General features: G+C 67.4%; 39 protein-coding genes and 1 tRNA gene. 20 read left to right on the top strand and 20 right to left on the bottom strand.

All coding sequences use genetic code 11. From position 1 onward, the window contains the following. The first annotated feature begins 78 nt into the window (after positions 1-78). Positions 79-1,506: a type I restriction enzyme subunit R domain-containing protein gene (locus tag QN347_RS11525; RefSeq protein ID WP_322163092.1), complete on the top strand. Its 1,428-nt coding sequence runs from the start codon at positions 79-81 to the stop codon at positions 1,504-1,506. Positions 1,507-1,512: 6 nt separating this feature from the next. Here QN347_RS11525 and QN347_RS11520 read toward each other — a convergent pair whose 3' ends face one another. After that, positions 1,513-1,992: a hypothetical protein gene (locus tag QN347_RS11520; RefSeq protein WP_323494030.1), complete on the bottom strand. Its 480-nt coding sequence runs from the start codon at positions 1,990-1,992 to the stop codon at positions 1,513-1,515. Between the two features lie 96 nt (positions 1,993-2,088). Continuing rightward, positions 2,089-2,179 (bottom strand) — tRNA-Ser (locus QN347_RS11515). Between the two features lie 110 nt (positions 2,180-2,289). Between QN347_RS11515 and QN347_RS11510 the strand changes: the two genes are divergently transcribed. Next, a complete protein-coding gene (locus tag QN347_RS11510) occupies positions 2,290-3,195 on the top strand; it encodes a peptidylprolyl isomerase (RefSeq protein ID WP_322163095.1) in 906 nt (301 codons plus the stop codon). A 161-nt stretch (positions 3,196-3,356) separates the two neighbouring features. On the opposite strand, the gene QN347_RS11505 is transcribed toward QN347_RS11510, so the two are convergent. Both QN347_RS11505 and QN347_RS11500 read right to left on the bottom strand, forming a co-directional pair. Continuing rightward, positions 3,357-5,669, bottom strand: a complete 2,313-nt coding sequence (locus QN347_RS11505; RefSeq protein WP_322163097.1) for an ATP-dependent helicase — start codon at positions 5,667-5,669, stop codon at positions 3,357-3,359. Between the two features lie 46 nt (positions 5,670-5,715). Next, positions 5,716-6,978, bottom strand: coding sequence for a glycosyltransferase (locus tag QN347_RS11500; protein WP_322163099.1), 1,263 nt, complete (start codon positions 6,976-6,978; stop codon positions 5,716-5,718). A 271-nt stretch (positions 6,979-7,249) separates the two neighbouring features. On the opposite strand from QN347_RS11500, the gene QN347_RS11495 reads away from it, so the two are divergent. Then, on the top strand, positions 7,250-8,905 hold the full coding sequence (locus QN347_RS11495) for an inorganic phosphate transporter (protein ID WP_322163100.1): 1,656 nt from the start codon (positions 7,250-7,252) through the stop codon (positions 8,903-8,905). 43 nt (positions 8,906-8,948) lie between these two features. Here QN347_RS11495 and rsmD read toward each other — a convergent pair whose 3' ends face one another. Both rsmD and QN347_RS11485 read right to left on the bottom strand, forming a co-directional pair. Beyond that, a complete protein-coding gene (rsmD, locus tag QN347_RS11490; protein WP_133188992.1) occupies positions 8,949-9,497 on the bottom strand; it encodes a 16S rRNA (guanine(966)-N(2))-methyltransferase RsmD in 549 nt (182 codons plus the stop codon). A 1-nt stretch (position 9,498) separates the two neighbouring features. Further along, on the bottom strand, positions 9,499-10,632 hold the full coding sequence (locus tag QN347_RS11485; protein ID WP_322163102.1) for a pseudouridine synthase: 1,134 nt from the start codon (positions 10,630-10,632) through the stop codon (positions 9,499-9,501). A gap of 283 nt (positions 10,633-10,915) precedes the next feature. Between QN347_RS11485 and QN347_RS11480 the strand changes: the two genes are divergently transcribed. Together QN347_RS11480 and QN347_RS11475 are read left to right on the top strand one after the other, a co-directional pair. Continuing rightward, positions 10,916-11,347 carry a response regulator gene (locus QN347_RS11480; protein WP_322163103.1) on the top strand — a complete coding sequence of 144 codons (432 nt, stop codon included), beginning with the start codon at positions 10,916-10,918 and terminating at the stop codon, positions 11,345-11,347. Between the two features lie 98 nt (positions 11,348-11,445). Next, positions 11,446-12,762, top strand: coding sequence for an AmpG family muropeptide MFS transporter (locus tag QN347_RS11475; protein WP_322163105.1), 1,317 nt, complete (start codon positions 11,446-11,448; stop codon positions 12,760-12,762). Between the two features lie 5 nt (positions 12,763-12,767). On the opposite strand, the gene QN347_RS11470 is transcribed toward QN347_RS11475, so the two are convergent. The 10 genes from QN347_RS11470 to QN347_RS11425 all read right to left on the bottom strand — a co-directional run bounded on the left by QN347_RS11470 (position 12,768) and on the right by QN347_RS11425 (position 22,701). Further along, on the bottom strand, positions 12,768-13,229 hold the full coding sequence (locus QN347_RS11470) for a DUF6628 family protein (protein ID WP_322163106.1): 462 nt from the start codon (positions 13,227-13,229) through the stop codon (positions 12,768-12,770). A gap of 70 nt (positions 13,230-13,299) precedes the next feature. Beyond that, the gene (locus QN347_RS11465) at positions 13,300-14,637 is read right to left on the bottom strand and encodes a folylpolyglutamate synthase/dihydrofolate synthase family protein (protein ID WP_322163107.1); all 1,338 of its coding nucleotides are present in this window, start codon (positions 14,635-14,637) and stop codon (positions 13,300-13,302) included. 166 nt (positions 14,638-14,803) lie between these two features. Beyond that, complete coding sequence (gene accD, locus QN347_RS11460) at positions 14,804-15,664, bottom strand: acetyl-CoA carboxylase, carboxyltransferase subunit beta (RefSeq protein ID WP_322163108.1); 861 nt, start codon at positions 15,662-15,664, stop codon at positions 14,804-14,806. Beyond that, positions 15,661-16,458 carry a tryptophan synthase subunit alpha gene (gene trpA, locus QN347_RS11455; RefSeq protein WP_133188981.1) on the bottom strand — a complete coding sequence of 266 codons (798 nt, stop codon included), beginning with the start codon at positions 16,456-16,458 and terminating at the stop codon, positions 15,661-15,663. Before trpA ends, accD begins: the two co-directional genes overlap by 4 nt. Positions 16,459-16,588: 130 nt before the next feature. Beyond that, entirely contained in the window at positions 16,589-17,818 is a 1,230-nt protein-coding gene (gene trpB, locus QN347_RS11450; protein WP_322163110.1) for a tryptophan synthase subunit beta, read from the bottom strand. Between the two features lie 183 nt (positions 17,819-18,001). Further along, positions 18,002-18,640, bottom strand: coding sequence for a phosphoribosylanthranilate isomerase (locus QN347_RS11445; RefSeq protein WP_322163112.1), 639 nt, complete (start codon positions 18,638-18,640; stop codon positions 18,002-18,004). A 20-nt stretch (positions 18,641-18,660) separates the two neighbouring features. Further along, entirely contained in the window at positions 18,661-19,335 is a 675-nt protein-coding gene (pyrF, locus tag QN347_RS11440) for an orotidine-5'-phosphate decarboxylase (protein WP_133188975.1), read from the bottom strand. Then, positions 19,332-19,655 (bottom strand): hypothetical protein, encoded by a 324-nt coding sequence (locus QN347_RS11435; protein WP_189675078.1) that lies wholly within the window; start codon positions 19,653-19,655, stop codon positions 19,332-19,334. The genes pyrF and QN347_RS11435 overlap by 4 nt, the downstream gene beginning before the upstream one ends. Before the next feature lie 56 nt (positions 19,656-19,711). Then, complete coding sequence (locus tag QN347_RS11430; protein WP_322163115.1) at positions 19,712-22,009, bottom strand: patatin-like protein; 2,298 nt, start codon at positions 22,007-22,009, stop codon at positions 19,712-19,714. Next, entirely contained in the window at positions 22,009-22,701 is a 693-nt protein-coding gene (locus tag QN347_RS11425; RefSeq protein ID WP_322163117.1) for an endonuclease/exonuclease/phosphatase family protein, read from the bottom strand. Before QN347_RS11425 ends, QN347_RS11430 begins: the two co-directional genes overlap by 1 nt. A 292-nt stretch (positions 22,702-22,993) precedes the next feature. Between QN347_RS11425 and QN347_RS11420 the strand changes: the two genes are divergently transcribed. The 7 genes from QN347_RS11420 to QN347_RS11390 all read left to right on the top strand — a co-directional run bounded on the left by QN347_RS11420 (position 22,994) and on the right by QN347_RS11390 (position 27,507). Beyond that, positions 22,994-23,371: a MucR family transcriptional regulator gene (locus tag QN347_RS11420; protein ID WP_133188967.1), complete on the top strand. Its 378-nt coding sequence runs from the start codon at positions 22,994-22,996 to the stop codon at positions 23,369-23,371. Between the two features lie 70 nt (positions 23,372-23,441). Continuing rightward, entirely contained in the window at positions 23,442-23,639 is a 198-nt protein-coding gene (locus QN347_RS11415; protein WP_322163120.1) for a hypothetical protein, read from the top strand. Between the two features lie 33 nt (positions 23,640-23,672). Beyond that, positions 23,673-24,191, top strand: coding sequence for a cyclic pyranopterin monophosphate synthase MoaC (gene moaC, locus QN347_RS11410; RefSeq protein ID WP_322163122.1), 519 nt, complete (start codon positions 23,673-23,675; stop codon positions 24,189-24,191). Beyond that, entirely contained in the window at positions 24,188-25,372 is a 1,185-nt protein-coding gene (locus QN347_RS11405; RefSeq protein ID WP_322163124.1) for a molybdopterin molybdotransferase MoeA, read from the top strand. The genes moaC and QN347_RS11405 overlap by 4 nt, the downstream gene beginning before the upstream one ends. A 41-nt stretch (positions 25,373-25,413) precedes the next feature. Then, a complete protein-coding gene (modA, locus tag QN347_RS11400; RefSeq protein ID WP_322163126.1) occupies positions 25,414-26,202 on the top strand; it encodes a molybdate ABC transporter substrate-binding protein in 789 nt (262 codons plus the stop codon). A gap of 14 nt (positions 26,203-26,216) precedes the next feature. Further along, positions 26,217-26,897, top strand: coding sequence for a molybdate ABC transporter permease subunit (gene modB / locus QN347_RS11395; protein ID WP_322163128.1), 681 nt, complete (start codon positions 26,217-26,219; stop codon positions 26,895-26,897). Then, entirely contained in the window at positions 26,887-27,507 is a 621-nt protein-coding gene (locus QN347_RS11390) for an ATP-binding cassette domain-containing protein (RefSeq protein ID WP_322163130.1), read from the top strand. Before modB ends, QN347_RS11390 begins: the two co-directional genes overlap by 11 nt. 126 nt (positions 27,508-27,633) lie before the next feature. Here QN347_RS11390 and QN347_RS11385 read toward each other — a convergent pair whose 3' ends face one another. Then, complete coding sequence (locus QN347_RS11385; RefSeq protein WP_322163132.1) at positions 27,634-29,925, bottom strand: FdhF/YdeP family oxidoreductase; 2,292 nt, start codon at positions 29,923-29,925, stop codon at positions 27,634-27,636. 153 nt (positions 29,926-30,078) lie between these two features. Here QN347_RS11385 and fdhD point away from each other — a divergent pair, with 153 nt between their 5' ends. Genes fdhD through QN347_RS11370 form a run of 3 tightly spaced genes read left to right on the top strand, consistent with a single transcriptional unit; the run spans position 30,079 to position 32,599 of the window. Continuing rightward, complete coding sequence (fdhD, locus tag QN347_RS11380) at positions 30,079-30,867, top strand: formate dehydrogenase accessory sulfurtransferase FdhD (protein WP_322163134.1); 789 nt, start codon at positions 30,079-30,081, stop codon at positions 30,865-30,867. Then, positions 30,864-31,406 (top strand): molybdenum cofactor guanylyltransferase, encoded by a 543-nt coding sequence (locus QN347_RS11375; protein WP_322163136.1) that lies wholly within the window; start codon positions 30,864-30,866, stop codon positions 31,404-31,406. The genes fdhD and QN347_RS11375 overlap by 4 nt, the downstream gene beginning before the upstream one ends. Next, the gene (locus QN347_RS11370) at positions 31,403-32,599 is read left to right on the top strand and encodes a molybdopterin molybdotransferase MoeA (protein WP_322163138.1); all 1,197 of its coding nucleotides are present in this window, start codon (positions 31,403-31,405) and stop codon (positions 32,597-32,599) included. Before QN347_RS11375 ends, QN347_RS11370 begins: the two co-directional genes overlap by 4 nt. A 5-nt stretch (positions 32,600-32,604) precedes the next feature. On the opposite strand, the gene QN347_RS11365 is transcribed toward QN347_RS11370, so the two are convergent. Then, positions 32,605-35,001, bottom strand: a complete 2,397-nt coding sequence (locus tag QN347_RS11365) for a TonB-dependent receptor (RefSeq protein WP_323494029.1) — start codon at positions 34,999-35,001, stop codon at positions 32,605-32,607. Between the two features lie 194 nt (positions 35,002-35,195). Between QN347_RS11365 and moaD the strand changes: the two genes are divergently transcribed. From moaD to QN347_RS11340, 5 genes are all read left to right on the top strand, one after another. Continuing rightward, the gene (moaD, locus tag QN347_RS11360) at positions 35,196-35,450 is read left to right on the top strand and encodes a molybdopterin converting factor subunit 1 (RefSeq protein ID WP_322163142.1); all 255 of its coding nucleotides are present in this window, start codon (positions 35,196-35,198) and stop codon (positions 35,448-35,450) included. Continuing rightward, positions 35,447-35,908: a molybdenum cofactor biosynthesis protein MoaE gene (locus QN347_RS11355; RefSeq protein ID WP_322163143.1), complete on the top strand. Its 462-nt coding sequence runs from the start codon at positions 35,447-35,449 to the stop codon at positions 35,906-35,908. Before moaD ends, QN347_RS11355 begins: the two co-directional genes overlap by 4 nt. Positions 35,909-36,063: 155 nt before the next feature. After that, the gene (locus QN347_RS11350) at positions 36,064-36,588 is read left to right on the top strand and encodes a 2Fe-2S iron-sulfur cluster-binding protein (RefSeq protein ID WP_189675065.1); all 525 of its coding nucleotides are present in this window, start codon (positions 36,064-36,066) and stop codon (positions 36,586-36,588) included. Next, on the top strand, positions 36,585-37,571 hold the full coding sequence (locus QN347_RS11345) for a xanthine dehydrogenase family protein subunit M (RefSeq protein ID WP_322163145.1): 987 nt from the start codon (positions 36,585-36,587) through the stop codon (positions 37,569-37,571). The genes QN347_RS11350 and QN347_RS11345 overlap by 4 nt, the downstream gene beginning before the upstream one ends. Continuing rightward, positions 37,568-39,898 (top strand): xanthine dehydrogenase family protein molybdopterin-binding subunit, encoded by a 2,331-nt coding sequence (locus QN347_RS11340; RefSeq protein WP_322163147.1) that lies wholly within the window; start codon positions 37,568-37,570, stop codon positions 39,896-39,898. The genes QN347_RS11345 and QN347_RS11340 overlap by 4 nt, the downstream gene beginning before the upstream one ends. A 185-nt stretch (positions 39,899-40,083) precedes the next feature. Here QN347_RS11340 and QN347_RS11335 read toward each other — a convergent pair whose 3' ends face one another. Continuing rightward, complete coding sequence (locus QN347_RS11335; RefSeq protein WP_322163149.1) at positions 40,084-41,007, bottom strand: XdhC family protein; 924 nt, start codon at positions 41,005-41,007, stop codon at positions 40,084-40,086. A gap of 4 nt (positions 41,008-41,011) precedes the next feature. Then, on the bottom strand, positions 41,012-42,013 hold a 1,002-nt coding region (gene moaA, locus QN347_RS11330; protein ID WP_323494028.1), incomplete at its 5' end, for a GTP 3',8-cyclase MoaA.

Genomic DNA, 42,013 nt, shown 5'->3' with positions numbered 1-42,013 from the left:
GTCATCGATCCTGCAGATTACAGAATCATGGCTTGAGCGAGCGACGATTTCGCGGGTCGTCAAGCAGACGGAGTATACATGACCTACAAGGCGTATTATCAGCTTGAAAAGACTATCGAGGACGATCCCGAACTGAATAGCCTGCAGGCACGCCGCCGCGTCGCCCGCTTCGCCTCCATGCATCCAGCCGCTATCGGCCAGAAGGTCGAAGTGATGGTCGAGCATTTCCGGCGCCACGTTCAGGATGGCCTCGACAGCCAGGCGAAGGCCATGGTGGTGACGCAGAGCCGGGAACATGCTCTCCGCTATTATCAGGGCATCAAAACTTACATCGCGGACGCCGGCTACGACGATATGCGCGCATTGGTGGCCTTCTCAGGCGAGTTAAAGGTCGATGGAAACGTCTACACCGAGGCCGAGGTCAATGGGTTCGCGGAAACCGAACTTCCGGCGAAATTCGATGGTCCCGACTACCAGGTGCTGATCGTCGCCGAGAAATATCAGACGGGCTTCGACCAGCCCAAGCTCAGCGCGATGTATGTCGACCGCAAGCTGGCCGGCTTGCAGGCCGTCCAGACGCTTTCGCGGCTGAACCGCACCTTCCCGGGCAAGGACCACACTTACATCCTCGATTTCCAGAATACCGTCGAAGACATCCAGAACGCCTTCCGGCCCTTCTTCGAGGTGACGGCGTTGGAAGCGAACTCGGATCCGAACCAGATTTATACACTGGAGCGCCGGCTGAAGCAGTTCGGCATCATCGACGAGGGTGAGGTCCAGCGGTTCGCGGAAACCTTCTACAAGGGCGACTTGAGCGGTCACGACCGCGCACGCTTGGAGGGCCTCGTTCGGCAGGCGGTGGTGCGCTTTGAAGGCGACGACGAGGACCGGCAGGAAGAATTCCGGCAGCTCCTGCGCAGCTATATGCGGTTCTACAGCTTCCTCAGCCAGATCATGATGCTGGGCGATACGGACCTTGAGAAACTGTATGGCTATGCGTCCTGGCTGATCCGCCTGCTGCCGGATCGCGAGATGCCGGGCGATATTGAGGTGACCGACGAGATGGTTCGGCTTCAGGCCGTTCGCGTCGAGCAGAAGGAAAAGGGGTCGGCGTCTTTGTCGGCGGGGGACAACGATTTGCTGTCACCGATTAGCGAGTTCGCAGCGAAACCCTATACCGAGGAAGAGCACAGGGCGCTGTCGGAAATCATCTCGAACTTCAACGAAAAGCACGGCGCGCAGTTCTCGACCGATGACTTCATTCGCTTCGAGGGCGTCAATCGTGAGATCCTCGACGAGAACATGATCGAGATGCTCAAGAATAATTCGGACGACGTGGTCTACCGCGCGTTCCGGGATGTGTTCTTCCGCGGTGCCATCCGCGCGTTCCAACGGGACAATGAGATGAAGAGCGCCATGATGACCGACGCCGATGCGCGTGAGGAGATCACCAAGCACTTCTTCCAGCGGGCGCAGCGCCAGGTTCGGGAAAAGAAAGCGGCCTGACAAGGGTCAGACCGCGATCTTCCATTTTCTACCGTAGTTCCCGTCGTTCTGCACCAGCCCGCTCTTCAATTTTGCTCGGAGCGTAGCCTCTACCGCCTTGTAGACGCGCTCCACCGTCTCCTTGTCGGCGTCTTCCTGTCCTAACCGCTTTATAGCCCTAACAGCGATCTCTCGAGCGGTGAGCGGCTGCGCTTCTCGTAGAATGTCGAGGGTAAGACGGGCAATCTCTCCGGATCGACCGGGAGCTTTGCGCACGTGCTTCTGGACCGGCTTTAGGTCATCCATGGTCCAACTAGGATTGATCTCCTTCATGACCACGTCGGCGCACTCGAGAACGTGGCGAAGATGCTCTTCGCGCCCACGTAAGGCCGCCAGGCTCTCAAAAAGCGATTCGATGCGTGCGATCTCCGCGGCTTGTTCGTTCGCCTCGTAGAGCCAGTAGCCCATGGCGGTTTTCAAGGGCGCTCGAAAATTCGTTATGCTCATGACGACCCGCTACTGAACCAGCGTGTGACCATAGCAGACGGATCATACCGAACGGTAAAGGTAGCTTGGTTAGTCTGCTACACTATACCGGAATAATGGCGGAGCGGGAGGGATTCGAACCCTCGATACGCTTTTGACGTATACTCACTTTCCAGGCGAGCGCCTTCGACCACTCGGCCACCGCTCCGCATGTCCTGGACAGGAGGGTGGCCCTAGAGCGTCGCTGCCCGCTGTGCAAGCATTCTGCTGCGCGCGACAGGGATTGCCGCCGCCGTGACGAGCGGGCAGGTTGGCGGGATGCCGATGCTGCTACCGCTTTTCGCCCTGCTCGCCGCCGCCCAGGCCGCCCCCGCGCCCACGCCCGCGCCCGCCCCGAAGCCGACCGCGGCGCAGCTCGCCGCCGCCGCTCCGGCGAGTGCCTGGGGCGCGATCGACCCGCAGGATCTGCTGCTGATCGACTTTGCCGACGGGCATCGCAGCGTGATCTGGCTCGCCCCGGCGTTCGCGCCAGTGCATGTCGCTAATATCCGCACGATCGCGCGGAGCGGTTGGTGGAAGGACGCGACCGTCTACCGCGTGCAGGACAATTACGTCACGCAATGGGGCGATGCGACCGAGAAGAAGCCGCCCGCCGCTGGGGTCACCGCCAAGCCGCCCGCCGAATATGAATGGGCGTGGGGCGCGCATGGCGCAGCCGTCGACAATCCGTATCGCGATGCCTATGCTACCCGGACCGGCTTTACCCCAAGCGGCTGGGCGGTCGCGGGCGATGGTGCGCGGCAGTGGTTGCCGCATTGCTACGGGATGGTCGGCGTCGCGCGCGACCTTGCGCCCGATACCGGGACGGGGGGCGATCTCTATACCGTGATCGGGCACGCCCCGCGCCATCTCGACCGCAATATCGCGCTGGTCGGGCGCGTGATCGACGGGATGGCGGCGCTCTCGGCCTTGCCGCGCGGGACGGGCGGGGGGCTCGGGCTGTACGAGGATCCAAAGCAACGCGTGCCGATCAAGCGGATTGCGATCGCGGCCGATCTGCCCGCGGCGGACCGGCCGGCGTTTGAATATCTGCGCCCCGACGCGCCCGTCTTCGCAGCGACGCTCGAGGCGCGGGCCAATCGCGGCGGGCCGTTCTTCACGGTGCCCGCGGGTGCGACGGATCTGTGCAACGTAATGGTGCCGGTGCGGGCGGTCGCGCGCTAGGCGCTGGTAAGACGCGTTGCGCGGACGCGGGCTCGGCGAGCCGTACCGCGCAGTGCGATAGCGCGCCGGTGGTGTCCGGTCTCCTCGCTTTACAGCGTCTTCGCGTCTCGCGCCCGACCTGGCGGCCCCGGCCGGCGCCGGGGCGACGATTGCGGTCGCGGCTACGCCTCTACCGTCACGAACGTATCCATCACGCGTTTGCGCCCGGCGCTCTCGAAGTCGATCTCGAGCTTGTTGCCCTCGATCTCGGCGATCGCGCCATAGCCGAACTTCTGGTGGAACACGCGCATCCCGACCGAGACGTCGGCGCGGCCCTTGTTGCCGAGGCTCACCGCCGAAGCGCGCGATTCCTGGACGCGGCTTGGCTCGCGCGTGAAAGTCCGGTTCGTGTAGCCACCGCCGGGCTTGGCGGAATCGACGCCCGCCGCGCGCTGCCAGCCGGGGCCGCGGCCGGTGCCGCGCGCGACGTCGGCGAAGGGATCGGCGCGTTCGGACCAATTGGCACGCCACAGGCTCTCGCCGCCCGCCATGCTCGACTCGGCCTCGATATGCTCGGGCGGAAGTTCGCCGACGAAGCGGCTCGGGATGCTGCTCGTCCACTGGCCGTAGATGCGGCGGTTGGCGGCGTGGAGGATGATCGCGCGACGGCGTGCGCGAGTGATCGCGACATAGGCGAGCCGGCGTTCCTCCTCGAGGCTCTTGGTGCCGCCCTCGTCGAGCGAGCGCTGCGAGGGGAACAGCCCTTCCTCCCAGCCGACCAGGAACACCGTGTCGTATTCGAGGCCCTTGGCGGCGTGGATCGTCATGATCGTGACCTTGGGCTCCTCGGCCGCGGCCTCATTGTCCATCACCAGCGAGACGTGTTCGAGGAAGGCGCCGAGCGTCTCATATTCCTCCATCGCGCGGACGAGTTCGGTGAGGTTCTCGAGGCGCCCCGCCGCCTCGACCGATTTCTCGGCCTGGAGAGCGGCGGTATAGCCGCTCTCGTCGAGGATGATCCGCGCGAGCTCGCCATGCGGCAGCTCGGTCACCTGCGCGCGCCACCGCGCCATGTCGATCACGAGATTGCCGAGCGATTTGCGCGCCGCGCCGCTCAGCTCGTCGGTGTCGAGCAGCCGCGCGGCGGCGGTGACGAGCGGGGCGTTCTGCGCGCGCGCGAGCTGGTGGATCTTGGCGACCGCCTTGTCGCCGAGGCCGCGCTTGGGGACGTTGACGATGCGGTCAAAGGCGAGATCGTCCGCCGGCTGCGCGACGACGCGCAGATAGGCGAGCGCGTCGCGAATCTCGGCGCGTTCGTAGAAGCGGAAACCGCCGACGATGCGGTAGTTGATGCCGGTCGCGATGAAGCGGTCCTCGAACTCGCGCGTCTGGTGCTGCGCGCGCACCAGGATCGCGATCTCGTCGAGCGACTTGCCACCGCGTTGCACGCTGTCGATTTCCTCGCCGACGCGACGCGCTTCCTCGGGGCCGTCCCACACGCCGAGCACCTTGACCTTCTCGCCCGCGTCGAGCTCGGTCCACAGCTGCTTGCCGAGGCGGCCGCTATTGTTGGCGATGACGCCGGAGGCGGCGCCGAGGATGTGCGGCGTGCTGCGGTAATTCTGCTCGAGCCGGATGATCTTGGCGCCCGGGAAATCCTTTTCGAACTTGAGGATGTTCTCGACCTGCGCGCCGCGCCACGAATAGATCGACTGGTCGTCGTCGCCGACGCAGGCGATGTTCTTGCGCTCCTGCGCGAGCAGGCGGAGCCAGAGATACTGGACGCTGTTGGTGTCCTGATACTCGTCGACCATGATGTATTTGAAACGGCGCTGATAGTCGGCGAGCACGTCGCGGTCGCGCTGCAGGATGACGAGCATGTGGAGCAGCAGGTCGCCGAAATCGCAGGCGTTGAGCGCCACCAGGCGTGCCTGATAGGCGGCATAGAGTTCCTGCCCGCGGCCATTAGCGTAGAGTTCGCTCTCGCCGGCATCGATCTGGGCGGGCGTGAGGCCCTTATTCTTCCAGCCGTCGATCAGCCCGGCGAGCGAGCGGGCCGGCCAGCGCTTCTCGTCGAGATCGGCGGCCAGGATCAGCTGTTTCAGCAGGCGCAGCTGGTCGTCGGTGTCGAGGATCGTGAAATTGCTCTGCAGCCCGACCAGCTCGGCATGGCGGCGCAGCATCTTCGCGCCGATCGCGTGGAAGGTGCCGAGCCACGGCATCCCCTCGACCACGTCGCCGACGAGCATGCCGACACGGTGGCGCATCTCGCGCGCGGCCTTGTTGGTGAAGGTTACGCTGAGGATCTCGCTCGGCCAAGCCTTCCGCGTGTTGAGCAGGTGCGCGAGCCGCGCGGTGAGCGCAGCGGTCTTGCCGGTGCCCGCGCCGGCGAGGACGAGCACGGGGCCCTCGGTGGTGAGCACGGCGTCGCGCTGCGGCGCGTTGAGGCCGCGCAGATAGGGCGGATCCTGATCGGTAGGGGCGGGGAGACTCATCGGTGAACAGGTAGGGAACGGCGCGCCCGCGGGCAAGCGCTTCCGCTTATTCGGCGGCGAGCGCGGGCGCGTCGACTCTGCCCGCCACCAGCGCGCGGCGTGGTGCGGCGAGCGTGTGCATGACGTCGAGATAGGCGTCGGCGGCATGTTCGACCGTGAACGCCGCGGCGGCGGCGCGCCGAGCCGTGACGACTGCGCGATCGTCGAGCGCAATGGTCGTCATCGCGCGCGCCAGTGCCGCGCAATCGCCCTTCGGCACGATCGCGCCGAAGGCACCGTGACCGAGCAGATCGCGCATGCTGACGCAGCAATCGGTCGCGACGATCGGCAAGCCGGCGGCCAGCGCCTCGATCAGCACTGCGGGAACGCCCTCATAGGTCGAGGACAGCACGAACACGTCGGCCTGCGCCAGCCACCGGTCGAGCGGGTCGGTATGCCCCGGCATGTGCACCGCGCCGGCAATCCCGAGCGACGCCGCGAGTCGTTCGAGGCTCGCGCGTTCGAGCCCTTCGCCGAGGATCGTCAGCGTATCGCCTGGCGTCACGACGCGCGCGAACGCCTCGAGCAGCAGCGCGAAATTCTTCTGCGGTGCAAGCCGACCGACCGCGAGATAATGGCGGCCGGGGCGACCGCGCGATGCCGCATCGCGCGCGGCGGCGAGCCGGGCGAGATCGCCCGCGCACAATGCCGGATCGGGGATGACGCTGATCCGGTCGACCGCGACCCCGGTCCGCTGCGCGATTTCGTCGCGCATCGCGGGCGCCATCGCAACGAAATGGTCGATGTAGCGCCCCTGGATGCGCAGCCAGATGCGGTAGAATGCGCGCACCGGCGGCGACATGTCGGGGCGCTCGAGGCAGTTGCTGATCTTCGCGACGATCGGCGGGCATTTCCGCCCGAGCAGCAAGCGCAGCACGACCGCGAGCGCGGTATAGGTATTGCCCGCGCAGAACAGGATGTCGGGGCGCTCCACCCCGATCATCGCGGGAAGCCCGCGCGCGAGTGCGACGAACCCGGCGAGCTGGCCGGCCGCCGGTCGAACGCCGACTTGCCGCGTCGCGCGCAATGGATGCGGTGGCGCTACGCGGGCATCGGCGAGCACGACCTGCGCGTCGAGACCACGCATGCTCCATGCCGCATGCAGCCGTGCCGCAACGCGTTCGACGCCGCCTGGCGCGAAACTGTAGAGATAGGTGAGGATCCGCAGCGGGCCAGCAATCGGTGGATGCTGGAACGGGGCAGGGGGGGGAGCGATCAGCGGAGGCTCGGCAGTATCGACTTGCGCCCTCGCGATAAAAGCCGTGCCCACCCAAATCTCTCCTGCGCCCCCCGGTCGCGTCGAAACGCTTTAGAGCGCGGCGGCGCGATACGCAAATCGCATTACGCCATGCACCCGGCATCGCCTACCGGAGTCGACGCTCGCGGTGAATCCTCGAGGTCGCGCCGGGCTACGAGCCGACCGTTGCTTGAAATAGCGCGATTTTCCGGGCGCTGGCTCCCGACTCGGCGGCACCGATGCGGCACGCGAGCCGCGCGCTGTCATCATACCGTAACAGAACCCAGCGAAGGCCTTAGGGGACATGGCGACCACCTTTCTCGCGTCCCCCGAATCGGCGACGGACGCATCGCATGGGCCAAGGCTCGACCATAAACTTCATCCCGCGGGGCGCTGGATCTTCTTCGGCGTGCTGTTCGCCGGGATCGCCTATGCCGCGTACAGCATCTTCACCGACACCGCGAACGTCGGCGAGGGGCTGGCGCTCGGCACCTTCGCGTTTCTCGGGCTCGCGCTGCTGATCGCGCTGGGGTTCGAATTCGTCAACGGCTTCCACGACACTGCCAATGCCGTTGCCACCGTCATCTATACCCACTCGCTCCCCGCACCCGTTGCGGTGGTGTGGTCGGGATGCTGCAATCTGCTCGGCGTGCTGCTGTCGAGCGGGGCGGTCGCTTATACGATCGTCACGCTGCTGCCGGTCGACCTGATCCTGCATGTCGGCAGCAACGCCGGGTTCGCGATGATCTTCGCGCTGCTGTTCGCCGCGGTGCTGTGGAACCTCGGCACCTGGTATGTCGGGCTTCCCAATTCGTCGAGCCATGCTCTGATCGGCTCGGTGCTCGGCGTCGGCTTCGCCAACCAGTTGATCGCCGCGAACACCGGCGGCACGTCGGGGGTCGATTGGTCGCAAGCGCTCAACGTCTTCAAGGGACTGTTTTTCAGCCCGCTGATGGGCTTTGCCGGTGCGCTCGCGCTCCTGTGGCTGATGAAGCGCGTCATCCGGAACCCCAAGCTGTATGCCGAGCCCGAGGGCCAGACGCCGCCGCCGCCGGGGATCCGTGCGCTGCTGATCGGCACGTGCACCGCGGTGAGTTTCTTCCACGGCAGCAATGACGGGCAGAAGGGCATGGGCCTCATCATGCTCATCCTGATCGGCTGCGCGCCGACCGCCTATGCGCTCAATCGCACGATGCCCGAGCGCGACATGCCCGCCTTCGTCCAGACCGCCAACCAGGCCGCCGGCGCATTCCGCGCGCATGCTGGCGATGCTCCGGACGGGACGGTGGACGCGGCGCGCACGACGCTGACCAAGGCGCTGCGCGTGCGCGAGGTGCTGTCGCCGCAGGTGTTCGGCGCGATCGATACGCTGTCACGCGACGTCAGCCAGCGCATCGAGGGCTATGGCACGCTGCAGAAAGTGCCGGCCGCGGCGACGCCCAATTTGCGCAACGACATGTATCTCGCGCTCGATACGATCAAGCTCGCGGTCAAGGACAAGGACAAGGCGTCGAAGACCTTCGCGCCCGCCGAGCTGAAATCGATCAACAGCTATGCGACCAATCTCGAGCATGGCACGCGCTACATTCCGTATTGGGTGAAGATCATCGTCGCGATCGCGCTCGGGCTCGGCACGATGATCGGCTGGAAGCGGATCGTCGTCACCGTCGGCGAGCGGATCGGCAAGACGCATTTGACGTACGGCATGGGTGCCGCTGCCGAAATCGTCGCTGCGGCGACGATCGCCGGGGCCGATTTCATCGCGGTCCCGGTGTCGACGACGCACATCCTGACGAGCGGCGTGGCGGGTGCCTCGGTGGCGAATGGCGCCGGGCTGCAGATCACGACGCTGCGCAACATGGCGCTGGCGTGGGTGCTGACGCTGCCCGCGGCAATGGCGCTGTCGGGCGGGCTGTACTGGCTGATGCTGACGCTTTTCGGGCTGTCGCATCACGTTTGAGCTAATCTAAAGCCCCTCCCCTTTAGGGGAGGGGCTTATCTGTTCAAGCCCGCCGCAGCAGCGTGATCCGCGCCTTGCCGTGCACGCGCGAAACGTCCTCGACGAACCCGGCCACCTCGACCAGCTCGGCCTTGGCGGTCTCGATGCTGATCCACGTCGCCTCGCCGATCCACCCCAGCCGGTTGAGTTTGTCGAGCGCAACCGCGCCCGCGCCGCTGTCATAGGGCGGGTCCATCACGATCAGATCGAGCGGCTTGGCGGCGAGCCCCAGCGCCAGCACCGACTGCGCGCGCACGTCGGCGCCGATTTCCTTCGCGCCGCCCAATTTGGTCAAGTTCACGCGCAGCGCATCGAGCGCGGGCTTGTCCTGCTCGACGAAGATGCACGACGCGGCGCCGCGCGACAGCGCCTCGATCCCGAGCGCCCCCGAGCCCGCGAAGAAATCGGCGACCGCCAATTCCTCGAAGCTACCGACGCGGCTGGTGAGCATCGAGAACAGCGCCTCGCGCACGCGGTCGGCAGTCGGGCGAGTCGCTTCGCCCTTGGGCGCGACGAGCGGGCGACCGCGCCATTTTCCGGCAATGATGCGCATCTTACTTCCTGGTCCGGCTCTTGTGGATCTTCACGCGCGCCGGCTTCGACGGCGCGGCGCGCGCCTTGCCCGCGGTGCGCGGCGTCGCCTTGGCGGGTTTGCGCTCGGCGGTCTCGGTCGGCGTGGCGGTGCGGCCCGGCTTGGCGCGGACGTTGCGGCCGAGCTCGGGGCTGAACACCTTGGGGCGCTGGCCCGGCGCGATCGCGCGCGGGGCAACGGGTTCGGTGCCGGCCTTCGGCTTGGCGTCGTAGAAGCGCTTCACCTTGGTGGCCTTGGTCAGCACGACCGGATCGCGGCCGGGCTGCGCCTGGCGCGTCGGTTCGGCGAACGCCGCCTTGTCGGCGCGGTTGGCCGAGGTCTTGGTGATGCGCCGCGCGGTTTGCGGCTTGGGCGTCGGGGCCTTTGGCGCGGACGGAATCTGCTGCGGCCCGCGCTGCTCGCGGCGCGGCTTCTCGACCAGCTTGGGGGCTTCGCCGCCACCTTTCCGCGTCGGATCCTTGCGGAAGCTGACGACGTCGTGCTGCTTAACCTCGCCAATCTCGCCGACCGCGAGATCGCCGAGCAGGAACGGGCCGTAGCGCGTGCGGATCAGGCGCGAGACCTTGAGCCCGAGATATTCGAGCACGCGGCGCACTTCGCGATTCTTGCCCTCGGTCAGGATCATCTCGATCCACACGTTGGCGCCGGTGCGGCGCTCGAGATTGGCGTTGATCGAGCCGTAGCGAATGCCCTCGATCTCGACGCCGTGGATCAGCTCCTCGAGCTGCTCCTGCGTGATCGGGCCATAGGCGCGGGCGCGGTACGCACGCTCGACGCCGGTGGCGGGCAGCTCGAGCTGGCGCTTCAACTCGCCATCGGTGGTCATGAGGAGCAAGCCCTCGGTGTTGAGATCGAGCCGGCCGACGGGCACGAGCCGCGGCAGATCGTCGGGCAGCTGGTCGTAGATCGTCTGGCGCCCGGCGGGATCGCGCTCGGTGACGAGCAGGCCGGGCGGCTTGTGATAGAGGAACAGCCGTGCAGCGGCAGGCGCGGCGATCGGCTCGCCATCGACGGTCACCCCGGTGAGCGATTGCAGGATCGTCGCCGGCGTATCGAGCACGACGCCATCGAGCGCGACGCGCCCTTCGGCGATCATGCGTTCGACTTCACGCCGAGACGCGACGCCGGCGCGCGCGAGCAGTTTTGCGATCCTCTGTTCGTCTTTGGGTCGCGTCGAAGGTCGCGGGGGCTCGTTCGAGCGGTCTATTGGGGTAGGGGGCTTGGACACACTTGCCTGATACCCAATTTATCTCATGTTGTGCGCACAAAATAATGTGTGCCCAATCTCGTAGCCGCGCGTTAAGGCACGGGTGCGTAACGAGGGCGGTGCGCGCGCTACCATTGTGGTGGCCTCAGAAAAAAGACGGGTATTTCCTGCGATGCTTTTCGCGAAGAAGAAGCGGCGGATTTCCAACCTCTTGCTTGTCGAAGACGAGCCGTTGGTGGCGTTCGACACCGAGCATTTCCTGCGCGATGCCGAATATTCTGTGGTGGCGACGGTCGACCGCGTCGCCGATGCGCTTGTGGTCATCGGGCGCGAGCGCGAGATCGATCTGGTGCTGGTCGACATCAGCTTGGCCGATGGCAGCGGGCTCGACGTCGCGCGCGCGGCGCATGGCGTCGGCGTGCCGGTGCTGTTCGTGACGGGCTCTTGCCCCGAGGGCGGGCGTGAAGTCGCCGCAGGGTGCCTGGCGAAGCCCTATGCGCAGCGTGATTTGCTCGCGGCGATTGCCGCAATCGAAGCCGTGCTCGAGGGGAAGAAGCCCAAGCGGATGCCCGACGGCTTCAGTTTGTTCGTGGCCGTAAGCTGATCGCTCGCCCCGGTCCGCGCCGGGGTGACGATTGGGAGGTTCCTCCGACGTGATTTACCGCTAGTCTCGCGCTTTAACGAGCAAGGGGCGAGTGACGAATGGATGCGGTGACCGGGCGCGACCCGAATTGGTGGGACGGTGTCCGGCCGTATCTTGAAAAGGCACCGCTCGCCGCGCTGGCATTGGGGATCTCGTCGGGCTTCCCGTTCGCGATGATCGGCGCGACGCTGACGACGCGGTTGGCGCAGAGCGGCATCACCAAGTCGACCGTCACCGCGTTCAGCCTCGCCTTCCTGGTCTACAATCTCAAATGGATCTGGGCGTGGGTCGTCGATGGCGTGCATCTCCCGCTGATCGGGCGGCTCGGGCAGCGTGTGTCGTGGCTGATCGTCGCCGGGCTGCTGGTGATGGCGGCGGTCGCCAACCTCGCTTTGGTCGATCCCAAGGCCGATATTTACGCGACCGCGATCGCAGCGATCCTGGTCGGCGCGGCGGGCGCGACCTTCGACATCGTGATCGACGCGTATCGCATCGAAATCCTCGAGCCGCGGCAATTGGGCGTCGGCTCGGGCATGTCGCAATATGGCTGGCGGCTTGGGTCGGCGGGCGCGGGCGCGCTCGCTCTGGTCGTCGCGGCGCGCTTCGGCTGGTCGAACGCCTATCTGCTGTGCGGCCTGTTCGCGCTTCCCGCGATGATCGCGGGCCTGCTCTACGGCGAGCCCGCGCGGCACCGCGAGCCCGATGCACGCGGCGGGATGGCCAATCTCGGCGCGTCGATCATCGGGCCGTTCGTGCAGTTCTTCCAGCGGCAGGGCGCTTTGCTCGTCTTGCTGTTCATCCTGATCCACAAGATCGGCGACACGCTCGCCAATCTGACCTTCCGACTGCTGTTCGACTCGCTCAAATTCACCAATGACGAGATCGCCTTTTACGACGTGTGGATCGGCTTCCTCGCCTATCTCGTCGGCATCTTCATCGGCGGGTTGATCTATACGCGGCTGGGCATGAAGCGCTCGGTGCTGATCTCGCTCGTGCTGATGATGGTGTCGAACCTCAGCTTTGCCGGGCTGGCGATGGCGGGGCATTCGAACCTCGGCATGGCGGGCGCGATCGGCTTCGAGAATTTCTCGAGCGGGATCGGCGGCGTGACCGTCGTCGCCTATTTCTCGGCGCTGACCAATTCGCGCTTCACCGCGGCACAATATGCGCTGATATCGGCGGCGACGAGCATCGTCGGGCGCGCCGTGACGGGCACCACCGCGGGCAGTCTGATCGACGCGATGGGCTATGTGAACTTCTACCTGCTGACGACGGTCGCGGCCCTACCAGGCGTGCTGCTGTTCTGGTGGATGAGCCGCAAGGGGCTGATCGACGCCTCGGTCGGCGAGACCGAGGATGCGCGACCGGCCGGCTGACAGCGTCACGCCGTAACGGGTCGCCCGGCATCGGCGAACGCCTGCGCCAGCGCGGTGACGCTGGCGAGCACGCCGTCCGGGCGACGCACGCCGATCAAGTCGCCGAGCAGCAGCCGTGCGGTTTCGGGGGCGGTCTCGGCGCGGGCGACGATCGTCAGGATCGCGGCCTCGGCGCTCGTCATCCGCAGACAGCAGCACGGCGCGATTGCGATCGGGCAAGTCGCGGAATGCGCGAGATCGGCCATCATCGTGCGCAGCAACAGCAACGGCCGGCGAAACGCTGCGCCAAAGCTGTGAAACAACGCCTGCGCGCCGTGCGCGTCGTTGAGGCCGTTCGCGCCGAGCCGGCGGAACGCGAACAGCAGCAAGCGCGCATTCGGGTCTTCCGGCATCGCATTCGGCAAGCTGGCGGCGAGCGCCGACGGGCGCTGTGCGGGGCTGGGCGAGGGGGCTGGGCTGAGACTCATGAGGGGATGCTCCGTTACTGGGAGCATCCTCTGGCATTCGCTATTGCAAGTCAATCGCAATAAAAAAGCGTCAGTCTGGCGCCTCGAGATTCGCCGAAAGCGCTTCCCCGGCGAGGTAGAGCGAGCCCAGAATCAGCACGATCGGCGGTTCCGCCGGATCGGCGATCGTCGTGATGTCGCGCAACGCACCGGCAATGTCGGCACTGGTATGGGCTGCGATCCCGAGGTCATGCGCAACCGCGGCGAGCGCAGCGGGCGCGTGATGCTCGTGGTTCGGGACGGGCACCGCGTGAAGCGTCGTCGCCAGTCGCGCGAACGGGGTGAGCAGCCCGACCGGATCCTTGTTCGCGAGCATGCCGAGCACGAGATGCACTTCGCTCCGCCCGACGGCGGGATGTGCGATCGTATCGAGTGCGGCTGCGATCGCCTGTGCTGCGGCAGGGTTGTGACCGCCGTCGAGCCACAGCTGGCTGCCTGCTGGAAGCTGGTCGAGTAGCGGGCCGGGGTGGAGCCGCTGCATCCGCGCGGGCCAGTGCGTCGTCTCGGCGGCGATGCGATAGGCGTCGGCTGGGATCGCAAGCGTGGATTGATGCCGCAGCAGCGCTATGGCGAGCGCAAGGTTCTCGGGCTGGTGCGGGCCCGCCATGCGCGGGAGCGGGGTTTCGATCGTCCCATTGGCGTCGGTATAGATCAGGCGATCGCTTTCCACCGTGAAGTGCCAGTCGTCGCCCGCGGGCGCTGGCTTGGCTCCGGCCGTCCGCGCGACCGCAGCGACGCGTGTTGCGATCGGCGCGGGATAGCGCATCGTGACGAGCGGAACACCGGACTTGGCGATCCCGGCCTTTTCGCCCGCGATCTCCCCGAGCGTTTCACCGAGAAAGCTCTGATGATCGATCCCGAGTTGCGCGATCCCGGTGACGATCGGCGCCGGCACCACGTTGGTCGCATCGAGTCGGCCGCCGAGCCCGACCTCGATGATGCACACGTCGGCGGGCGTGCGGCTGAACGCGAGGAACGCGGCGGCGGTGGTGACTTCGAAGAAGCTCGCCGTCAGGTCGGCGGCGTGATCGAGCACTTCGGCGAGTAAGATCGCGAGGGCGTCGTCGGTGATGAGGGTGCCGGCGAGGCGGATCCGCTCGTTGAAGCGGACCAGATGGGGGCTGGTGTAGACGTGCGCGGTAAGCCCCGACGCTTCGATCGCCGAACGCAGGAACGCGCAGGTCGAGCCTTTGCCGTTCGTGCCCGCGACATGGATCACAGGGGGCAGGCGGTGGTGCGGATTACCGAGTCGGTCGAGCAGCGCCGTGATGCGCTCTAGCCCGAGGATGTCCGCGCCGGGGGAAAGCGACCAGAGCCGGTCGAGTTGGGCTTGGACCGCTGAGTCGGTGGAAGTTGCGTGATCGGGCATTTCAACTCCTCCACTCCCGCTTGCGGGAGGGGGTAGGGGGTGGGCGCGCGCTATCAGCAATCGATACGCGCGTGGAGAGCGCTAGCCCACCCCGGCAGGCGTAGCGCGCGTGCATAGCGCGCCCAACCCCCGGCCCCTCCCGCAAGCGGAAGGGGCGTTGGTTGCGCTACGCAGCGATCTTCGCGCCGCACAGATAGTCGATCAGGCTCGCCAGCGTCGCGCGCATGTCGCGGCGGTGCTTGACCATGTCGATCATGCCATGCTCGAGCAGATATTCCGCGCGCTGGAAGCCGTCGGGCAGCTTCTCGCGGATCGTCTGCTCGATCACGCGTTGCCCAGCAAAACCGATCAACGCCCCCGGCTCGGCGATCTGGACGTCGCCGAGCATCGCATAGCTCGCGGTGACGCCGCCCGTCGTCGGATCGGTCAGCACAACGATATAGGGCAGGCCGGCATCGTGCAGCATCGCGATCGCCACTGTCGCGCGCGGCATCTGCATCAGGCTGAGAATGCCCTCCTGCATCCGCGCGCCGCCGGCGGCGGTGAAGATGATGTACGGGCAATTCTCCTGGATCGCGGTCTCGACGCCGCGGATGAACGCCTCGCCGACCGCAAGTCCCATCGATCCGCCCATGAAGGCGAAGTCCTGGACGCCGATCACCGCCTTGCGGCCCTCGATCGTCCCGCGCGCCGTGATCAGCGCATCGCCTTCCGACGTTGCGACGCGCGCGGCCTTGATGCGGTCGACATAGCGCTTGGTGTCGCGGAACTTGAGCGGGTCGTCGGGCACCTTGGGAAGCGGCACGATCGTGTAGCTGCCTTTGTCGAACACATATTCGAAGCGCAGCAGCGGCCCGATGCGATCATGATGGTCGCAATGCGGGCAGACGTGGAGATTGTCCTCGAGCTCCTTGTGGAACGTCATCGTCCCGCAGCTCTTGCACTTGTGCCACAGATTGTCGGGCGTTTCTTTCTTGACGGGGACGACATAGGCGAGCGCGTTGCGGACGCTGGTGAGCCAGCTCATGCGGGAACTCCTTCGCGGGCGGTGCGGATCGCCGCCGACAGGGACTGGATATAGGCGCGCACGGCGTGCGGAGCGGCCGCGCCATGCTCGGCGACGAGTTCGACGATCGCAGAGCCGACGACGACGCCGTCGGCGACCTTGGCGATCGCGGCGGCTTGTTCGGGCGTGCGCACGCCGAAGCCGACCGCGACGGGGAGGTCGGTATGCGCCTTAAGCCGCTTGACCGCTTCGTCGATCGAGGTCTGCGCCGCCTGCTGCAGCCCGGTGATGCCGGCGACCGAGACGTAATAGAGGAAGCCGTTTGCGCCATCGAGCACGACGGGGAGGCGGGCAGCGTCGGTGGTCGGCGTGGCGAGGCGGATCGGCGCGATGCCCTTGGCGCGCAGCGCGGGGCCGAGCTCGGGGTCTTCCTCGGGCGGGATGTCGACGCAGATCACGCCGTCGACGCCCGCTGCATGCGCGGCATCAGCGAACCACGCGCCGCCACGGATCGTCATCGGATTGGCATAGCCCATCAGGACCAGCGGGGTATCCGGGTGGCGCGCGCGGAAGTCGGTCGCGATCGCGAGGATGTCGGCGGTGCGCGTGCCGGCGAGCAAGCTGCGGATGTTCGCCGCCTGGATCGCGGGGCCGTCGGCCATCGGATCGGTGAACGGCATGCCGAGCTCGATCACGTCGGCGCCGCCCTCGACGAGCGCGTCGAGGATCGCAGGCGTCGGGCCGTCACCGGCGGTGACGAAGGTGACGAGCGCGGGGTGGCCCTTGGCGAAGGCGGCGGCGAGGCGGTTACTCATCGGTCGTCACCCCGGCCTTGTGCCGGGGTCCACTGTGCAGCGAGCGCAACGCAAGAGTGTCGGACTGGGGAGTTTGCGGCTTGGTGGACCCCGGCACAAGGCCGGGGTGACGATGCCTTCTGGACGGCGCTCATAGCGCCACCCCGAGCGCCTCGGCGACGGTGAAGATGTCCTTGTCGCCGCGCCCGCACAGGTTCGCGAGGATGATCTGGTCGCGGTCCATTTCGCGCGCGCGCTTCGCCACCGCGGCGATGGCGTGGGATGGTTCCAAAGCGGGGATGATGCCCTCGGTGCGGCACAGCAGCTGGAACGCATCGAGCGCCTCGGTGTCGGTGATCGAGGTGTATTCGACGCGGCCGATCGAGTGCAGCCAGCTGTGCTCGGGGCCAATGCCCGGATAGTCGAGCCCGGCCGAGATTGAATGCGCCTCTGTGATCTGGCCGTCTTCGTCCTGCAGCAGATAGGTCTTGTTGCCGTGGAGGATGCCCGGCGCGCCGCCGGCGAGCGACGCCGCATGCTCCTTGTCGAGCCCGCGACCCGCCGCTTCGACGCCGAGCATCATGACGTCGCTATCGTCGAGGAAAGGATGGAACAGCCCGATCGCGTTCGACCCGCCGCCGATCGCCGCGACGAGCATGTCGGGCAGGCGGTTAATCCGCGAGAGCATCTGCGCGCGTGCCTCGATGCCGATCACGCTTTGGAAATCGCGGACCATCTCAGGGTATGGATGCGGGCCGGCAGCGGTGCCGATGATGTAGAACGTGTCGTGGACGTTGGCGACCCAGTCGCGCATGCCCTCGTTCATCGCATCCTTGAGCGAATGCGATCCGCTCGTCACCGGGCGGACTTCGGCGCCGAGCAGCTTCATGCGGAACACGTTGGAGGCCTGCCGCTCGATGTCCTTGGCGCCCATGTAGATGATGCACGGCAGGCCGAAGCGCGCGCAGACCGTCGCGGTGGCGACGCCGTGCTGGCCAGCGCCGGTCTCGGCAATGATCCGCGTCTTGCCCATGCGCATCGCGAGCAGGATCTGCCCGATGCAATTGTTGATCTTGTGCGCGCCGGTGTGATTGAGCTCGTCGCGCTTGAACCAGATTTGCGCGCCTTTGCCCCCGGGCGCGGATTCGCGCAGCGCTTCGGTCAAGCGCTCGGCGTAATAGAGCGGGCTCGGGCGGCCGACATAATGTTCGAGCAGATCGTCGAACTGCGCCTTGAAGGCCGGGTCGGCCTTGGCGGCGCGATAGGCGGTGTCGAGCTCGAGCACGAGCGGCATCAGCGTCTCGGCGACATAGCGGCCGCCGAAGTCACCGAAATGGCCGCGCTCGTCTGGCTGGGTGCGGAAGGAGTTGGGAGCGTTCATGCCGTGCCGTTTAGCACCTGGCGCGGGCGTGTCGAGCCGGGTGCGGCGTAAAGCCCGCTCCCGCCTTCGCGGGGGAGGGTTGGGTGAGGGTCTTTTTCTTGAGGCGGGGTGCGCGGCCGAAGAAAGAAGACAGAAGACCCTCACCCAACCCTCTCCCATGAAGGATGGGAGAGGGCTTCAAGATTAGAGGTCGCTTACCGCCTGTAGAAACGCGCGGATTTTCGTGACATCCTTGATCCCCGGGGCGCTTTCGACGCCCGAGGAGACGTCGACCAGCGTCGCGCCGGTCATCGCCACCGCCTCGTGCAGATTGACCGGATCGAGCCCGCCCGACAGCAACCACGGCAAGGGATGCCGGAAGCCCTCGAGCAAGCTCCAGTCGAACCGCACGCCCATCCCGCCGGGAAGCGCGGCACCGGGCGGCGTCTTGGCATCGTAGAGGATCCGATCGGCGACGCCGCCAAAGTTTGCAGCCTCCGCCAAATCGGCGCGCGTCCGCACCGCGACCGCGCTCCACAGCGGCAGGCCGGTCCGCGCCTTGATCGCGGCGCTGCGCGCAGCCGGGGTTTTGTGGAGTTGCAGCACGTCGAGATGCCCAGCCGCGATCGCGCGGTCGAGCAACGCGTCATCAGGGTCGACGAACACCCCGACACGCTGGACATGTGCTGGCACGCGCGCCGCGAGTTGCGCGGCACGATCGCGCGATAGCGTACGGGGCGACGGCGCATAGAACACGAATCCGACATGGCTCGCGCCGCCGTCGATCGCGGCGTCGAGCGTCTCGGGGGTCGAGAGACCACAGATTTTCGCGCTGATCTGCATGACGGTTCCTCAGCGCGCGCTCAGAGCGTCGCGGCGATTGCGCGCGCGGCCGCGTCGGGATCCTCGGCTTGCGTCAGCGGGCGACCGATCACCAGGATCGACGCGCCCGCGTCGATCGCTGCGCGCGGGGTGACGACGCGCTTCTGGTCGCCGACCACGCCGTCGGCGGGCCGTACACCTGGCACGACGAAGAAACCCTTGGGCCAGAATCGATGGGCGGCGGCGACTTCCTCGCCCGAACAGACCACGCCATCGACACCCGAGTCGCGCGCGAGTTCGGTCAAGCGCAGCACCTGTTCGTGCGGATCGCCCATGCAGCCGATCGACTTGAGATCGGTTCCGTCGAGGCTCGTCAGCGTCGTCACCGCGACCACCTTGGTGCCCGCAGGCGCCGCCGCCTTGGCATCCTCTAGCATGGCGCGTCCACCGGCGGCATGGACCGTGAGGATCGCCGGCGCGAGATCGCGCAGCGCCATGATCGCCTTGGCGACGGTGTTGGGAATATCGTGGAGCTTGAGGTCGAGGAAGATCGGCAGGCCGAGCTCGGCCATGTCGCGCACGCCGGCGCGGCCATTGGCCATGAAGAATTCGAGCCCGAGCTTAATCCCGCCGACATGGTGGCGAAGCTTGCCCGCCATCGCGTGCGCCTTGGCGAGATCGGGCGTGTCGAGCGCGACGTAGATGCGGTTGCTCATGCCGGGTCGACCGGATGGACGACGACCACGGATTCGGGGCTGAGCGTCGAGACCGGCACGGGTGCCGCGGTCACGCGCAGATCGTGCAGCGCACGCTCGGCTGCGGTGAGGCGATTGCGCAAGCGCCAGCGCAACGTCGAATGCCACAGCAGCGTCGGCACGAGCCCGGCGAGGAAGGTCAGCAGCAGCAGCAGCGGCAAATTGACCAGCGCTTCCATCCCGCCCCACAATTTGATCGGCACGCTGGTCCAATTGCCGAGCGTGAAGACCGCCGCAATGAAGGCGAGAAGACACCAGAAGAGGATTTTGAGGAACTGCATGACGGCAGCGTAATGGCAATGCGGTGGGTTGCCAACCTGCCGCGTCGTTCGCCGCCTCAGCCGATCTCGCGGCGCAGCGTCTCGAACAGGCCGGGGACCGCAGTCAGCTTCTCGGCTTCCTCGTCGAGGATCGCGAGGAACGCCGCGCGCTTGATCGCGGCGGTGCGTCCAGCCTTGAGCGTCATGCCCGGTTCGAGCGCTGACAGGACGATGTCGATCATCCGTTCGGCGCCGTGCAGCCGGCCCCACAGATAGTCGTTCTCACGATAGGCGCGACTGAAGAACGCGCCGAAGCTGTTGAACTGGATCCCCTTCAAACTCGCTTCGGCGCCGCCGCTGCGGATGCTCGCGGCATCGTCGGGGCAGATCCGGTCGACCTTGATCGGGTCGAATTCGTCGAGCCCTTCGCCCTGCAGCAGCGGCAGCGTCGCGACATCGAAATAGGGAAAGCCGAGATAGGTCAGCAGGATCGGCCGCTTGATGTCGCGACTGAGCCCGGCGAACGCCGCTGCCAGGCGCGCCTCGGTGCGGCTGTCGAGCGCCTTCAAGTCCATCGCCGTGCCCAGCGCGTCGAGCAACGGTCCGGCATCGCCGCGCAAGCCCTGCACCGCGGCGCGCAACGCGCCGTAGCGGTCGGTCCGCTTGCGCTCGAGATATTCGGCAAGGCTTTCGTAGATCGCCTCGCGGATGCCGGAGAGTTCGGCCTCGGGCTGGTCGCCTTCGAGATCGGTGATGCGGCGCGCGAGCAGGCGCAGCCGACGCAAGCGAAAGCCCAGGTCGAAGGTGCGCAGGAAACCGATCGTCGCGCGGCTCGCTCCGCCGGCGAGGCTCGATTGCATATCGTCGAACCCGCGCGCGCTGACCGCCTCGGCGATATGCCCGCGGATCCGCCGCCAATGCTGCCCGCCGGGCTCGCCGCCGGCATGGTACAGCAAGTCGGTGATCGCCTCGACCACGCCGTTGATCTTGAGATGGCCGTACGCGGCATAGCCATAGCCCGCGCTCTTGGCGGCGGCGGCTTGCGCGCGGCGGCGCCATGTCGCGAGCCGCGCTGCAGTCGGCGAATCAAGGAACAGCGTGTAGCCAAACAGCGCCTCGACTTGCTTTTCGACCTCAGGCCGGATCCCCGCGATGATCGCGCGCATGCGCTCGATCTGGCGCGAGCGCGTGGCGATCTCCTCGAGATTGTCTCGGATCGGCTGCGCGCGCGGCAATTCGGTGACCGCGCCGAGGATCGTCTGGAAGAAGCCCGGGACTTCGCTCCGCGTCGCACCGAACACCAGCGCGCCGCGCGGGTTGGGGTCGATATAGACGAAGCGCCGGTCGACCTGGCGGCGCGCCGGCCGCTCGCGCAGCGCTTCGATCGCGGGGCGGAACGGCGCGTTGTTGAGCACCGAGCCATCGATCAGCACCGCGCTTTCGGCGGCGTTCACGGCAAATTGCCGCGGCAGGATGCGCTTGAGGAAGGCGGCGCGGCCCGGCCAGCTGGCCTTGCGCGTTTCGAGCACGCGGTCGAGCTCGCCGACCATGAAAGGCGGGAAGGCCCCCGGAAAGCTCGACGTCGCGCGCCCGGCAAAGGCGAGCTCGGCAGGGTCGGCGAGCGTCTCGCCGGCGATGCCGTGGTCGCTGAACGGGACGATCACACGGTGCTCGGTTTCGACCACTTCGGGTGGCGAATTGAGCGTCAGCCGTTCGGGATGGCCACGGAAGTCGGTGACGGTGACGAACAGGTCGAGCGGCTGGCCCGGGGGGAGCAGGCGCGGTTCGCGCGGCGACGCCGCCATCGCTGCGAGCGCATCGAGGATCAGCCCGGTGAAACGCTCGCCGCCAAACGGCGGTTCGAACCAGCGCGAGCGGATGAAATGCGAGAGCTTGGCGCGGACTTCCTCGCGCTCGCCGGGCTCGACGGTCTGGTCGATATCCTCGCCATCGCGCCGCCCCGCCATCCAGGCGAGCGGCAGCGCCCAAACCTTGGTGAAGCGGTGCGTCGGCGCTTGCTTGGGATCGACCAGCGCCTCGATATCGGCCGAATCCAGCCAGAGCTGGGTGAGCGGTTCGAGGCTTTGGCCGGTGCTGATCGCCTGGCCCAGAAAGATGCCGTTAATCCCGCCCGCACTCGCGCCGGCGATGATGTCGACGAGCACGCGCAGCTTGAGCCCGGTCTCGGCCTCGATTTCTTCGAACAAGGCGAAATAGACCGCTTCGCTGCCCGTCGCTGCAGCGGCGTCGCCCGCGTGGAAGGCGCGGCTGGCCCGCGCGAGCCGCCAGATCTCCTTGGTGATGCCGTGCATGTAGACGGCAAGGCTGATGCCGCCATAGCAGACGAGCGCGAGGCGGAGTTCCTTCTCGCGCATCACTCGGGGTCCAGCACCGCCCAGATCGGCAGATGATCCGAGGCGCGGCGGGCGATCACGCTGGCATGCACGCCGTAATCGACGACGCGAAAGCCGCGCGTCATGATCCGGTCGAGTCGCCCGACGGGGCGCCGGGCATGGAAGCTTGGGCCGGTCTGGACGCTCGGATAATCGCGTCCGAAATCGTGCAGGCACCCGCCGGCCGGGGTCCATTCGTTGAGATCGCCCATCAACACCGTCGGCAGGCGTGCGGGGCATCCGTCGATATGCGCGAGGATCGCGCGCGCCTGTTTGCGGCGCCACAGCCCCGACAGATCGAGGTGCATCCCCAGCACGCGGATCGGCGTGCCGTTCGCGACGACATCGGCACGGATCGCGCCGCGCGGTTCGAGCGCCGGGATATGCAGCGTGGCACAGCTCTGCACCGCGGCCTCCTTGCGAACGAGCAATGCGTTGCCGTGAAACCCCATGCTCGCGCGGTCATGCCCAATCTGGATCGCGCGCCACGGGCTATGCTCGTCCATCAGACGCTGCGGGATGATGCGCGCCTTGGTGCCGAAGCGGCGATCGGCCTCCTGCAATGCGATCACGTCTCCGCCGATCTCGTGCAGCACGTCGAGGATGCGCTGCGGGTCGCGCTGCCGATCGAGCCCGATGCCCTTGTGGATGTTGTAGCTGACGACCTTGATCATGCGTCGGCTGTTCGCAGGGCCGGACCGATCGAACGCTGGTGATAGGAAAACTGGTCGATCATCGTCCATCTAACGCAATTGGCACATCGGGATGAGCGAACGATGTATAGCGCGAAGCGCTGGCGGAGGTAGGTGTTCCATATCGCGCACCCTGCATATAAACCATGTTAATTCCTGCAAGGCCGCAACCTTCTGGGACCTTTAAGACTATATCACCTTATAATAGACGGCTCTTGAGGTGCTGCGGCGCACAAAGAGCGCACACGAGGAAGAGATATTGTTGGATTTGAAGATGTTACGGCTCGTTGGCGATATTGTCATCGCGCAAGTCAGCGCCAATCGCGTCGCCAGCGGTGAAGTGCCCGAGTTAATAAAGTCGGTTTACGCCTCAATGACGCAGCTTGGCGAAGCGCCGGCGGAAGCAGCCGCCGAAGCGCCCACGCCGGCAGTTTCGGTGCGCGCGAGCGTTCGTCCTGATTCGATCGCGTGCCTCGAATGCGGTGCGCGCTTCAAGGCGCTCAAGCGCCATCTGTCGGGCCACGGGCTGACGCCGGAAACCTATCGCGAGAAATGGTCGTTGCCCGAATCCTATCCGATGACCGCGGCCGACTATAGCGTCGTGCGCTCGGGCATGGCGAAGGCGAGCGGCCTCGGCCGCGTTCAGCGCTGACACCGGCCCCCTGACACCGGTACCATCGTGAGGCCTTGCCGTGGTCGCGCGGCGGCGGCAAAGCAGCGCGATGCGCACCACTTCCTCCACCGCGAGCGTGCGGCTATATTATCTCGACGAGAGCGACCCCGTGGCGCAGACGCTGTTCTACGGGCCGCTCGCCGACGCGATCGCGCTGGCACGCCAGCAGCCCGAAGATGTTCAGGCAGGGCTGTGGTTCGCGACCGATAACGACGTGGTGCCGTTCCTCGATATCGACGAGGGCTGAACGGTGAGCGCGACGCCAGCTATGGGACAGACCATGCCCAATCCTGATACCAGCCTATCGGTCGAAACCGCGGATGGGTTGACGCATATCGACGCTGCGGGCCGGGCGCATATGGTCGATGTCAGCGAAAAGGCCGATACCGCACGCGTCGCCACCGCCGAGGGGCGACTGCACTGCACCGCGGAGACGCTCGACATCGTCCTGCGCGGCGAGGCGCCCAAGGGCGCGGTGGTGCAGACCGCCGAGCTTGCCGGGGTGATGGGGGCCAAGCAGACCAGCACGCTGATTCCGATGTGCCACCCGCTGCTGCTGACGAGCATCAAGGTGCGGATTGCGCCCGATCCCGCATTGCCGGGCTTTCGCGTCGCGGCGACCGTCAAGACCAAGGGGCAGACCGGAGTCGAGATGGAAGCGTTGACCGCGGTCAGCGTCGCATGCCTGACCTTGTTCGACATGCTGAAAGCCGTCGACCGGACGATGCGGATCGAGGGGATCCAAGTGACGCACAAATCGGGAGGCCGCTCGGGCGTCTGGCAGGCGGACGCGGCGTGATCGCGTTCGACGCGGCGCTCGCGATGGTCGTTGCCGAGGCGAAGCCGCTCGCGGCGGAAGCGGTTGCGCTCGGTGCGGCACTCGGGCGTGTGCTGGCCGAGCCGTGCGTCGCGCAGGTCGATGCGCCGCGCTCGGACATATCAGTGATGGACGGTTATGCGCTGCGCGATGCCGATCTCGCGCTGGGGGCGCCGTTCCGCGTCATCGGCGCTGCCTATCCGGGCACGGCCTTCGACGGAGTGGTGCAGTCTGGCGAGTGCGTCAGGCTCTTCACGGGGGCCCCACTGCCGCATGGCGCGGACCGGGTTGTCGTACAGGAGGATGTCGCGCGCGAGGGTGATACGATGCGCGTCGTCGGGACACTCTCCAACAAGCGCTACATCCGGCCGCATGGGTCGGATTTCCGCATGGGCGACGTCCTGCTCCCAACGGGCACTGTGCTCGGCCCGCGCGCGTTGGTCGCAGCGGCGGGGGCGGATGGCGCGACGCTGCCGGTGTGGCGGCGTCCGCGGCTCAGCGTGATCAGCACGGGCGACGAGCTCGCCGAGCCGGGTCATGCGCGCGAGCGGACGGGGAGCATCCCGGAAAGCGCGTCCTATGGCGCGGCGGCGCTCGGCGAAGGCTGGGGCGCGCAGATGATCGGGCGGTACCGCCTGCGCGATGACATTGCCGAGCTGACCGCGGGCGCGACCAAGGCGCTTGCCGAGGCCGATGTCGTCGTTGTCACTGGCGGGGCGTCGGTCGGCGAGAAGGATTATGCCAAGCAGATCTTTGTGTCGCTCGGCACCGAAATCCTGTTCTCGCGGATTGCGATCATGCCGGGTAAGCCGGTGTGGTTCGGGCGGCGCGGCGAGCAGCTGGTGCTAGGTCTGCCGGGCAATCCCAGTTCGGCGATGGTCACCGCGCGGCTGTTCCTGACGACGCTGCTGGCGGGGCTGAGCGGTCGCGCGCCGTCGGCGGCGCTGCGCTGGCGGAGTGCGACGCTGACCGCGCCGCTCGATGCGGTGAGCGCGCGCGAGACCTTCGTTCGCGCGCGCTGCGACGGGGAGGGTGTAGCACCGCTCGCCAACCAGGATTCGGGGCTGCAGCGCGCGCTGGCCGAGGCCGATGTGCTGATCCGGCGGCTGCCGCATGCCGCCGCGGCACCGGCCGGGAGCATGGTGTCGGTGATCGACTTCTAGACGGGCAGCGGACCGGGTTGCTCTCCCGCACGGAGCGCGCCATGCACGGTTTCGGCCGTAGGAGTTTGACGTTGCGCCCCCTCTTTCGCGTGCTCACCGTGTCGGTCGCCTTGCTGGCTGCGACTCCGGCGCTCGCGCGCGGGCCGCTCGTGCTCGCGGCGGCGAGCTTGCAGGAATCGATGAACGCCGCAGCCGATGCCTGGGCGGCGCAGCGGCATGAGCGGCCGGTGATTTCGTTCGGCGGCTCCTCGGCGCTGGCGCGGCAGATCGAGGCGGGGGCGCCAGCCGACCTGTTCGTCTCGGCCGACGAGGATTGGATGAACGCGCTGGCCAGGAAGGGCGCGATCGTACCGGCGAGCCGCGTGACGTTTCTCGGCAACCGGCTGGTGCTCGTCGCCCCAGCGGCAGTTGCGAAGCCTGTGACGATCAAGCGCGGCTTCGCGCTGGCGCAGTGGCTCGGCAGCGGGCGGCTCGCGATGGCGGACAGCGCGGTCCCGGCGGGCAAATACGGACAACAGGCGCTGACGGCGTTGGGCGTGTGGAGCGCGGTCGCGCCGAAGGTTGCGCGCGGCGATACCGTCCGGTCCGCGCTCGCCTTGGTCGAGCGGGGCGCGGCGCCGTACGGCATCGTCTACGCGACCGACGCCTATGCCTCGAAGCGCGTGCGGATCGTCGGGGTGTTCCCCGCGGCGAGCCATCCGCCGATCACCTATCCGGTCGCGGTGCTCAAGGCCGCGCCGTCGCCAGCGGCGGCGGAGGGGTTCCGCCGTTTCCTGGTGTCGAGCGCGGGCAAGGCGATCTTCCGGCGCTACGGCTTCGTGGCACGCTGAGCGTCGCAGCGGCGATGACCCCCGAGCTTTGGACGATCGTCTGGCTGTCGCTCAAGATCAGCCTTGTCGCGGTGTTGGTGACGCTGCCGATCGCGTTCGTGCTCGCGATGCTGCTCGCGCGGGCGCGGTTTCCGGGGAAGTTTCTGCTCGACGGGCTCGTCCATTTGCCGCTGGTATTGCCGCCGGTGGTGACGGGCTGGTTGTTGCTGCTGGCTTTCGCGCCGAACGGACCGCTCGGCGCGCCGCTTGCGGCGATCGGCGTGTCGCTGCTGTTCCGCTGGACCGGGGCGGCGGTGGCGGCTGGGATCATGGCGCTGCCGCTGATGGTCCGCGCGATCCGGCTGTCGATCGAAGCGGTCGACCCGCGGCTCGAGGGTGCCGCGCGGACGCTCGGCGCGTCGCGGCTGCGCGTGTGGCGGACGATCACGATCCCGCTTGCGCTGCCGGGGATCGCGGCGGGTGCGGTGCTCGGCTTCGCGCGCTCGCTCGGCGAGTTCGGCGCGACGATCACCTTCGTCTCGAACATCCCGGGCGAAACGCAGACGCTGCCGATCGCGATCTATTCGGCGCTGCAGGTGCCGGGATCGGACCCGATGGTCGCGCGGCTCGCGCTGATCTCGGTGCTGCTATCGCTGGCGGCGCTGGTGCTGTCGGAATGGCTCAGCCGCCGCGGGGGCGTCGATCATGTCTTTTGACGTCGACGTGCGGCATCGCTTCCGCTCGGGCACCGTCGCGGCGCTGGCCTTCCAAAGCGGGGCGGGGCTGACCGCGCTGTTCGGTCCGTCGGGCGCGGGCAAATCGAGCGCACTCGCGATGATCGCGGGGTTGCTCAGGCCCGATGCGGGGCATGTCCGCGTCGCGGGGCGCACGTTGTTCGATCGCAGCACCGACGTTCCCGCCGAGCAGCGCCGTTGCGGCTATATCTTCCAGGATGCGCGGCTGTTCCCGCATTACCGCGTGCGCGCCAATCTGCTCTACGGCACTGGCCGTGCGGCAGGGGCGGGGATAACGCTCGACGAGGTGAGCGAACTGCTCGGCATCGCGCATCTGCTCGATCGCTGGCCGCGCACGCTGTCGGGGGGCGAGGCGCAGCGCGTCGCGATCGGGCGGGCGCTGCTATCTGGGCCGGCATTCCTGCTGATGGACGAGCCGCTCGCCTCGCTCGACCGCGCGCGGCGGGGCGAAATCATGGAGCTGATCGAGCGCGTGCGCGATGAGGTTGGGCTGCCGATTTTGTATGTCAGCCATGATCGCGGTGAGGTCGATCGGCTGGCGACGACGGTCGTCGATATGGGCGCGGGGTAAGCGATCCTCGATTGAAGCCAACCCGTCACCCCGGCCTTGTGCCGGGTCCCACCGTGCCGCGAGCGCTTCGGCGGCACACTCGGGTTGCGGTGGACCCCGGCACAAGGCCGGGGTGACGGCGTAGGGTTAGTCGGCGACAATCCTGACGGGCACCGACTTCGCCGCCGGCACGAAGCTTTCCTCGGCATAATGCTCGACCGGCATCAGCACGTTGCACTCGGGATAATAGGCCCCGAGGCAACCGCGCGGGATATCGTACGGCGTTACGATCAACCCGTCGCGGCGGCGCACGATGCCGTCGCCCGCATCGCTTTCGAGCGCGACGAGTTGCCCTTCCGAGAGTGCGGCGTCCGCCATGTCGGCGGCGTGGATGAAGAGCACGTCGCGCGTCCCCTTCACGCCGCGGAAGCGATCGTGATAACCGTAGATCGTCGTGTTGAACTGATCGTTCGAGCGCAACGTCATCAGCCGGAAGCGACCCTCGGCGTCGTCGAACCCGGTGGCGCACAGCCCGCTGGGCGCGAGGAATTCGGCCTTGCCGCTCTCCGTCAGCCAGATCCGCTCGGACGCCTTGTTCCCCTTCCAATAGCCACCGGGCCTGAACAGCTTGTTGTTGAAATCGGGGAAGATCTTTGGATAGGTTTCCTCGATCGCGTCGCGGATCAGCGCGTAATTGCCGACCCAGGCGTCCCAATCGACCTTGGGATTGGGGGGCAGGAGTTGCTTGGCGAGCGCACCGACGATCGCCGGCTCGGACAGCAGATGCTCGCTCGCCGGATGCGCCTTGCCGCGCGAGGCGTGGATGCAGCTCGTCGAGTCCTCGACCGTGACGACTTGCGGGCCGCTTGCCTGCACGTCGCTCTCGATCCGGCCGAGGCAGGGGAGGAGATAGGTCACCTTGCCCGGGAAAAGATGGTTACGGTTGAGCTTGGTCGCGATCTGGACCGACACGTCGAGCCGGGGCCAGGCGGCTTCCATCGGCTCGGTCTCGGGCACCGCGCGCAGGAAATTGCCGCCGAGCGCGATGAACGCCTTGACCGACCCGTCGATCACGCCGCGGCATGCTTCGACGGTGTTGAGGCCCTTCTCGCGCGGGGCGGTGAAGCCGTACTGCTTTTCGAGCTGCTCGACGGGCACGAGTTCGGTCTTTTCGGTGATGCCGACGGTGCGCTGCCCTTGCACGTTCGAATGGCCGCGCACCGGGGTGGGACCCGCGCCGGGCTTGCCGATATTGCCGCGCATCAGCAGCAAATTGACGACCATGCGGACATTTTCGACGCCCTTGACGTGCTGCGTCAGACCCATGCCGTAGATCGCGAGCACTGCCTTCGCCTTGGCGTAGAGCCGCGCCGATTCTTCGAGTTCGGCCTTGAGCAGGCCCGATTCATGGACGATCGCATCCCAGTCGGCGGCACGCACCAACGCGACGAAGGCGTCGAAGCCGTGCGTATGCTCGGCGATGAAGGCGGTATCGAGCACGGGCGGCTTGCCCGCGGCGAGCGCTGCATCGTGCCATTCGACGAGGAACTTGGCGATCCCCATCATCGCCGCGAGATCGCCACCGGCCTTCACTTGATGATATTGCGTCGAGATATTGGTCTCGCCGAGCGTCGCCATCTCGATCGGGTTCTGCGGATCGGTGAAGCGCTCGAGCCCGCGTTCCTTCAACGGGTTGAAGGTGACGATCTCGACCCCGCGCTTGCGGCAGCTGCGCAGGTCATGGAGCATCCGCGGCGCGTTCGAGCCGACATTTTGCCCGAAGAACAGGATCATGTCGCATTTCTCGAAATCCTCAAGCCGCGTCGTGCCGACGGGAACGCCGATCGCCGCCTTGAGCCCGACCGAGGTCGATTCGTGGCACATGTTCGAACTGTCGGGCAGGTTCTGGTTGCCGTACATCCGCGCCATCAGGCCGTACATGTACGACGCCTCGAGGCTGGTGCGGCCCGACGAATAGAAGACCACCGACTTTGGATCCATCGGCTTGAGCGTCGCGCCGATCTCGGCAAACGCCTCGTCCCAGCTGCACGCGACATATTTGTCGGTCGCGGCGTCGTAGCGCAGCGGATGCGTCAGGCGGCCGTTCTGCTCGAGGTCGTAATCCTTCCAGTCGCGCAATTCGCTCAGCGTGTGCTGCTGGAAGAAATCGGGCGTGGTGCGATAGCTGGTCAGCTCCCAGGCGGTCGCCTTGGCGCCTTCCTCGCAGAATTCGACGGGGTGGAGATGCTTGGGCTTGGGCCAGGCGCAGCTGACGCACTGGAAGCCGTCGGGCTTGTTCTGGCGGACGAGTTCGCGCAGCGCCTCGGGGCCGACGCGTTCGCGCGGCAGGATCTCGGCGAGCGAACGGACCGATCCCCAGCCACCGGCGGGCCCTTCGAACGGCTCGATTTCAGGGGCGTCCGACTTCTGCTTGACCATGACCGTTCCCGCATTTCGCCCGCACGACACAGCGGACCTTTTCGCTGAACGATACCGCAACCGATTGGTTCACCCACAAAAGCGCATGATCCGTGCATCGCTTGCGCGAGATTGCGCATTTGGCGATGCCGATGGATCGGCTAGGGGAATGCGATGACGGATGCTTCCCTCGATCAGACGTTTGCGCAGATTCGCGCCGACGGCACGCACAGCGAAATCCGCCGCGCGGTCGCGGTCGAGCGACCGATCGCGCTGGAGTTCAGCGGCGTCGGCTATGCCGTGATGATGGCGACGCCGACCGATCTCGAGGATTTCGCAACTGGGTTCGCGTTGAGCGAGCGGCTCATTCCCGGCGTCGAGGCTGTGCTCGGGATCGACGTGCATTCGCGCGCCGACGGCGACATTGTGCGCGTCGCGCTTGCGCCCGAGTGCGGACCGAATCTGCTCGAACGCGTGCGGCACCGCGTGTCCGAATCGTCGTGCGGGATGTGCGGGATCGAGAATCTCGAACAGGCGCTGCGCCCGTTGCCCGCCGTGACGGCGCAGAGCCGCGCCGACAGCGCCGCGCTGTTCCGCGGCTTGAACGCGCTTCGCCCGCTCCAGCCGCTCAACCGCGCGACAGGCGCGGTCCATGCCGCGGCCTTGTGCTCGGCAGAGGGCGACGTGCTGCTCGTCCGCGAGGATGTCGGGCGACACAATGCCTTCGACAAGCTGATCGGCGCGATGGCGCGCGAGCGGCGCGGCTGGGATGGCGGGTTTGCGTTGCTGTCGTCGCGCTGCTCGTACGAACTGGTCGAGAAGGCGGCGCTCGCGAATTGCCCGCTGCTCGTGACGATCTCGGCGGCGACCGACCTTGCGTTGCGGCGTGCGGCGTCGTGCGATCTGCGCGTTGTGATGCTCGCGCGTAGCGATGCGGTGCTGGCGGCGCACGGCGCGGCATGACGCCGCTCGGCGCGATCCTCGCCGGCGGTCAGGCGACGCGGTTCGGGAGCGACAAGGCGCTCGCGCTGCTCGACGGGCAGACGCTGATCGCACATGCGGCGGCGGCGTTGCGGGCGGCGACCGATACGGTGATCGTCTGCGGGCGGACGACGGGGCCAGACCAGCTTACCGCGATTCCCGATTGGCCGGCGCCGGATCTCGGGCCGCTTGGCGGCTTGTGCGCCGCGTTGCGTCACGCCGAAGCGCACGGGCATGACGCGGTGCTGTCGATCGGGTGCGATACGCCGTTTCTTCCGAGCGCACTTGTCGAGCGGTTGATGGCGGGCGGCGAAGCGCGGTTTTTGCGGCAGGCGCCGATCATCGGCTATTGGCCCGTCGCGCTGACCGAGCCCCTCTCTCACCATCTGAAGCAGAGCGGAGATCGCGCCGTCTATCGCTGGGCGTCGCGTGTCGGCGCGGTGGCGATCGATGCGGGGGGCGATCTGCCCAACGTCAACCGCGTCGCCGATCTCGCGCGGCTCGCGGACCGGGCCGAATGAGCGACGCACCACGCCCCGAGCGGCCGAGTTTCGACGCCGCGCTCGCCATCATCCGCGAACAGTCGGCATCGCTCGGCGTCGAGACGGTCGGCCTGCTCGATGCGCTGCACCGCGTGACGGCGGGCGACGGGATCGCGGCGAGCGACTATCCCCGCTTCGATGCCGCGGCGATGGACGGCTTCGCGTTCGCCGCGGCCGATACGGTGGGCGCGACGCCCGAGCAGCCAGCGCATTTGCCGATCGCGGGATCGGTCCGCGCGGGCATCAGCCCGACCACGCACGCGCCGCGCACCGCGTGCCGGATCAGCACCGGCGCGCCGGTCCCGGCCGGGTGCGATTACGTTCTGCCGCATGAGGAAGCGCGGATCGAGCAGGGCGCGCTCGTTCGCGATCGCCCGCTGATGCCGGGGCGAAACGTGCGGCGTCGCGGCGAGGATGCGGCCGCCGGTGCGCGCGTGCTGTCGCCAGGAACGCGGGTGACGCCCGAAATCATCGGGGCGCTCGCTTGCTATGGGGTCGCGGCGCTGGATGTCGCGCGGCAACCCTCGATCACGCTGCTGCCGACCGGGGACGAACTGCTCGTGCCGCCGAGCGTCGCGCGGCCCGCCGCGATCTTCGACGCCAACAGCGTGATGCTCACGGCGCTGCTGCGCGAGCAGGGAATCGAACCGCTGCGCGCCGCGCCGGTCAGCGACGATGCCGGGCAACTCGAGCGCGCGATCGCGGCCGCGTCGGACAGCGCGATCGTCGTGACGACGGGCGGCGCGTCGGGCGGCGACCATGACCATCTCGGCCGAGCGCTGGCGCAGCTCGGCGCGCAGGTGCATTTTCACGGGGTGCGGATGCGGCCGGGCAAGCCCTTGCTGTTCGCGACGTTGCCGAATGGCACGCTGTTCTTCGGCTTGCCGGGCAACCCGGTCGCGGCGTTGCTCGGCGCGCGCTTTTTCCTCGGCGCGGCGCTCCGCGTGATGAGCGGACTTCCGCCCGAATGCGGCGAAACGGTCGAGATCGACACCGATACGCGACCCGACACGACGCTGTTCCTCAAGGCATCGCGCGATGCCGCTGGAGCGATCCGGATCCTCGCCGATCAGCGATCGCACACGTTGCGCCCGCTGATCGAAGCGAATTGCTGGGTGGTCGCCGACACGACGCCCGACGGCGAGCGCCGCCGCGCCTATCCGCTGACCTGAGCGCTCTATTGGTGCGCGCGCAGCGTCACGCCGATCACGCGCGGGTCGCTCGGCGTGCCGAGGATCAGCCCTGAATTGCCCGCCTGGATCGTCAGGTTCTGGATGTAGTCGGCGTTGAAAACGTTGCGGACGAACAGCGCGACTTCGAGGCCGCTGCGGGTCCGCACTGCCAGGCTCGCATTGGTGACGGTGTAGCCGTCGATCAGCGTGTATTTGGACAGGCTCGGGTCGCCATAATAGCTGGTCCGCCAGCTCGAATCGGCATGGAGGATGACCGCCAGCGTCCCCACCGGCAGCGTATAGTCGCCGCCGATCGTCTCCGACCATTTCGGCAGCCCGGCGAGCGGGCGACCGGTGAGGTTGCAAGCGGCGGTCGCTGCGGTCTGGAGTTCGAGCGGGCAGGGGCCGGCGGGGTAGCGCGAGTATTGGCCCTGCGCATAAGCAAGGTTGCCGCGGAGCTGGAAGCGGGGCGTGAGCGTGGCGGTGACGTCGGCCTCGACGCCCTTCACGGTGACTTTGGGGATGTTCGAGAGATAGCCGCGCAGCGCTACCGTCTGCGCGCTGTCGACGATCGTCGCCTGGAAATCGCGCACGGCGGTGGTGAAGCCCGCAAGATTGAAGGTCAGCCGCCGGTCGAACAGCGCCGCCTTGAGCCCGGCCTCATAGGTCGTGTTGAGCTCGGGCCGGATGACGGCGGTGGTCAGCACCGGCTGGTTGGCGGTGTCGAGCGGCAGTCCCGACAGGTTGATCCCGCCCGATTTGAAGCCGCGCGCATAGCTTGCGTACGCCAGCACTTGATCGGTCGCCTGCCAGGCGAGGTTCGCGCGGCCCGACAGGTTGCTTTCCGTGTCGTGGCCCGAATAGCTCTGCCCGCGCAGCACGCCGAGCTGTGCCGCGAGCAGCGCCGCGTTGGTGACGGTCGGTCCGCCGAAGGTATAGGCGCTGTAGCTGCCGTCCTTGACCTCATAGGTGTAGCGTAGGCCCCCGGTGAGCGTCAGGCGCGGCAAGAGCTTGTAGTTGAGTTCGGCGAAGGCGGCGTAGCTGTCTTCTTTGAGCCGGGTGTTGCCATCGGTGCTATAGCCGTCGAGCAGGTCCGCCGGCACCGCGACCGCCGCCGCGCCCGTTCCGGTGGTCGTGCCGATCAGATAGCGCGCCGCGGCGGGGCCGTAGATGCTGATCGGCTCGCCGGTGATCTTCTGGTCGAAGAAGTACAGGCCGGCGACATAGCCCAGGCGGTGCTCGCCGTTCGAGGCGAGCCGCAGTTCCTGGCTGAACTGGTCCTGGCGCGAGGGGATGTGCTGCGTGATCTGTACCGGGATGCCGGTATAATCCCGGTCGTTCGCCGCGTCCCAGTTCCAGAAGCGCCACGCGCTGACCGAGGTGAGCGTGCCGATCCGCCCGAGGTTCCAGTCGGCGATCGCCGAGACGCCGCCCTCGTTGGTGTCGACGCCGAGTTGCGCGTCGATGTCGGTCTTGCGGTCGTACGGGTTAGTGCTCGGTGGCGCATAGCCGAATTGCGCGGCGAGCCCGGTCGGCCCGGCATATTGCCGCGTCGCGGCGCGCAGGCTCTGGCCGATGCGCAGATAGACCTGGGTGCAGCATTCGCTCTCGAAATTGGTGAAGTCGGCGCTGAGGCGGAGCTGGAAATCGCTCCTCGGCTTGAACAGCAACTGCCCGCGCACCGCTTGATTGCCGATGCCGTTTTGCTTGGCGCCGGTGCGGACATTGTCGATCACGCCGTCGCGTCGCGTCGTCAGCCCCGCGATGCGGAAGGCGAGCGTATCGCCGATCAGCGGGCCCGAGGCGGACGCCTTGGCCTGGACGAAATTATAGCTGCCGACCGAGAGCGCCTCGCTCGCCTCGGGGCTGAAGGTCGGCGCCTTGCTGGTGATGCTGATCGCGCCCGCTGTCGTGTTCTTGCCGAACAGCGTGCCTTGCGGCCCGCGCAGTACTTCGATCTGTTCGATGTCGGAGAAATCGAACGCCGCGGTGGCGGGGCGGGCGTGATAGACTTGGTCGACATAGAAGCCGACGCCGGGCTCGAGCCCGTCGTTCGCCTGACTCACCGCGACGACGCTGCTGCCGAGACCGCGGATGGTGAAGGCGGTGTTGCGCGGATTGGCCGAGCTGTAGTTGAGCGCGGGGACCAGCAGGCTGAGCTGGTTGGTGTTGACGGTGTACGACCGTTCGAGCAGCGTGCCGCCCACCACCGAAATCGCGAGCGGGACCTTTTCGAGATCCTCGCTGCGGCGGCGCGCGGTGACGGTGATGTCGGCCGTGCCCTCCGCGCTGTTGTCCAGGGCGGGGACAGCGGGCGGCGCATCCTTGGCCGATGCGACGGTCGGCATGGCACTGCACAGGGCCGCCGCCGAAATGGTGGCGGCCATGATCGACACTCGCATTCGCAAAACCCCTTACGCGCCACGTTTGGCTCGCCGCGAAACGCTGTATACCGTCGAATATAGCGAGCGGAAGCCAATTTGTCGGTCGGTGCGTTTTCGCGCGAAGGGAGGTGGCATGACGCTGGCTTCGGTCTTACGTGACGACCCAGAAACACGCGCCGCGATCGTCGGTTCGGCGCTGATGGTGACATGGCATGAAACTCGATCTGCTCTATTTTTCCTGGGTGCGCGAAGCGGTCGGCCGTGATGGCGAGGCCGTCGAGCTGCCGACGGGGGTCGCAACGGTCGACGATTTGCTCGCCTGGCTGGCAGCGCGGGGCGAGGGCTATGGTGTTTTCGCCACCACCGAGCGGTTGCGCTGCGCGATCGACCAGACCTTCGCTCCGCTGACCGCGTCGATCGGCGACGCGCGCGAAGTCGCGATCTTCCCGCCGGTGACGGGCGGATGAGCATCCTGATCGGCGTCCAGCAGGCGGATTTCATCCCCGCGACCGAACTCGAACGGCTCGAGGCGCTGGGCGGTGGCGCGGTGGCGAGTTTCACCGGCATCGTCCGCGCTGACGCCGTCGACACCGTCGCGCTCGAACTCGAAACCTATCCCGCGATGGCAGAGCAGGCGCTGCGCGCGATCGCGCAGACCGCGACCGAGCGCTGGCCGTTGCTCGGCGTGACGATGATCCACCGCTACGGGCGGCTGCCGGTCGGTGCGCGGATCGTGCTGGTCGGTACCGCCTCGCGCCATCGCGGCGCGGCGATGGAGGCCTGCGCCTTCCTGATCGACTGGGCGAAGACCGCCGCGCCGTTCTGGAAAAAGGAATGGCAGGGTGACGGCGCCGCGCATTGGGTCGAGCCGCGCGCTGCCGATGACGCCGCTGCGGCAGCGTGGGCCTCGCGCGAGCCGAAATAAGCGCTGATCTGGCGCGTGCGCGGCAAGATCGCGTGACGGACGCTGGTCTTCTGCCGTAAAGCGGCGGTGCCGATGACTCGCCCCGACCTGGCGACTCACCATCGGCCGGGCGAGCGTGGAAATGCCGCGGCCTGGATCCTGAGGCGAGGTGCTGAATGCAATTCACAATCAACGACCGGCCCGTCGAGGTCGAGGTCGACCTTCGTACCTCGCTGCTCGATCTGCTCCGCGAACATCTCGGCCTGATGGGCAGCAAGAAGGGCTGCAACCAGGGCGCGTGCGGCGCTTGCACCGTGCTCGTCGATGGCGCGCGAATCAATTCCTGCCTCGCGCTCGCGGTGCAGTATCAGGGCCGCGCGATCACCACGGTCGAAGGGCTGGCCGACGCCGAGGGGCTGCACCCGCTCCAGCGCGCGTTCATCGCGCATGACGGGTTCCAGTGCGGCTATTGCACGCCAGGCCAGCTGTGCTCGGCGGTGGCGATGGCCGACGAGATCGCGCGCGGTATCCCAAGCCATGTCACGGGCGACCTCACCGCCGCGACGATCGCGCTCGACCATGACGAACTGCGCGAGCGGATGAGCGGCAATCTGTGCCGCTGCGGCGCGTATAACGGCATCGTCGCGGCGATCGCGGAGACCTATGCTGCCGCGCCCGCACGGCAGGAGGAAGCGGCATGACCCCGTTCAGCTATGCCCGCGCCGAAGACGTGGCGGGCGCGATCGCGCTTGCAGGCGCCACGCCGGATACGAAATATCTGGGCGGCGGGACTAATTTGGTCGATCTGATGCGCGAGACGATCGAGCGGCCGGCGGCGCTGGTCGACGTGACCGGCCTGTCGCGCGAGATCATGGTCGGCGCCGATGGCGGCGTGGTGATCGGCGCGGGGGTGACCAACACCGCGCTCGCGGCCGACCGCACGATCCGCGCGCACTATCCGATGCTGTCGCGCGCGATCCTGGCGGGGGCGAGCGCGCAGATCCGCAACGTCGCGACCGTCGGCGGGAACCTCCTCCAGCGCACCCGCTGCGGCTATTTCTACGACGACGCCGCGCGCTGCAACAAGCGCGCGCCCGGCGCGGGGTGCGACGCGATCGACGGGTTCAACCGCATCCATGCGATCCTCGGTGCATCGCCGTCGTGTGTCGCGACGCATCCCTCGGACATGTGCGTTGCGCTGGCGGCGCTCGATGCGCAGGTGCGCGTGGCGGGGCCGGGCGGCGAGCGGACGATTGCGCTGGTCGATCTGCATCGCTTGCCGGGCGGCACGCCCGAGCGCGATACCGAGTTGCAGCCGGGTGAGCTGATCTTATCGGTCGAATTGCCCGCGCTGCCGTTCGCGGCGCACTCGACCTATCGCAAGGTCCGCGACCGCGCGAGCTATGCGTTTGCGTTGATCTCGGTCGCCGCGGCGCTCGAGCTCGAAAACGGCATGATCAAGGACGTGCGGATCGCGCTCGGCGGCGTGGCGCACAAGCCGTGGCGTGCGTTCAAGGCCGAAGCCGCTTTGCGCGGTCAGGTGCCAAGCGAAGCGAACGTCCGCGCCGCGGCAGAGCTGGAACTGGCCGACGCCGCGGGGCTTCGCGACAACGGCTTCAAGATCGAACTGACCAAGCGCGCGATCGTCGCGACCCTCGCCGAACTGAGCGGAGAGCAGGCATGAGCATCGTCGAAAACGCCACGCAGCTTGCACACGGCGCGCTCCAGGCGGTAATGAAGAAGGCGGTCGAGCTCGCGCCCGACAGCTGGATGCCAGGCGGCGTTCCCGATCCGCTGATCGCGCACAAGCACGGGCTCGTCGGCACGCAGGTGTCGCGGCTCGACGGACCGTTGAAGGTCACGGGCGCGGCGCGTTTCGCCGCTGAATTCCCGCTCGAGGATCTGGTCTACGCCGCGCTCGCCTACAGCACGATTCCGAAGGGGCGGATCGCCACGCTCGACGTTGCGGCGGCCGAGGCGCTGCCCGGCGTCGTCCTGGTCATGACCTACAAGACCGCGCCGCGGCTCAACCCGACGCCGGTGATGATGACCGCGCCGAAGGCGGTCGGTGGTGACAGGTTGCCCGTGATGCAGGATGACCGCATCCACTGGAATGGCGAACCGGTCGCGGTGGTGCTCGCGCAAACGCAGGAGCAGGCCGACCATGCCGCGTCGCTGATCGTCGTCACGTACGAGACCGAGATCGCGATGACGCGGTTCGAGGATGCCAAGGCCGATCGCAAGAACGCGTCGTTCATGGGCGCGCCGATGCTGCTCGAGATCGGTGATGCGGAGACTGCGCTCGCCGCGGCGCCGCACAGCGTCGACCGCACCTATCGCACGCCGCGCCACAACCACAATCCGATCGAACTCCACGGCGCGACACTGGTCTGGCAGGGCGACGACCTGATCCTCCACGACGCGTCGCAATGCGTCGCGCACGTCGCCTGGACGCTCGCGCAGGTGTTCGGCATCGATGAGGCGCAGGTCCACGTGACCTCGCCCTATGTCGGCGGCGGTTTCGGCAGCAAGACGCTGTGGAACCATCAGATCCTGGCGGCCGCCGCCGCCAAGCTTGCCGGGCGGCCGGTGCGCATCATGCTGTCGCGTGAGGGCGTCTACCGGATGGTCGGTGGGCGCACTCTGACCGAGCAGCGCGTCGCGATCGGCGCGCAGGCCGATGGGCATTTCGATGCGCTGATCCACACCGGCGTCGTCGCTATGACGTCGCACAATAATATGCCTGAGCCGTTCATCCTGCCGACGCGCTCGGCCTATGCCGCCGGGAGCTTTCTCCTCAACGTCAAAGCGGTCGAGCTCGACATGCTCGCCAACACCTTCATGCGCGCGCCGGGCGAATCGGTCGGGACCTTCGCGCTCGAGAGCGCGGTCGACGAACTCGCGGCCCAACTCGGCGTCGATCCGATCGCGCTGCGCGAGACGAACGAGCCCGAGACCAACCCGACGACGGGCACGCCCTTCTCGTCGCGCAACATCGTCGCGGCGTATCGCAGCGGCGCCGAGCGCTTTGGCTGGGACAAACGGAGCGCCACGCCGGGCACGCGTCGCGAGGGCGAATGGCTGGTCGGGATGGGCTGCGCCACCGCGACCTATCCGTATTACCGCATGCCCGGTGGGGCTGCGCGGCTGACGCTGACCAAGGATGGCCACGCCACGGTCGAGATCGCCGCACACGAAATGGGGATGGGGACCGCGACGACGCACACCATGGTGCTCGCCGAACGCCTCGGGCTGCCGATGGACAAGGTCAGTTTCCTGTACGGCGATTCGAAGATGCCGGGAACGGTGATGGCAGGCGGATCGCAGCAGACCGCGTCGATCGGCGCGGCGGTGATCGCGGCGCAGACCGCGCTGTTCACCGAATTGCTCAAGCTGGCGGGCAACGATTCGCCGCTCGCCGGGCTCAAGCCGAGCGAAGTCGGCGGGTATGAGGGTGGCTTGTGCAAGCTCGACGATCCGAGCGCGTGCGAAAGCTATGTCTCGATCCTGTCGCGCGCGCAGCGTGACGCGGTCAGCGTCGAAGCCGCGGGCTCGGCCCCGCTCGAGACGCAGCATTGGTCGATGCACTCGTACGGCGCGATGTTCGCCGAGGTCCGCGTCAATACGGTGACCGGCGAGGTGCGCGTCAGCCGCTTCCTCGGCTCGTTCGATTGCGGCAAGATCCTCAATCCCAAGACCGCGACGAGCCAGTTCCGTGGCGGGATCATCATGGGGCTCGGCATGGCGCTGATGGAGGAGACGCAGTTCGACGAGCGGACAGGGCGCGTGATGAACCCGAGCCTCGCCGAATATCACGTCCCGGTGCACATGGACGTGCCCGAGATCGAGGTGATCTGGACCGACATCGCCGATCCGCACGCCCCGATGGGCGCGCACGGCATCGGCGAGATCGGCATTACCGGTGTCGCCGCGGCGGTCGCGAACGCGGTGTTCAACGCGACCGGCAAGCGCGTTCGCGATCTGCCCATCACGCTCGACAAGCTGATGTAAGATCGACACTTGCGGGGGGCAGCGCCTCCCGCAGAGCGGTGAGGATGAAGCGACTCTTCACCCGTTCGCCCTGAGCCTGTCGAAGGGCCGGTCTCCCAATGGGACCCGCGCGCTTGTGCGGATAGCGGGGCTTCGACAGGCTCAGCCCGAACGGAGTAGGGGGCCGCGCGTGCAATCCGGCGACGTTACCCCCGCGCGTGCAGCGCCTTGACCATCCCGGCGGCGACCGACAGCGCGATTTCGCTCGCGCCGATCGCGTTGATGTCGATCCCGGCCGGCCCGTCGATCCGGTCCAGATCGTCCTGCCCGAAGCCCGCCGCGGCCAATCGCTCGAGCCGCGCGGCATGGCTGCGGCGCGAGCCGAGCGCGGCGATATAGCCGGTCTCGGCCGAGAGCGCCGCGATCAGCGCGGGGTCGTCGATCTTGGGGTCGTGGCTGAGCGTGATCACCGCGGTCGACGGACCCGGATTGTATGCCGCGACGGCTTCGTCGGGCCAGCGATCGTCGAGCGTCACGCCGGGGAAGCGCTCCTCGGTCAAAAAGCGCGTTCGCGGGTCGATCACCGTCGCCTTTACGCCGAGCGTCTCGGCGATCTGCGCGAGCGCCTGCGCGATCTGTACGGCACCGACGATCAGCACCTGGCGCGGCGCGGCATAGGTGTTGGCGAAGATGCCGTCGCCCGGCATCGGCGAGAGGCTGCTGCGCCCGGTCGCCAGATCGGTATAGACCGTCACGCCGCGCCCGGACCCTTGCGCATGCTCGATCGCGTCGAACAGCGCGGGCGGGAAGCCCGCGTCGGACACGGGCTGGACGAGCACTTCGATCGTCCCGCCGCACGGCAAGCCGACTTCCCACGCCGAGCCGTCGGCGACGCCGTATTGGCGGCGTTCGGGCGTCCCGCGCGCGATCACCTCGGCGGCGAGCGCAAGCACGTCGCCTTCGACGCACCCACCCGAAACCGAGCCTTCGAGCCGACCGTCGGCATGGACGAGCATATGGCTGCCGCGCGGGCGCGGCGCCGATCCCCAGGTCGAGATGACCGTGGCGATCGCCATCGGTGCCCCGCGCCAGGCTGCAAATGCCGCCAGCGCCGTCTCGTTATCGGCCATCGTGTCAGCCCCCCGTGACGCTCATGTGCCGCCCGACCGCGGGCGCGGCGTTGCGGTCAACGATCTCGAAGGCATGGCGCAGCGGCTTGGTCAGCAAGGCGGCGTCGATCGCCGCATCGAGCGCGGCGGGCCCGCCCTCGCGCAGCACCTGCTTCAAGTCCATCTTGTCGTCATGGCCAAGGCACATGTAGAGTCGGCCCGACGCGGTCAGCCGCACGCGGTTGCAGCCTTCGCAGAAATTGTTGGTGAGCGGGGTGATCAGGCCGAGCCGCGTTCCCGTCTCGCGCACGCGGACGTAGCGCGCAGGGCCGCCGGTGCGATGATCGTCGCGCTCGAGCGTGAAGCGCGCCTCGAGCCGCTCGCGAACGACGTCGAGCGGGAGGTAGCGATCGGTGCGATCCTCGTCGACCACGCCGAGCGGCATCGTCTCGATCAACGTAAGGTCGAAACCGTGCGTGCCGCACCAGCGGATCATCGGTTCGATCTCGTCCTCGTTCGCACCCTTCAGCGCGACCATGTTGATCTTGATCGCCAATCCCGCGGCCTTGCCCGCGGCGATGCCGTCGAGCACTTCGGCAAGGTTGCCCGTCCGCGTGATATGGCGGAAATTGTCGGGGTCGAGGCTGTCGAGGCTGACGTTGACGCGCCGTACGCCCGCCGCGAATAGCGCCTCGGCATGCTGCGACAGCCGGGTCGCGTTGGTCGTGAGCGTCATCTCGTCGAGCGCGCCCGTCGCGATATGCCGGCCGATATAGCGCGCGAGATCATCGACACCGCGCCGCACCAGCGGTTCGCCGCCAGTCAGCCGGATCTTGCGCACGCCGCGCGCGATGAAGGCATCGGCGACCGCGCCCATTTCTTCGATCGTCAGCACTTCCTTGCGCGGCAGGAAGGTCATCGCCTCGCTCATGCAATAGCGGCAGCGCAGATCGCAGCGGTCGGTCACCGACAGCCGCAGATAGGTGATCCGGCGGCCGAAGCTGTCGGTGAGCGGGCGGGGCGGGGG

The sequence above is a fragment of the Sphingomonas sp. 10B4 genome (genome assembly GCF_035019905.1).
Classification (GTDB): Bacteria; Pseudomonadota; Alphaproteobacteria; order Sphingomonadales; family Sphingomonadaceae; genus Sphingomonas; species Sphingomonas glacialis.
Note: the sequence above shows the minus strand (reverse complement) of the source record. Positions and strands in the feature narration are given on the sequence as shown.

Coding starts and splice junctions, on each gene's coding strand:
- moaC (WP_322163122.1), top strand. CDS start 23,673: ATGCCCAATCCTGATACCAGCCTATCGGTCGAAACCGCGGATGGGTTG.
- QN347_RS11420 (WP_133188967.1), top strand. CDS start 22,994: ATGTTACGGCTCGTTGGCGATATTGTCATCGCGCAAGTCAGCGCCAAT.
- QN347_RS11485 (WP_322163102.1), bottom strand. CDS start 10,632: ATGATCGCCGAAGGGCGCGTCGCGCTCGATGGCGTCGTGCTCGATACG.
- modA (WP_322163126.1), top strand. CDS start 25,414: ATGCACGGTTTCGGCCGTAGGAGTTTGACGTTGCGCCCCCTCTTTCGC.
- modB (WP_322163128.1), top strand. CDS start 26,217: ATGACCCCCGAGCTTTGGACGATCGTCTGGCTGTCGCTCAAGATCAGC.
- QN347_RS11510 (WP_322163095.1), top strand. CDS start 2,290: ATGCCGATGCTGCTACCGCTTTTCGCCCTGCTCGCCGCCGCCCAGGCC.
- accD (WP_322163108.1), bottom strand. CDS start 15,664: ATGAGCTGGCTCACCAGCGTCCGCAACGCGCTCGCCTATGTCGTCCCC.
- QN347_RS11370 (WP_322163138.1), top strand. CDS start 31,403: ATGAGCGACGCACCACGCCCCGAGCGGCCGAGTTTCGACGCCGCGCTC.
- QN347_RS11525 (WP_322163092.1), top strand. CDS start 79: ATGACCTACAAGGCGTATTATCAGCTTGAAAAGACTATCGAGGACGAT.
- QN347_RS11475 (WP_322163105.1), top strand. CDS start 11,446: ATGGATGCGGTGACCGGGCGCGACCCGAATTGGTGGGACGGTGTCCGG.
- QN347_RS11435 (WP_189675078.1), bottom strand. CDS start 19,655: ATGCAGTTCCTCAAAATCCTCTTCTGGTGTCTTCTCGCCTTCATTGCG.
- fdhD (WP_322163134.1), top strand. CDS start 30,079: ATGACGGATGCTTCCCTCGATCAGACGTTTGCGCAGATTCGCGCCGAC.
- trpA (WP_133188981.1), bottom strand. CDS start 16,458: ATGAGTAACCGCCTCGCCGCCGCCTTCGCCAAGGGCCACCCCGCGCTC.
- QN347_RS11350 (WP_189675065.1), top strand. CDS start 36,064: ATGCAATTCACAATCAACGACCGGCCCGTCGAGGTCGAGGTCGACCTT.
- QN347_RS11365 (WP_323494029.1), bottom strand. CDS start 35,001: ATGCGAGTGTCGATCATGGCCGCCACCATTTCGGCGGCGGCCCTGTGC.
- QN347_RS11390 (WP_322163130.1), top strand. CDS start 26,887: ATGTCTTTTGACGTCGACGTGCGGCATCGCTTCCGCTCGGGCACCGTC.
- rsmD (WP_133188992.1), bottom strand. CDS start 9,497: ATGCGCATCATTGCCGGAAAATGGCGCGGTCGCCCGCTCGTCGCGCCC.
- QN347_RS11375 (WP_322163136.1), top strand. CDS start 30,864: ATGACGCCGCTCGGCGCGATCCTCGCCGGCGGTCAGGCGACGCGGTTC.
- QN347_RS11445 (WP_322163112.1), bottom strand. CDS start 18,640: ATGCAGATCAGCGCGAAAATCTGTGGTCTCTCGACCCCCGAGACGCTC.
- QN347_RS11430 (WP_322163115.1), bottom strand. CDS start 22,009: ATGCGCGAGAAGGAACTCCGCCTCGCGCTCGTCTGCTATGGCGGCATC.
- QN347_RS11335 (WP_322163149.1), bottom strand. CDS start 41,007: ATGGCCGATAACGAGACGGCGCTGGCGGCATTTGCAGCCTGGCGCGGG.
- pyrF (WP_133188975.1), bottom strand. CDS start 19,335: ATGAGCAACCGCATCTACGTCGCGCTCGACACGCCCGATCTCGCCAAG.
- QN347_RS11470 (WP_322163106.1), bottom strand. CDS start 13,229: ATGAGTCTCAGCCCAGCCCCCTCGCCCAGCCCCGCACAGCGCCCGTCG.
- trpB (WP_322163110.1), bottom strand. CDS start 17,818: ATGAACGCTCCCAACTCCTTCCGCACCCAGCCAGACGAGCGCGGCCAT.
- QN347_RS11425 (WP_322163117.1), bottom strand. CDS start 22,701: ATGATCAAGGTCGTCAGCTACAACATCCACAAGGGCATCGGGCTCGAT.
- QN347_RS11520 (WP_323494030.1), bottom strand. CDS start 1,992: ATGAGCATAACGAATTTTCGAGCGCCCTTGAAAACCGCCATGGGCTAC.
- QN347_RS11495 (WP_322163100.1), top strand. CDS start 7,250: ATGGCGACCACCTTTCTCGCGTCCCCCGAATCGGCGACGGACGCATCG.
- moaD (WP_322163142.1), top strand. CDS start 35,196: ATGAAACTCGATCTGCTCTATTTTTCCTGGGTGCGCGAAGCGGTCGGC.
- QN347_RS11415 (WP_322163120.1), top strand. CDS start 23,442: ATGCGCACCACTTCCTCCACCGCGAGCGTGCGGCTATATTATCTCGAC.
- QN347_RS11340 (WP_322163147.1), top strand. CDS start 37,568: ATGAGCATCGTCGAAAACGCCACGCAGCTTGCACACGGCGCGCTCCAG.
- QN347_RS11355 (WP_322163143.1), top strand. CDS start 35,447: ATGAGCATCCTGATCGGCGTCCAGCAGGCGGATTTCATCCCCGCGACC.
- QN347_RS11465 (WP_322163107.1), bottom strand. CDS start 14,637: ATGCCCGATCACGCAACTTCCACCGACTCAGCGGTCCAAGCCCAACTC.
- QN347_RS11480 (WP_322163103.1), top strand. CDS start 10,916: ATGCTTTTCGCGAAGAAGAAGCGGCGGATTTCCAACCTCTTGCTTGTC.
- QN347_RS11345 (WP_322163145.1), top strand. CDS start 36,585: ATGACCCCGTTCAGCTATGCCCGCGCCGAAGACGTGGCGGGCGCGATC.
- QN347_RS11385 (WP_322163132.1), bottom strand. CDS start 29,925: ATGGTCAAGCAGAAGTCGGACGCCCCTGAAATCGAGCCGTTCGAAGGG.
- QN347_RS11505 (WP_322163097.1), bottom strand. CDS start 5,669: ATGAGTCTCCCCGCCCCTACCGATCAGGATCCGCCCTATCTGCGCGGC.